The sequence below is a fragment of the Streptomyces sp. NPDC005898 genome (genome assembly GCF_040629635.1).
GTDB lineage: Bacteria > Actinomycetota > Actinomycetes > Streptomycetales > Streptomycetaceae > Streptomyces.
Genome location: NZ_JBEXWC010000014.1, coordinates 1 through 57,671 on the forward strand (window position 1 = coordinate 1; position 57,671 = coordinate 57,671).

Annotated in this window: 46 protein-coding genes, 2 pseudogenes and 1 riboswitch (1 of these 49 running past the window's edge); of the genes and pseudogenes, 8 read left to right on the top strand and 40 right to left on the bottom strand. The window is 71.6% G+C overall.

Going from position 1 to position 57,671, the window contains the following annotated elements; genetic code table 11:
- The 5 genes from pgi to tkt form a co-directional block, all read right to left on the bottom strand.
- On the bottom strand, positions 1-1,301 hold a 1,301-nt coding region (gene pgi, locus ABZ385_RS19680; RefSeq protein WP_358912417.1), incomplete at its 3' end, for a glucose-6-phosphate isomerase.
- Positions 1,294-2,235, bottom strand: a complete 942-nt coding sequence (gene opcA, locus ABZ385_RS19685) for a glucose-6-phosphate dehydrogenase assembly protein OpcA (RefSeq protein ID WP_358579183.1) — start codon at positions 2,233-2,235, stop codon at positions 1,294-1,296. The genes pgi and opcA, both read right to left, overlap by 8 nt.
- Positions 2,232-3,764, bottom strand: a complete 1,533-nt coding sequence (zwf, locus tag ABZ385_RS19690; protein ID WP_358579180.1) for a glucose-6-phosphate dehydrogenase — start codon at positions 3,762-3,764, stop codon at positions 2,232-2,234. The genes opcA and zwf overlap by 4 nt, the downstream gene beginning before the upstream one ends.
- A complete protein-coding gene (gene tal / locus ABZ385_RS19695) occupies positions 3,761-4,921 on the bottom strand; it encodes a transaldolase (RefSeq protein ID WP_358912419.1) in 1,161 nt (386 codons plus the stop codon). Before tal ends, zwf begins: the two co-directional genes overlap by 4 nt.
- Positions 4,922-4,944: 23 nt before the next feature.
- Complete coding sequence (tkt, locus tag ABZ385_RS19700; protein ID WP_358912421.1) at positions 4,945-7,041, bottom strand: transketolase; 2,097 nt, start codon at positions 7,039-7,041, stop codon at positions 4,945-4,947.
- Positions 7,042-7,256: 215 nt separating this feature from the next.
- Between tkt and ABZ385_RS19705 the strand changes: the two genes are divergently transcribed.
- Positions 7,257-8,171, top strand: a complete 915-nt coding sequence (locus ABZ385_RS19705; protein ID WP_358579172.1) for an AraC family transcriptional regulator — start codon at positions 7,257-7,259, stop codon at positions 8,169-8,171.
- Positions 8,172-8,203: 32 nt separating this feature from the next.
- On the opposite strand, the gene ABZ385_RS19710 is transcribed toward ABZ385_RS19705, so the two are convergent.
- The 10 genes from ABZ385_RS19710 to ABZ385_RS19755 form a co-directional block, all read right to left on the bottom strand.
- Positions 8,204-8,941: an enoyl-CoA hydratase/isomerase family protein gene (locus tag ABZ385_RS19710; protein ID WP_358579169.1), complete on the bottom strand. Its 738-nt coding sequence runs from the start codon at positions 8,939-8,941 to the stop codon at positions 8,204-8,206.
- A gap of 19 nt (positions 8,942-8,960) precedes the next feature.
- The gene (locus ABZ385_RS19715; RefSeq protein WP_358579167.1) at positions 8,961-9,395 is read right to left on the bottom strand and encodes a PaaI family thioesterase; all 435 of its coding nucleotides are present in this window, start codon (positions 9,393-9,395) and stop codon (positions 8,961-8,963) included.
- 36 nt (positions 9,396-9,431) lie between these two features.
- Positions 9,432-10,700, bottom strand: a complete 1,269-nt coding sequence (locus tag ABZ385_RS19720) for a beta-ketoacyl-[acyl-carrier-protein] synthase family protein (RefSeq protein ID WP_358579165.1) — start codon at positions 10,698-10,700, stop codon at positions 9,432-9,434.
- Between the two features lie 11 nt (positions 10,701-10,711).
- A complete protein-coding gene (locus tag ABZ385_RS19725; RefSeq protein ID WP_358579163.1) occupies positions 10,712-10,987 on the bottom strand; it encodes a phosphopantetheine-binding protein in 276 nt (91 codons plus the stop codon).
- Positions 10,977-12,752 carry a fatty acyl-AMP ligase gene (locus ABZ385_RS19730; protein ID WP_358912423.1) on the bottom strand — a complete coding sequence of 592 codons (1,776 nt, stop codon included), beginning with the start codon at positions 12,750-12,752 and terminating at the stop codon, positions 10,977-10,979. Before ABZ385_RS19730 ends, ABZ385_RS19725 begins: the two co-directional genes overlap by 11 nt.
- Positions 12,749-14,275, bottom strand: a complete 1,527-nt coding sequence (locus ABZ385_RS19735) for a radical SAM protein (RefSeq protein WP_358912425.1) — start codon at positions 14,273-14,275, stop codon at positions 12,749-12,751. Before ABZ385_RS19735 ends, ABZ385_RS19730 begins: the two co-directional genes overlap by 4 nt.
- Positions 14,272-15,579, bottom strand: a complete 1,308-nt coding sequence (locus ABZ385_RS19740) for a radical SAM protein (protein ID WP_358579157.1) — start codon at positions 15,577-15,579, stop codon at positions 14,272-14,274. The genes ABZ385_RS19735 and ABZ385_RS19740 overlap by 4 nt, the downstream gene beginning before the upstream one ends.
- Positions 15,580-15,912: 333 nt before the next feature.
- On the bottom strand, positions 15,913-17,076 hold the full coding sequence (locus tag ABZ385_RS19745) for an extracellular solute-binding protein (protein ID WP_358579234.1): 1,164 nt from the start codon (positions 17,074-17,076) through the stop codon (positions 15,913-15,915).
- A 126-nt stretch (positions 17,077-17,202) separates the two neighbouring features.
- Entirely contained in the window at positions 17,203-19,797 is a 2,595-nt protein-coding gene (locus tag ABZ385_RS19750; RefSeq protein ID WP_358912426.1) for an MXAN_6230/SCO0854 family RING domain-containing protein, read from the bottom strand.
- 252 nt (positions 19,798-20,049) lie between these two features.
- Complete coding sequence (locus tag ABZ385_RS19755; RefSeq protein WP_358579152.1) at positions 20,050-21,486, bottom strand: gamma-aminobutyraldehyde dehydrogenase; 1,437 nt, start codon at positions 21,484-21,486, stop codon at positions 20,050-20,052.
- A gap of 162 nt (positions 21,487-21,648) precedes the next feature.
- Here ABZ385_RS19755 and ABZ385_RS19760 point away from each other — a divergent pair, with 162 nt between their 5' ends.
- The 5 genes and pseudogenes from ABZ385_RS19760 to ABZ385_RS19780 all read left to right on the top strand — a co-directional run bounded on the left by ABZ385_RS19760 (position 21,649) and on the right by ABZ385_RS19780 (position 26,963).
- Positions 21,649-22,194, top strand: coding sequence for an Lrp/AsnC family transcriptional regulator (locus ABZ385_RS19760; protein WP_358579149.1), 546 nt, complete (start codon positions 21,649-21,651; stop codon positions 22,192-22,194).
- Entirely contained in the window at positions 22,179-23,558 is a 1,380-nt protein-coding gene (locus tag ABZ385_RS19765) for an aspartate aminotransferase family protein (RefSeq protein ID WP_358579146.1), read from the top strand. Before ABZ385_RS19760 ends, ABZ385_RS19765 begins: the two co-directional genes overlap by 16 nt.
- Before the next feature lie 194 nt (positions 23,559-23,752).
- Positions 23,753-24,457, top strand: a pseudogene (locus tag ABZ385_RS19770) (ATP-binding cassette domain-containing protein); the annotation flags it as partial.
- 800 nt (positions 24,458-25,257) lie between these two features.
- Positions 25,258-26,433 carry a hypothetical protein gene (locus tag ABZ385_RS19775; RefSeq protein WP_358912428.1) on the top strand — a complete coding sequence of 392 codons (1,176 nt, stop codon included), beginning with the start codon at positions 25,258-25,260 and terminating at the stop codon, positions 26,431-26,433.
- A 125-nt stretch (positions 26,434-26,558) separates the two neighbouring features.
- Positions 26,559-26,963, top strand: a complete 405-nt coding sequence (locus ABZ385_RS19780; protein ID WP_358579141.1) for a VOC family protein — start codon at positions 26,559-26,561, stop codon at positions 26,961-26,963.
- A 21-nt stretch (positions 26,964-26,984) separates the two neighbouring features.
- Here ABZ385_RS19780 and ABZ385_RS19785 read toward each other — a convergent pair whose 3' ends face one another.
- The 4 genes from ABZ385_RS19785 to ABZ385_RS19800 are packed head-to-tail and all read right to left on the bottom strand — an operon-like array spanning position 26,985 to position 35,073.
- The gene (locus ABZ385_RS19785; RefSeq protein ID WP_358579138.1) at positions 26,985-27,917 is read right to left on the bottom strand and encodes an anti-sigma factor RsbA family regulatory protein; all 933 of its coding nucleotides are present in this window, start codon (positions 27,915-27,917) and stop codon (positions 26,985-26,987) included.
- A complete protein-coding gene (locus tag ABZ385_RS19790) occupies positions 27,914-28,276 on the bottom strand; it encodes an STAS domain-containing protein (protein WP_358579135.1) in 363 nt (120 codons plus the stop codon). Before ABZ385_RS19790 ends, ABZ385_RS19785 begins: the two co-directional genes overlap by 4 nt.
- A 33-nt stretch (positions 28,277-28,309) precedes the next feature.
- Positions 28,310-30,754: a SpoIIE family protein phosphatase gene (locus tag ABZ385_RS19795; protein WP_358579133.1), complete on the bottom strand. Its 2,445-nt coding sequence runs from the start codon at positions 30,752-30,754 to the stop codon at positions 28,310-28,312.
- On the bottom strand, positions 30,751-35,073 hold the full coding sequence (locus ABZ385_RS19800; RefSeq protein WP_358579131.1) for a HAMP domain-containing protein: 4,323 nt from the start codon (positions 35,071-35,073) through the stop codon (positions 30,751-30,753). Before ABZ385_RS19800 ends, ABZ385_RS19795 begins: the two co-directional genes overlap by 4 nt.
- Positions 35,074-35,322: 249 nt before the next feature.
- Here ABZ385_RS19800 and ABZ385_RS19805 point away from each other — a divergent pair, with 249 nt between their 5' ends.
- Complete coding sequence (locus ABZ385_RS19805; RefSeq protein WP_358579129.1) at positions 35,323-36,492, top strand: LOG family protein; 1,170 nt, start codon at positions 35,323-35,325, stop codon at positions 36,490-36,492.
- A gap of 73 nt (positions 36,493-36,565) precedes the next feature.
- Here ABZ385_RS19805 and ABZ385_RS19810 read toward each other — a convergent pair whose 3' ends face one another.
- The 10 genes and pseudogenes from ABZ385_RS19810 to rpsB all read right to left on the bottom strand — a co-directional run bounded on the left by ABZ385_RS19810 (position 36,566) and on the right by rpsB (position 47,284).
- The gene (locus tag ABZ385_RS19810) at positions 36,566-37,357 is read right to left on the bottom strand and encodes a maleylpyruvate isomerase family mycothiol-dependent enzyme (protein ID WP_358912430.1); all 792 of its coding nucleotides are present in this window, start codon (positions 37,355-37,357) and stop codon (positions 36,566-36,568) included.
- 99 nt (positions 37,358-37,456) lie between these two features.
- A pseudogene (locus ABZ385_RS19815) lies at positions 37,457-38,476 on the bottom strand (ABC transporter ATP-binding protein); the annotation flags it as partial.
- Complete coding sequence (locus ABZ385_RS19820; protein ID WP_358579124.1) at positions 38,476-40,176, bottom strand: iron ABC transporter permease; 1,701 nt, start codon at positions 40,174-40,176, stop codon at positions 38,476-38,478. The pseudogene ABZ385_RS19815 and the gene ABZ385_RS19820, both read right to left, overlap by 1 nt.
- Positions 40,152-41,231 (bottom strand): thiamine ABC transporter substrate-binding protein, encoded by a 1,080-nt coding sequence (locus ABZ385_RS19825; protein WP_358912432.1) that lies wholly within the window; start codon positions 41,229-41,231, stop codon positions 40,152-40,154. The genes ABZ385_RS19820 and ABZ385_RS19825 overlap by 25 nt, the downstream gene beginning before the upstream one ends.
- A gap of 78 nt (positions 41,232-41,309) precedes the next feature.
- A riboswitch (TPP riboswitch) is annotated at positions 41,310-41,426 on the bottom strand.
- A gap of 55 nt (positions 41,427-41,481) precedes the next feature.
- Positions 41,482-42,588, bottom strand: a complete 1,107-nt coding sequence (rlmN, locus tag ABZ385_RS19830; RefSeq protein ID WP_358579119.1) for a 23S rRNA (adenine(2503)-C(2))-methyltransferase RlmN — start codon at positions 42,586-42,588, stop codon at positions 41,482-41,484.
- Positions 42,589-42,676: 88 nt separating this feature from the next.
- A complete protein-coding gene (locus ABZ385_RS19835) occupies positions 42,677-43,723 on the bottom strand; it encodes a phosphatidate cytidylyltransferase (protein ID WP_358912434.1) in 1,047 nt (348 codons plus the stop codon).
- Between the two features lie 32 nt (positions 43,724-43,755).
- Positions 43,756-44,313: a ribosome recycling factor gene (gene frr, locus ABZ385_RS19840; RefSeq protein ID WP_358579114.1), complete on the bottom strand. Its 558-nt coding sequence runs from the start codon at positions 44,311-44,313 to the stop codon at positions 43,756-43,758.
- Between the two features lie 157 nt (positions 44,314-44,470).
- A complete protein-coding gene (pyrH, locus tag ABZ385_RS19845) occupies positions 44,471-45,232 on the bottom strand; it encodes a UMP kinase (RefSeq protein WP_358579112.1) in 762 nt (253 codons plus the stop codon).
- A 199-nt stretch (positions 45,233-45,431) separates the two neighbouring features.
- Positions 45,432-46,268, bottom strand: coding sequence for a translation elongation factor Ts (gene tsf, locus ABZ385_RS19850; RefSeq protein WP_358579109.1), 837 nt, complete (start codon positions 46,266-46,268; stop codon positions 45,432-45,434).
- Between the two features lie 101 nt (positions 46,269-46,369).
- Complete coding sequence (gene rpsB / locus ABZ385_RS19855; RefSeq protein ID WP_358579106.1) at positions 46,370-47,284, bottom strand: 30S ribosomal protein S2; 915 nt, start codon at positions 47,282-47,284, stop codon at positions 46,370-46,372.
- A gap of 359 nt (positions 47,285-47,643) precedes the next feature.
- On the opposite strand from rpsB, the gene ABZ385_RS19860 reads away from it, so the two are divergent.
- Positions 47,644-48,291, top strand: a complete 648-nt coding sequence (locus ABZ385_RS19860) for a peptidoglycan DD-metalloendopeptidase family protein (protein WP_358579104.1) — start codon at positions 47,644-47,646, stop codon at positions 48,289-48,291.
- On the opposite strand, the gene ABZ385_RS19865 is transcribed toward ABZ385_RS19860, so the two are convergent.
- The 11 genes from ABZ385_RS19865 to lepB (ABZ385_RS19915) form a co-directional block, all read right to left on the bottom strand.
- A complete protein-coding gene (locus ABZ385_RS19865; protein WP_358579102.1) occupies positions 48,245-48,802 on the bottom strand; it encodes a helix-turn-helix domain-containing protein in 558 nt (185 codons plus the stop codon). The two genes, ABZ385_RS19860 and ABZ385_RS19865, sit on opposite strands and share 47 nt — an antisense overlap.
- A 118-nt stretch (positions 48,803-48,920) precedes the next feature.
- Entirely contained in the window at positions 48,921-49,763 is an 843-nt protein-coding gene (whiG, locus tag ABZ385_RS19870; RefSeq protein ID WP_358579099.1) for an RNA polymerase sigma factor WhiG, read from the bottom strand.
- Between the two features lie 391 nt (positions 49,764-50,154).
- Positions 50,155-51,315 carry a DNA-processing protein DprA gene (dprA, locus tag ABZ385_RS19875; RefSeq protein ID WP_358912436.1) on the bottom strand — a complete coding sequence of 387 codons (1,161 nt, stop codon included), beginning with the start codon at positions 51,313-51,315 and terminating at the stop codon, positions 50,155-50,157.
- Positions 51,312-52,931, bottom strand: coding sequence for a YifB family Mg chelatase-like AAA ATPase (locus ABZ385_RS19880; protein WP_358912437.1), 1,620 nt, complete (start codon positions 52,929-52,931; stop codon positions 51,312-51,314). The genes dprA and ABZ385_RS19880 overlap by 4 nt, the downstream gene beginning before the upstream one ends.
- Positions 52,932-53,309: a YraN family protein gene (locus ABZ385_RS19885; RefSeq protein WP_358579089.1), complete on the bottom strand. Its 378-nt coding sequence runs from the start codon at positions 53,307-53,309 to the stop codon at positions 52,932-52,934. It abuts the gene before it with no gap.
- A 109-nt stretch (positions 53,310-53,418) separates the two neighbouring features.
- The gene (locus ABZ385_RS19890) at positions 53,419-53,727 is read right to left on the bottom strand and encodes a DUF2469 domain-containing protein (protein ID WP_055510545.1); all 309 of its coding nucleotides are present in this window, start codon (positions 53,725-53,727) and stop codon (positions 53,419-53,421) included.
- Between the two features lie 55 nt (positions 53,728-53,782).
- Positions 53,783-54,304, bottom strand: a complete 522-nt coding sequence (locus tag ABZ385_RS19895) for an NUDIX hydrolase (protein ID WP_358912508.1) — start codon at positions 54,302-54,304, stop codon at positions 53,783-53,785.
- Between the two features lie 7 nt (positions 54,305-54,311).
- Entirely contained in the window at positions 54,312-55,067 is a 756-nt protein-coding gene (gene lepB / locus ABZ385_RS19900) for a signal peptidase I (protein ID WP_358912439.1), read from the bottom strand.
- An 80-nt stretch (positions 55,068-55,147) separates the two neighbouring features.
- Complete coding sequence (gene lepB, locus ABZ385_RS19905; RefSeq protein WP_358698736.1) at positions 55,148-56,176, bottom strand: signal peptidase I; 1,029 nt, start codon at positions 56,174-56,176, stop codon at positions 55,148-55,150.
- Positions 56,061-57,146 carry a signal peptidase I gene (gene lepB, locus ABZ385_RS19910; RefSeq protein ID WP_358912441.1) on the bottom strand — a complete coding sequence of 362 codons (1,086 nt, stop codon included), beginning with the start codon at positions 57,144-57,146 and terminating at the stop codon, positions 56,061-56,063. Before lepB (ABZ385_RS19910) ends, lepB (ABZ385_RS19905) begins: the two co-directional genes overlap by 116 nt.
- Positions 57,139-57,671, bottom strand: partial view of a signal peptidase I gene (lepB, locus tag ABZ385_RS19915; protein ID WP_358590342.1) — the 3' portion only. The gene runs 187 nt beyond the window's last position; only the last 533 of its 720 coding nucleotides appear in the window; the start codon falls outside the window, past its right edge; the stop codon is at positions 57,139-57,141. The genes lepB (ABZ385_RS19910) and lepB (ABZ385_RS19915) overlap by 8 nt, the downstream gene beginning before the upstream one ends.

A 57,671-nucleotide genomic window follows, 5' to 3' on the forward strand; every position in this document is an offset into this window, starting at 1 on the left:
GCGAAGAGGTTGGCCATCAGCAGGTCGTGCTGCGCGGCCAGCTCGCCCAGCTCCTCGACGGGCTTCGCGAAGCCGATGAGGTCGGCGGGGATCAGCTTCGTGCCCTGGTGGATGAGCTGGTAGTAGGCGTGCTGGCCGTTGGTGCCGGGGGTGCCCCAGACGACCGGGCCCGTCTGCCACCGCACCGGGCGGCCCTCGCGGTCCACGGACTTGCCGTTGGACTCCATGTCGAGCTGCTGGAGATAGGCGGTGAACTTCGACAGGTAGTGCGAGTACGGCAGCACCGCGTGCGACTGGGCGTCGTGGAAGTTTCCGTACCAGATGCCCAGCAGGCCCATCAGGAGCGGCGCGTTGGCCTCGGCGGGTGCCGTGCGGAAGTGCTCGTCCACGAGGCGGAAGCCGTCCAGCATCTCGTGGAAGGCGTCCGGGCCGATGGCGATCATCAGGGAGAGGCCGATGGCGGAGTCGAAGGAGTAGCGGCCGCCGACCCAGTCCCAGAACTCGAACATGTTGGCCGTGTCGATGCCGAAGTCGGAGACCTTCTCGGCGTTCGTCGACAGGGCCACGAAGTGCTTGGCCACGGCCGCCTCGTCGCTGAGGGAGGCCAGCAGCCAGGCGCGGGCGGCCTTGGCGTTGGTGATCGTCTCGATGGTGGTGAACGTCTTCGAGGCGATGACGAACAGCGTCTCGGCGGGGTCGAGGTCGCGGACGGCCTCGTGGAGGTCGGCGCCGTCGACGTTGGAGACGAAGCGGACGGTGAGGTCGCGCGCGGTGTAGGGGCGCAGCGCCTCGTAGGCCATCGCCGGGCCGAGGTCGGAGCCGCCGATGCCGACGTTGACGACGTTCTTGATGCGCTTGCCGGTGTGGCCGGTCCACTCGCCCGACCGGACCTTCTGCGCGAAGGCGGCCATCTTGTCGAGGACGGCGTGCACCTTCGGCACGACGTTCTCGCCGTCGACCTCGATCACGGCGTCGGCGGGTGCCCGCAGGGCCGTGTGCAGGACGGCGCGGTCCTCGGTGGTGTTGATCTTCTCGCCGCGGAACATGGCGTCGCGCTGCCCGAACACGTCGGTGGCGGCGGCCAGCTCCTGGAGGAGGGCGAGCGTCTCGTCGGTGACGACGTGCTTGCTGTAGTCGATGTGCAGGTCGCCGACCTGGACGGTGTAGCGCTCGGCGCGCCCCGGGTCGGCGGCGAACAGGTCGCGCAGATGGGTGCCGTTGAACTTGGCGCGGTGGTCCTCCAGCGCGGTCCACTGGGGGCGGCGCGTCAGGAGGGGCTTGCTGTCCTTGGTGTCAGGCATGGTGAACGGACTCCTTGGTACCGAGGGCGTCTCCGTGCAGCGCGACGGCGTACATCTCGTCGGCGTCCAGGCGGCGCAGCTCTTCGGCGATCAGCTCGGCCGTCGAGCGCACCTTCAGGGCGAGGGTGCGCGCGGGCTGGCCGGGCAGGGACAGGGTGGCGAGGGGGCCCTCGGGGCGGTCGATGCGGATCTCCCCGTCGGCCGTGCCGAGGCGGACCGCCGTGACGACGGGCCCGGCGGTGGTGACGCGCTCGACCGCGACGCCCAGCCGGGCGCCGAGCCAGCGCGCGAGCAGTTCGGCGCTCGGGTTGTCGGCCTCGGACTCGACGGCGGCCGACGTCACCTCGACGCGGGCCTGGTCGAGGGCGGCGGCCAGCATGGAGCGCCAGGGCGTGAGGCGGGTCCAGGCGAGGTCGGTGTCGCCGGGGGCGTAGGACGCGGCGCGGGCCGCGAGGGCGGCGAGCGGGTCCTCGACGGCGTACGCGTCGGTGATGCGGCGGGCCGCGAGGGCGCCCAGCGGATCCTTGGCGGGGTGCTCCGGCGCGTCGACCGGCCACCAGACGACCACGGGGGCGTCGGGCAGGAGCAGCGGCAGGACGACGGAGTCGGCGTGCTGACCGACCTCGCCGTACAGGCGCAGGAACACGGTCTCGCCGGTGCCGGCCTCGGAGCCGACCCGCACCTCTGCGTCCAGGCGGTTGCCCTGGCGGTCGCGCGGGGAGCGGGCGGTGCGCCGGATGACGACGAGGGTGCGCGAGGGGTGCTCGCGGGAGGCCTCCTCGGCCGCCTTGACCGAGTCGTAGGCGTTCTCCTCGTCGGTGACGATGACCATCGTCAGGACCACGCCGACGGCGGGCGTGCCGATGGCCCGGCGTCCTTCCACGAGCGCCTTATTGATCTTGCTTGCCGTGGTGTCGGTCAGATCGATCTTCATGGCCTGCGCCAGCTCCGTCCGTCTCGTGCGAGCATCTCGTCCGCTTCCTCGGGTCCCCAGCTGCCCGAGGCGTACCGGGCGGGCCTGCCATGGTGGTCCCAGTGCTCCTCGACGGGGTCGAGGATGCGCCAGGACTCCTCCACCTCCTCCGTGCGCGGGAAGAGGTTGGCGTCGCCCAGCAGCACGTCCAGGATCAGCCGCTCGTACGCCTCCGGGCTGGACTCGGTGAACGACTCGCCGTAGGCGAAGTCCATCGACACGTCGCGGATCTCCATCGACGTACCCGGGACCTTCGAGCCGAAGCGCACGGTCATGCCCTCGTCGGGCTGGACGCGGATGACGATGGCGTTCTGGCCGAGCTCCTCGGTGGCCGTGGAGTCGAACGGCGAGTGCGGGGCGCGCTGGAAGACGACCGCGATCTCGGTGACGCGACGGCCCAGGCGCTTGCCGGTGCGCAGGTAGAAGGGGACGCCCGCCCAGCGGCGGTTGTCGACCTCCAGTTTGACGGCGGCGTAGGTGTCGGTCTTCGACGCGGGGTCGATGCCGTCCTCCTGGAGGTAGCCCCTGACCTTCTCGCCGCCCTGCCAGCCCGCGGCGTACTGGGCGCGGACCGTGGAGGCCGCGAGGTCGTCGGGCAGGCGCACCGCCTTGAGGACCTTCAGCTTCTCCATCACGAGCGACTCGGCGTCGAACGCGGCCGGCTCCTCCATGGCGGTCAGCGCCATCAGCTGGAGGAGGTGGTTCTGGATGACGTCGCGGGCGGCGCCGATGCCGTCGTAGTAGCCGGCGCGGCCGCCGATGCCGATGTCCTCGGCCATCGTGATCTGCACGTGGTCGACGTAGCTGCGGTTCCAGATGGGCTCGTACATCTGGTTGGCGAAGCGCAGCGCCAGGATGTTCTGGACGGTCTCCTTGCCGAGGTAGTGGTCGATCCGGAACACCTGGTCCGGGGCGAACACCTCGTGCACGATCGCGTTCAGCTCCTTGGCCGACGCGAGGTCGTGGCCGAAGGGCTTCTCGATGACGGCGCGGCGCCAGGAGCCCTCGGGGGCGTCCGCGAGGCCGTGCTTCTTGAGCTGCTGGACGACCTTGGGGAAGAACTTCGGCGGTACGGAGAGGTAGAAGGCGTAGTTGCCGCTCGTGCCGCGCTTGTCGTCCAGCTCGTCGACGGCCTCCCGCAGCTGCCGGAAGGCGGTGTCGTCGTCGAAGTCGCCCGGGATGAAGCGCATGCCGTCGGCGAGCTGCTGCCAGACCTCCTCGCGGAAGGGCGTACGGGCGTGCTCGCGCACCGAGTCGTGGACGACCTGGGCGAAGTCCTGGTCCTCCCACTCGCGGCGGGCGAACCCGAGGAGCGAGAAGCCCGGCGGGAGCAGTCCGCGGTTGGCGAGGTCGTAGACGGCCGGCATCAGCTTCTTGCGGGACAGGTCGCCGGTGACGCCGAAGATGACGAGCCCGGAGGGGCCGGCGATGCGTGGCAGGCGCCGGTCGCGGGGGTCCCTGAGGGGGTTGTGCCAGTCGGTGGCGCTCACTTGGTGCCGGCCTCCTTGTCCCGCAGGCGGGTGGCGACCGTGCCGAGCAGGTCGGTCCAGGCGGCCTCGAACTTGGCGACGGCCTCGTCCTCCAGCTGCTGGACGACCTCGTCGTAGGAGATGCCGAGCTTCTCGACGGCGGCCAGTTCGGCGCGGGAGGCGTCGTAGGTGCCGGTGACCGCGTCGCCGTGGATGTCGCCGTGGTCGGCGGTGGCCTTGAGGGTGGCCTCCGGCATGGTGTTGACGGTGCCGGGGGCGGCCAGCTCGTCGACGTACAGGGTGTCCTTGTACGCCGGGTCCTTGACGCCCGTCGAGGCCCACAGCGGGCGCTGCTTGTGGGCGCCCGCGGCCTCCAGGCGGGCGGCGCGGTCGGAGGCGAAGACCTGCTCGTAGGCCTCGTAGGCGAGGCGGGCGTTGGCGAGGGCGGCCTTGCCCTTGAGGGAGACGGCCTCGTCCGTGCCGACCTTCTCGAGGCGCTTGTCGATCTCGGAGTCGACGCGCGAGACGAAGAAGGAGGCCACCGAGTGGATGCCGGCCAGGTCGATGCCGCGCTCGTGCGCCTTCTCCAGGCCCGCGAGGTAGGCGTCCATGACGGCCTTGTAGCGCTCCAGGGAGAAGATCAGCGTGACGTTGACCGAGATGCCGAGGCCGATGACCTCGGTGATGGCGGGCAGACCGGCCTCGGTCGCCGGGATCTTGATCATGACGTTCGGGCGATCGACGAGCCAGGCGAGCTGCTTGGCCTCGGCGATGGTGGCGGCGGTGTCGTGGGCCAGGCGCGGGTCGACCTCGATGGACACGCGGCCGTCGCGGCCGCCGGTCGTGTCGTACACGGGGCGCAGCACGTCGGCTGCGGCGCGGACGTCGGCGGTGGTCATCATGCGGACGGCCTCCTCGACGGTGACCCGGCGCACGGCCAGGTCGGCGAGCTGCTCCTCGTAGCCCGCGCCGGAGCCGATGGCGGCCTGGAAGATCGAGGGGTTCGTGGTGACGCCCACGACGTGGCTCTTCTCGATCAGTTCGGCGAGGTTGCCGGACTCGATGCGGGTGCGGGAGAGGTCGTCCAGCCAGATGGAGACGCCTTCGTCGGACAGGGCCTTCAGGCGCGCGGCGGCGGGGGCGGGGGCAGCGGGTGCGGCGCTGGTCATCTGTGTCATCTTCTTTCGGGTGTTACGGGAGGTCAGGCGCGGGCGGCGGCGAGGGACTCATGTGCCTTCGCGGCGACGTTCTCGGCGGTGAAGCCGAACTCGGCGAAGAGGACGTCGGCGTCCGCGGAGGCGCCGAAGTGCTCCAGGGAGACGATGCGTCCGGCGTCCCCGACGTAGCGGTACCAGGTCAGGCCGATGCCGGCCTCGACGGCGACGCGGGCCTTGACGGCGGGCGGCAGGACGCTGTCGCGGTACTCCCGCGGCTGCTCCTCGAACCACTCGACGGACGGCATCGACACGACACGCGTGGCGACGCCCTCGGCCTCCAGCCGCTCCCGGGCCTCGACGGCGAGGTGCACCTCGGATCCGGTGGCGATCAACACGACGTCCGGGGTGCCCGTGGATGCCTCGGCCAAAACGTAGCCGCCCTTGGCGGCCAGCTCGTTGGCCTCGTACGTGGGCACGCCCTGCCGGGTCAGCGCCAGGCCGTGCGGGGCCGGCTTGGCCGAGCCGCGGCGCAGGATCTCGCGCCAGGCGACGGCGGTCTCATTGGCGTCGGCGGGGCGTACGACGTTCAGGCCCGGGATGGCGCGCAGCGAGGCCAGGTGCTCGACCGGCTGGTGGGTCGGGCCGTCCTCGCCGAGGCCGATGGAGTCGTGCGTCCACACGTAGGTGACGGGCAGCTGCATGAGGGCCGACATGCGCACGGCGTTGCGCATGTAGTCGGAGAAGACGAGGAAGGTGCCGCCGTAGATCCGGGTGTTGCCGTGCAGCGCGATGCCGTTCATCTCGGCGGCCATCGAGAACTCGCGGATGCCGAAGTGGATCGTGCGGCCGTACGGGTCGGCCTCCGGCAGCGGGTTGCCCTCGGGCAGGAACGACGACGACTTGTCGATCGTGGTGTTGTTGGAGCCCGCGAGGTCGGCGGAGCCGCCCCACAGCTCGGGGACGACCGGGCCGAGGGCCTGGAGGACCTTGCCGGACGCGGCGCGCGTGGCGAGCTTCGTGCCGGCCTCGAAGGCGGGCAGCGCCTGCTCCCAGCCCTCGGGGAGGCGGCCGGCGACGACGCGGTCGAGCAGGCGCGAGCGCTCGGGGTCGGCGGCGCGCCACTCGGCGAGCCGCTTGTCCCAGGCGGCGTGCGCCTCGGCGCCGCGGTCGAGGGCCTTGCGGGTGTGGGCCAGGACGTCGTCCTCGACGGTGAACGACTGCTCGGGGTCGAAGCCGAGGACGCGCTTGGTGGCGGCCACTTCCTCGTCGCCGAGCGCCGAGCCGTGCGCGCCCGCGGTGTTCTGCGCGTTCGGCGCGGGCCAGGCGATGACCGTGCGCATCACGACGAGGGACGGGCGCTCCGTCTCGGCCTTGGCGGCGGCGAGCGCCTCGTACAGGGCCTTGGCGTCGATGTCGCCGTCGGGCTGCGGGGTGACGCGCTGCACGTGCCAGCCGTAGGCCTCGTAGCGCTTGGCGACGTCCTCGGAGAACGCCGTGTCCGTGTCGCCCTCGATGGAGATGTGGTTGTCGTCGTAGAGGAAGACGAGGTTGCCGAGCTTCTGGTGCCCGGCCAGGGAGGACGCCTCGGCGGAGACGCCTTCCTGCAGGTCGCCGTCGGAGACGATCGCCCAGATGGTGTGGTCGAAGGGGCTGGCGCCCCGGGGGGCGTGGGGGTCGAACAGGCCGCGCTCGTAGCGGGCGGCCATGGCCATGCCCACCGCGTTGGCGACGCCCTGGCCGAGCGGGCCCGTCGTCGTCTCGACACCGGCGGTGTGGCCGTACTCGGGGTGGCCCGGGGTCTTGGAACCCTGCGTGCGGAACGCCTTCAGGTCGTCGAGGTCCAGCTCGTAGCCGGCGAGGAACAGCTGGGTGTACAGGGTGAGGCTGGTGTGACCCGGGGAGAGGACGAAGCGGTCGCGGCCGGTCCACTCCGGGTCGGCCGGGTCGTGCCGCATGGCCTTCTGGAAGAGGGTGTACGCGGCCGGGGCGAGGCTCATGGCGGTGCCGGGGTGGCCGTTGCCGACCTTCTGCACGGCGTCGGCCGCCAGGAGGCGGGCGGTGTCGACGGCACGCCGGTCGAGTCCGGTCCACTCGAAGGGGCGCTCGAAGGGGTCCAGGCCGTCCGGTGTCTGCGTGCTCATCTGTATGACTTCCTTCGCATCCGTGGTGCTTCCTCGGTGCCGGGGGGCACCGGCGGTCCGGGGCCAAAGGCCCTGGTCCAGCCACCTTCGAACTTAAAGGTCATACTTTTGCCGAGGAAGGTGCGCCCGTGTCACCGTCCGGTGAAAATGGGACAGCCGGGGCGGGCGGAAGCCGCCCGGACCCACCAGAGACGGAACAGACCCCGGGAACACGCATGACCGAGCGGGCCGACGCGCATCCGAGCGCGCACATGGGCGACGCGGAGCACATCCGTACCTACCCCTTCGACGCGAGCGCGAGCGTCTCCGGGGTGGGGATGCAGGTCGGCCCGATGGGCACGGACGGCCCCTGGGCGGGCGGCGTCGGCCTCTCCCGGCGCGTGCACCGCATCGACTTCCACGTCCTCCTGTTCTTCCGCGCGGGCCCGGTCCGCCACATGGTCGACTTCACGGAGTACGAGGTCGGGGCCGGTGACGTGCTGTGGATCCGGCCCGGCCAGGTGCACAGCTTCTCGGCGACCGACGCCTACGTCGGCACCGCGCTCACGATGCAGCCCGGTTTCCTGCCGCGCTCGATCGTGGAGGCGACGGGCCTGTACCGCTACGACCGGCCGCCGCTCCTGCGTCCCGACCAGGGCCAACTGGCGGCCCTGGAAGCCTCGTTGGAGCAGCTCCAGCGCGAGTACCTGGACACCTCGACGCTGCCGCCGAGCCTGCACACCTCGGTGCTGCGGCACTGCCTGACGGCCTTCATGCTGCGGGTGGCGCACGTGTCGGCGCAGGCCGCGGCCGACGAGGGCAGGTTGCTGCCGGACTCGGCGTTCTCCCGGTTCCGCGGCGCGGTCGAGCAGGGCTTCACCACCAACCACAGCGTCAGCGCCTACGCCGACCAGCTCGGCTACTCCCGCCGCACCCTGGTCCGCGCCGTGCGCGCGGCCACCGGCCTGACCCCGAAGGACTTCATCGACCGCCGCGTGATCCTGGAGGCGAAGCGGCTCCTGGCCCACACCGACCTGCCGGCGGGGCGCATCGGGGCGGCCGTCGGCTTCGCGGACTCGGCGAACTTCTCGAAGTTCTTCCAGCAGCGGACCGGGGTCACGCCGGCGGGGTTCCGGGCGGAGCAGGCCTGAGGCCCCGCCCACGCCCGGGCGGGGCCCCGGGGTCAGCCTCGGCGCAGGGCCGCCAGGTACCCGCGCAGGGTGCGGCCGGTGCGCTCGGCGCTCCACAGCCTCAGCACCTCGGCGTCGTCCGACGGCCCGGCGGCGGCGATGCGCCCGTGGGTGGGCCGGTGGAGCTGGCGCTTGGCGAGGGCGTAGACGTCCGACGGCGCGCGGCTCAGCTCCCGCGCCCGCAGCAGCGCGGCGGCGAGCAGCTCGTCCGGCTCGACGAGCGTGTGCACCAGGTTGACGGCGAGGGCCTGCCGGGGCGTCAGGCGGCCGGCCCCCAGCACCATCGCGTCGAGCGCCGGGCCCACGGCGTGGCGTACGACCTCCAGGCACACCGTCGGGAAGGGCACCCCGGCGGCGAGTTCGGTGAGCCCGATGGAGCCGTCGGACATCAGCCGCAGGTCGCAGGCGGCGGCCAGCACGCAGCCGCCGGCCAGGGCGTGCCCGTTGACCGCCGCGACCACCGGCCTCGGGTGGTCGAACAGGGCGAGGGTCGCGCGGTGCAGGGCGGGCAGGAAGGCCTCGGCGTACTCCGCCCCGCCGTCGATCACCCGCTTGAGGTCCACCCCCGCCGAGAAGGACCGCCCGCGTCCGGTGAGCACCACCGCGCGGGCGTCGGCCACGTCCTCCAGGGCCTCGGGGAGGCGGGTGAGCAGCTCCTCGTCCAGGGCGTTGACCGGCCCGTGGTCCAGGGTCAGGAGCGCGATGCCGTCGTGGTCGGACACGTCGATCACTGGTCGGTCCTCCGCGCGGTCAGTCCGCGTAGCCGTCGAGGTCGGTGAGCGGGATCTTCGAGACCGTGTACGTGCCCTGTCCGGCCGCCACCAGTTTGCCGCTGTCGCTGTAGATGTCGCTGCGCGCGACGTAGAGCGTCCGGCCGGCGGTGACGACGTGGCCGACGGCGTAGATGCCCTCTTTGCGCACCGGCCGGATCAGGTTGATGTGGTAGTCGACCGTCAGGACGCTGAAGGTCTCCTCCATCGAGTTGGCCGCGACGAATCCGGCCGTGTCGCCGACCTCGAACATCATGGCCGCGTGCAGGAAGTCCGCGTTCTGGGTGAGGTCGCCGTGGAACGGGATGGCCACCCGGGCCCGCCCCGCCTCCTCGATCTCGATGGTCTTGTCCAGGAAGCGCGAGATCTTGCAGTTCATGCAGCAGCGCGTGAGCTTCTCGAAGTGCGTGGACACGTTTCTCCTCTGCTGGGGGGTGGGGCGGCGACGTGGTCAGGGACGGGACACGACGAGGCCCGCGTTGATCCCGCCGAAGCCGAACGCGTTGATCAGACAGCGGCGGATCTCCCTCTCGCGGACTTCGCGGGCGATGTCGGCCTTGACGAACTCCGGGTCGGTCTCCTTCAGGTGCAGCGTGGGCGGGACGGCCTGGTGGCGCAGCGCCATGAGGGCCCCGGCGAGGTTCAGCGGCCCGTTCGCGGCGAACGTGTATCCCAGGTGCCCCTTGATCGACGTGATGACCGGCCGGTGACCGGTGTCCTCGGTGAGCGCGCGCAACGCCTCCAGTTCGGCGGCGTCGCCCTGCACCATGCCAGACGCCTGGGCGAACACGCAGTCGATCGCGGCAGGTTGTACGCCCGCGTCGGCGAGGGCGCCGCTCATGCAGCGGGTGACGTGGCGGGCCGAGATGCCGGTGAGGTCGTCGCCCCCGCTGTTGGCGTCGAAGCCGGTCAGTTCGCCGTGGATCACCGCGCCGCGCGCCTTCGCGTGCGCGCGTTCCTCCAGCACGAAGACGGCGGCCCCTTCACCGACCACGATGCCGTCCCGCGAGCGGTCGAAGGGGCGGGGCGTGGACTGCGGGTCGTCGTGCCGGCTGAGCACCCGCATCGCCTGGAAGCCGGAGTAGGTGATCGGGGTGATGACCGCCTCCGCCCCGCCGGCGACCGCCCAGGCGCGCCTGCCGGACCTGATGGCGCGCATCGCCTGCCCGATGGCCTGGCTGCCGCTCGCGCAGGCGCCGGCGACCGTGACCTGCTCCTCCTCGATGCCGTGGCGCAGGGCGATCACGCTCGCCGCCATGTTGGGGATGAGGGAGGGGATCAGGAACGGGCTGGTCCTGCGCACCCCCTGCCGCTCCTGGCGCAGGACGCCCGCCTCGATGCTGGGCAGCCCGCCCATGGCCACGCCGAGGTACACGCCGCCCCCCGGCGGATACCCCCGACGGGCCGCTCCCCCGTCCGCCTCGGGCTCCGTGACCCCGTGCAGCCCGCTGTCCTCGAGCGCCCGGTCGGCGGCGAAGAGCGCGTACCGCGCGAAGGCGCTCATGCGCCCGGTCTCGAACCGGAGCGGGCCGGGTGCGAACGTGACGACGGAGTCGTCCACCTCGCCGGCGTGCCGGGCGCTGAACCGGCCGGCGTCGAAGCGGGTCAGGGGAGCGATCCCCGAACGCCCGGCGACGAGGCCCCGCCACAGCTCGTCGACCGTCGAGCCGAGCGGGCACAGCACCCCCGCCCCGGTGACCACCACGCGGTGTCGCGGCACGTCCGGCTCCGTCAGGCCCGCTGCTCCGCGGCGTCCAGGGTCCGCCGTATGTACTGCTCCAGATCCCGCATGGTCTGCAGATCGTCCATGACGGACTCGTCGAAGTCGACGCCGAAGCAGTCCTCCAGGAACAGGAGCAGCTCGACCATCTTGAGCGAGCTCATGCCCTCGATGGAGTTGCCGATGTTCGACTGCGGGGTCAGATGGGACACGTCGGTCTCGACGAACTCGCCGATGTGCTGCACGATCTTGTCGAAAAGCTCCTGGTCCCGCTGGTCATCCTGCATCTGGTGCCCCTCCGGAGGTCACACGCTTCGATTCGTCGGTACGTCGGAACGGCGGGCGTTCCTCGATGATCTTTCGGCAGAGATGGCGCTGGATCTTGCCGCTGGTGGTCCGGGGCAGCTGCGCCCGCCGGATCCAGTGGAAGGTGACGCCGCTGATCCCGAACGCCTCGGCCAGCGCGGCGCGCACCTCGTCGGTGACGTGCCGCCGGTCGCGGCCCTCACCGATGCGTTCGTCGAGCAGGAGATGCAGCTGTTCGGTGCGGAGCATCGGGTCGGGGACGCCGACGGCGACGACCGCGGGGGTGCGCGGGCTCTTGGCGACGGCCTCGACGAACCTCTCGATCTGGTCGGGGATGTGGTTGCGGCCGGAGATGATCACGATCTCCTTGCGGCGGCCGGTGACGTACAGCTCGCCGTCGACCTGGTAGCCGAGGTCGCCGGTACGCAGGTAGCCGTCCGGCCGCTTGAGCCGCTCGTCGGCCGGGCCGGTCCGCGAGGCGGCGCCCTGGTCCGGCGCCTCGGGGCGCGCGGCGTCCTCCCGTGCCGGGAGATAGCCGTCGATCAGGCTGGGCCCGGACACCTCGATCTCGCCGATCACGCGGTCGGGCAGCGGCCTTCCGTCGCCGTCCACCACCCTCAGCCGATGGCCCGGGACGGCGGGGCCCACGCACATCATGCTCATGCTGCGCGGATCACCGGCCGGGCGCGGCTCGGCGCGCCCCCGGGCCGAGACGGCCTCCGCGTCCACCCGGTCGACCGCGTAGGGCCGGTCGACGTCCGAGATGGTGGCCGCCAGGGTCGCCTCCGCGAGCCCGTACACCGGTCGCAGCGTCGTCTCGGGCAGCCCGAACGGGCCGAAGGCCGCCTGGAATTCGCGCAGGGTGGCCTCGTGCACCGGTTCCGCGCCGCACAGCGCGACACGCCAGGAGGACAGGTCGAGATCGGCGGGAGGCCGCCGCTTGGCCACCCGCGCGCAGATGTGGAACGCGGAGCTGGGCGCGGGCGAGAGGGTCCCCCGGTGCCGGCTGATCCAGCGCAGCCAGGACATCGGGTTGCGCAGGAAGGTGACCGGATCCGCGAGCACCATCGGGATGTGCGCGTGCAGCGCGTACGAGATGCCGATGAGGCCCATGTCGTGGAAGAGGGGGAGCCAGCTCACCAGTGAGTCGTCGGGGCGCGCGTGGATCGCCTCGGCGATCGCCCGGACGTTGGCGGTGATGTTGCCGTGCCGGACCATGGCCAGCTTGGGCGCGCCGGTCGAGCCGGAGGTCGCCTGGAGATGGGCCAGGGACGCGGGGGTCGCCCGGGGCGTGCCGAGGGCGACGGGTTCCCCGCGCAGCGCCTCGGGGGTGGTGACCGCGACCGGCAGGAAGGCGCCCAGCATGTCGGCGAGTTCGGGGGCCGCGACGACCGCGGTGGCCCGCGCCTGGTCGGCGAGGCCGCGCAGAGGGGCCGCGTGGTGCGGGCCGCTCCCGGCCGGTTCCGCCGCGATCACCGGCACGACACCGGCGTAGAGGCAGCCCAGGTAGACCGCGAGGAAGTCGCGTGAGGTGGGCAGGACGAGGAGGACGCGGTCCCCCTCCCCGATGCCGTGCGCCCGCAGCCCGGCCACGGTCCCGGCGACGAGGCGGCGGACGTCGGCGTAGGTGAGGGCGAACTCCTCCTCGGACCGCTCGATCACGTGGAACGCCGGCCGGTCGGGGGTGCGGTCGGCGTGGTCGAGGAGGGCGCCGATGACGGTCCGCGCCGGGTGCTGCGCCGTCATCGGGCGTATCTCTTCACGAATTCGACGTCGGTGGTCTTGGACGAGCGCGCCAGCCACTCGCGCAGCTCCCCGTGCCGTGCGTCGAAGTCGGCCTTCAGCAGGTCCTCCCGCAGGGTTCCGGCCGCCGTGTAGTACGGCTTCTCCAGCTGTTCGAGGAAGTGGATGTGCCGGCGCATCCCCTCCCGGCCGCGGTCCACGCTGCGGGAGTAGGCCTTCAGGCGGGCCCGCCGCTGGGGCCGCGTCTCGATCTCGAACGCCCGCTTGAAGAAGATGTCGTAGCTGTCGAGAATGCCGCGCTGCAGTTCGCTGGGGCGCATCTCGCGCGGGAAGATCCCGACGAAGGAGTAGTGCTGGTAGGTCGGCACCTCCATGATGATCCGGTGGTCCTCGACGTCTTGGCGCGCCCCGTACAGCAGGTTCTGGAAGGGGTACTCGGCGAGGCAGACGAACACCGGGTGCATGATGCGGGCCTCGGCGCACCAGCGGGCGGTGGCCTCGATGGCCGGCCGGTCCTGGACGTCGAGCCCGAAGATGATCGCGGAGTGGATGGCGATGTCGTTCTCGGCGAAGCGCAGCAGGCGCCGGGTCTGCTCGGAGGGGTCGACGCGCTTGTTGAACGCCTGGAGCACGCTGGGGTCCTCCGACTCCACGCCCAGGCAGTACTCGTCGAACCCCGACCGTTTGAGGTCGAGCACGAGATCCATGTCGTCGGCGTGGTTGACCCGGCTCATGGCGATGAACTTGTAGTCGCGGTCCCGGAAGGTCTCGGCGATCTCCCGGCAGTAGTCCTTGCGGGTCGTGAAGTTGAGGTCGGTGACGTAGAAGCGGTTGCACCCGGTCTGCCGGTAGATGGCGTCCAGTTCGGTGCGGACGTCCTGTGCCGTCTTGGTGCGGAAGCGGCGTCCCAGCAGGCGGATGGCGTAGCAGAAGGAGCAGGCGAAGGGGCAGCCGCGGGACATCGAGACGGTCGCCCAGTGCAGTTTCGGCGCGCCGGCCAGGAATTTCGGGTTGATGGCGGTGGCGATGTTGCCGTAGCGGGCGATTTTGTTCACCACGAGGTCGCCGTCGGCCCCGATGTAGGCCAGGTTGTCGACCTCGGTGAGGGGGTCGCCGTTCTCCAGCGCGTTGATGAGCTGGACGGCGGGGATCTCGCCCTCGGCGATCACCGCGTAATCGGCGTAGCGCAGTGCCTCGTAGGGGGCGAATGCGGCGTGCGGGCCGCCCATGATGACCACGCAGCCGGGGCGTTTGGCGCGCTGGATCAGCTCGACCGTCTCGATGTTCGACCAGAAGTGGGTGGCGAGTGCCGAGACGAGGATGTAGTCGTACTCGGCCAGGGGGAAGTCCTGCGGTTTCTGCCCCCAGAACATCTGGCACATCTCGACCCGTGCGTCCGGGAATTCCTGCTGGACGAACGAGGCGACGTAGTAGATGCCGTCGTTGTACGTCGTCGCCAAGGTGGACGCGTCGGGATACGCCTCGTGGAAACTCAGTTGGACGCAGAGGATGTTGAGGCTTCTCATGCCGGCGATCCCGAGGGGCTCAGCGGCGTCGGGCGATGACGGCGCGCGAACTCCCGGCGCACCTTCGCCTTCATCTCCTGCTTGAGCGTGGCGGCGATGCGGTCGGGGTCATTGACCTTGCGCTGCGCCCAGGCGAGCAGGTCGCGGGCCTCGCTGCGGTTCATGTTCGGGTGCTTCCACACCAGGTTGTACAGGTCGTGCTTGCTGAGGTCGGGCTCGTCGACCAGGTGTTCCATCTGCCGGTAGAGGCGGGTGCCGTGGAACGGGGTCAGCAAGGTGAGCTGGCAGGCGAACAGCCCTTCCTCGCTGAGCTGTTCGATGTCGAACCGCATGTCCTCGATGGTGTCCTCCGCGAAGCCCACCATGAAGGTGCCGAGGGCGCGGCGGCCGTTGTCGATCAGTTCGCGGACCGTCTGGCGGACGTTGTAGACGTCGTCGCGCTTCTTGACGTCGGCGACGTTCTTGTCCCGGTACGACTCGATGCCGACGATCGCCCCGTCCATGTAGCGGTCGGTCAGCTCGGGGATGCGGCCGCGGATCAGGTCGGCGCGGGTGAGGCAGATCCAGGGGAGTTCGCGCTCCGCGAGGGCGTCGACCACCTGCTCGGCCAGGGTGTTGGTGAGGAAGAAGCTCTCGTCGTAGATGATGACGTGGGCGACGTCGGCGTCCCGGTAGGCGTCGAGCGCCGCGTAGGTGTCCTCCATGAAGATGGCTTCTTCTTTGGGATTGAAGATCGGCGTCGAGCAGAACGTGCACCCGATGTTGCAGCCGCGCTTCGAATACAGGTAGCCGACCGGGGACTTGAGCCCGCGGAATCCGCTCTCGCCGATCATGGCCGGGTGCCGCACGCGGGGCAGTGGCGTGCCGTAGACGTATTCGTGGATGGGCGCCTCGCCCGCGCCCTTCACCTTTTTGGTGAAGTAGGCGTCGATGCCCGGGGAAAGGACGCCGTAGTTCCCGGCCCATATCTCGGGGACACCGGCCTCACGTGCCGCCTTGGCCATCTCGATGGCGACCGGGGTGGACCAGGTGTAGAAGCTGACGCCGACCATGTCCCATTTCTCGGACCGTAAGGCGGCGAGATATTCGTCCCAGGTCGGGTACTCGAGGATTTCGACGTCCGGCACATTGTGCTTGATGAAGCGGAGCCCGGTCGGCGGACAGGTGACGGAGAGCCGGTCCTCCAGATCCACCGCACATGTCCAGGCCATATAGGTGTCGGTCCGGTCGTACCAGTTCCCACCGACACCGTCGGGCTCGATCAAAGCCTCTTTCGGAGCGGTCGTGAGGAGCACTCTCTTCATCTGCCGACCCCTGTCGCCACGAAACTGCGCTGTTTATGGACAGCCTATTTCAGGCATGGCCGTGTCCGACCGGCCCGCAATAGAAAAAACGATTTCGTTTAGCATGCACAGACTTTGGACTCTAGGATCGGCTGAATATGCCTGTCAACCCGCGCACCAAGCCGGTTATGGCCGCCACCGCATTCACGCCAACCGGCCGGCGCCCGCGCTTCTTGATCGGAATGCCTGGTCTCCCGGTGAGCGGACCGTACGCCGGTTCGAGAGCCGCTCGGGGCTCCGGGCAACTCGGCCAAAACCATGCGGGAGCACGTGGGGGCCGGGGCGGGAAGCGCCCTACAGGCCCGCCAGCGCGTTCCACCGCTTGGCGAACTCCGTGCGCTCCTGCGGCGTGATGTCCCGCGCGATGGCGAGCCGCGCCCGCATGGCGTCGTCCGGGAAGATCAGCGGGTCCTCCGCGAGGGCCGCCCGCTCCTTGTCCTTGGCGGAGGCGAGGACGTCGCGGGCCGCCGGGACGGGGCAGACGTAATTGACCCAGGCGGCCAGGTCCGCGGCCACCTCGGGGTCGTAGTAGTGGTCGATCAGCCGCTCGGCGTTCCGCTTGTGGCGCGCGAGGTTGGGGATCATCAGGGACTCGGCCCACAGCTCGGCGCCCTCCTCGGGGACGACGAACTCGATGTCCGGGTCGTCCGCCTGGAGCTGGATGACGTCACCGCTGTAGGCCTGGCAGGCGAGCACGTCGCCGCTGGAGAGGTCCTTGATGTAGTCGTTGCCGGTGAAGCGGCGGATGTGGTGGCTGCGCACCAGCTTCTCGACCTTGTCGCACATCCGGTGGAAGTCGTCGGCCGTCCACCGGGTGACGTCGACGCCGTCGCCCTGGAGCAGCAGCGCGAACGCCTCGTCCAGGCCGGAGAGCAGCGTCACCCGGCCCTTGAGGTCGTCGGCCCACAGATCGGAGACGTGCTTGACCTCCCGGCCGAGCTTCCGCTTGTTGTAGGCGATGCCGGTGATGCCCGACTGCCAGGGGACGGTGGACCTGCGCCCCGGGTCGAAGTGCGGCGAACGCAGCAGCGGGTCGAGGTACTTGGTGACGTTGGGCTGGCGGGAGCGGTCCATCTCCTGCACCCAGCCGAGCCGAACGAAGCGGGCGCACATCCAGTCGCTGATGACGATGAGGTCGCGCCCGGTCTCCTGGTGGTTCATCAGGGACGGGCTGATCTTGCCGAAGAACTCGTCGTTGTCGTTGATCTCCTCCGTGTAGCGGACGTCGATCCCGGTCCGCCGCTCGAAGGCGGCGAGCGAGGGGCGCCGCGTCGTGTCCTCGTCGTCCGTGTCGATGTAGAGCGGCCAGTTGGCGAAGGCCAGCCGCCGGTCCTCGGCCGAGCGGTCACGGGCGGAGCGCTCCTCCGGCGCGATGTACGCGGCGGGCACTCCGCAGCCCGCGAGCGTGCCGAGGGCCGCGCCCCCGCCGAGGGCGCGCAGCAGGGACCGGCGGGACACGGGGGCCATGGGGTTCGCTCGCACTCCGGCAGCATGCGCCCGCCCGTGTCCGCCGGGCAATGGACGCTGCGTCGAGCGGGGCGCGGCTGACCCGACACCCTGTCGACCGCCGCGTCCTCGCGCGGCTCACCCGGCGGGCTCCAGCCGGGCCGCGAGGTCCCCGGCGGTGACCCGCTCCAGCGGGGCGGCGTCGACCGGGCCCGGGTAGAGGCGGTACACCGTGCCGGCCGCCGCCTCGCGCGCGCCCGCCAACTCGCCGTGCAGCAGGGCGAGAAGGACGCGGCGGCCGGTCAACTCCGGTTCGGCGCGCAGCGCGTCCGGTTCCCAGCCGTCGCGCACGCGCAGCGCGAAGTCGGCGCGTGGTTCGTCCGCCGCGCGGCGGTAGCCCCACAGGACGTGGCCGCGGCCGCGTACGTACACCTCGCCGTCGGTGCGGGCGGCGGCCGTCCAGCACGCCAGGTCCCACAGGGTGGCCCGGCCGCACGGCCGGAAGGTGTCGAGCAGGTCGTTGCCCAGGCGCCGGATCGGTTCGCGGTAGCGCCACACGTCGTGGCCGGTCCCCGTGGTGGCCAGGGTGACGTCCGCCCACCACGCGCGCCGCGCGCGCAGGTCGACGATCATCGGGACGCGCAGCTTCGCGTCGCCGGCGAGGTCGAAGCGCTGCCGCACGGTCCGGGGGTCGTAGGCGGCCCGCTCCTTGCCCCGCACCGCCATGAACCCCGCGAAGGCGTCGGGGAGTTCGTCGAAGGGCACGTCGTTGTACGAGAGGACGGCGGGCACGACGAACCGCACCCCGACGTGCGCGAGCCGCGGCAGGTCGAGGTCCAGGTACTCGGTGGCGCCGTGCGGGGCGGGCGCCGACGTCAGGTCCCCGGAGTGCCGGGCGGCGCCGCCCGCGTACTCCAGGTGGGTGTAGTCGCACAGGCCGACGAAGCGCCACAGGTCGTCGTAGAGCGCGACGGACAGGTCGAGGTCGACGCGGGTGCCCTTGGGCTGGAGCCAGTGCAGGAAGAGCCGGACGGTCTCGCCGTCGGCGGGCAGGGGCAGCGAGCTGCCGCGCGGCACCGCGACCAGCGAGGCGGCCGAGGCGCGCTCGGCGAACGGCACGGGCAGGTCGGCGAGGGAGGCGTCCAGGACGGCCAGGTCGTAGCGCTGCCCCTGCCGCGCGGCGAGGCGCCGGACGGCCTCGGCCGCGATCAGCTCCCCGGCCCGGCCCGCGACCAGCGGGGGAAGCGGCGGCCGGTGGTCCTCGACGGCGTAGGCCTTGGTGACCCGCCCGCGCGGGAAGAAGACGCGGCGGTGCCCCGGGGCGGTACGGACCTTCATGCGGCCGTACGCGCCGAGCAGCGGGCCCGGCGCGGTGCGGGGCAGGGCGTGGGCGAGGGCCTCGGCGAGCGGCTCGGGCAGGGTGGTCGCGCCGGAGCGGGCCAGCAGCAGGTCGAGGCGGCGCAGGAGTTCGCCCGGGCGCTCGCGCAGCAGGGCGGCGGCGGAGGTGACGTCCCAGCGGTCCAGGGCCTCTTCGACGCGGCTCTGCCAGGTGAGCACGCGCAGCCGGTCGCCCACGAGCCGGACGTCGTCGTGCCGGGCCGCCTCGGTCAGCAGCACCTCGCCGAGCGCGCCGGCGCCGAGGCGCGTCCCGCGCAGCACGGCGAAGGCGAGCGCCGCGCGGGCGTGCCGGTGGGCGCCCTCGAAGGGGTGCAGGATCTCGCCGGCCCGCTTCCAGGCGTGCGGGTGGCGGGCCATGTCCTCGGTGAGGCGCCCGAGGTCGAGGCGGTCGAGCAGGCCGAGCAGTTCGCGGCGCACGGGGCGCGGAAGGCCGCGCAGGCGCGGTATTTCGAGCAGGTCGGGGTCGCCGCCGGACCGTACGACGAGGATGCGCAGGATGTCCGTGGCGGTGTCCGCGTACCGTCCGACGAGGGGCCGCGCCTCGGGGACGTCGAGGAGCGGGGCGAGGGCGAGGGCCTTGCTCTCGCGCAGCGGCACGGCCTCGGGGAGCCAGTCGGCGGCGGCGAGCGGGTCCGTGTGCCCGAGGAGCAGGACCAGGTCGTCGTGGTCCTGGGGGTTCAGGGGGGTGCGGCGGGCGAGCAGCGCGGAGAGTTCGGCGGCGGTGTCGCCGGGCGCGGCGCGGCGCAGGACGCGCAGGACCGGGCCGCCGTCACCGCCGGGTCCGGCGCCGGTGTCGAGCCACGGGCGGGTGGGCCCGTCCGTCTCGTAGCGGTTCTCGCAGACCGGGCAGGCGTACCAGACGCAGCACTCGTCGCAGCAGCCCCAGTCCTTCTCCTTGCCCAGGCAGTCGTCGCACAGGAGATGGGCGCAGGGCCCCAGAGCGCGGACGCGGCCCTTGGTGTTCGCGCAGTTCATGCAGGGCTGGTGCGGCTGGGCGGCCAGGCGCGCGAGGACGGCCGAGGCGTAGCGGTCGTGGGCGAGCCGGTAGGGGATCTCGTCGGGGAAGCGCTGGAACAGCGGGGCGTGCCGGCGGTCGGAGCCCATGAGGGCGTCGACGTCGGCGAGCAACCCCCGGCCGGTCGCGGCGAGGTCCGCGGCGGACAGGCCGGCCAGCGCGCGGCGCAGGCCGGTGGTCAACAGGTGCCCGCGGTCGGCGAGTTCGGCTTCGAGGACGACGACACCGGCGTCGGTCTCGGCGGACCGCCCGGGCCCGGAAGGCACGTACACGCTCTGCCGGCGACGCAGCAGCAGCCCGGCGAGGTCGTCGGACGTCATCGGATCCCACCCCCGTGGCGCGTGGAGAAGCGGGGGCGGGGAGTGGATGCGCTACAGATCTTTTCGCATAAGAAGAAAGAAGGAAGCACACCGCGGAGCCGCCCCCGCGTACACAACGGTACGCGGGGGCGGGAAAGGCGTCACACGAAATAACGCCGGGCGACGGACGCGCCCCCGAGGGGGCGCGGGGCTGTGACATGTGCGGCTCCGCCGCGTGGGCGCGACCAGCCCCCACCCACCCGCGGGTGCCGACTAACCGAGGGACGTCATCACGTGCTTGACGCGCGTGTAGTCATCGAACCCATATGCCGAAAGGTCCTTGCCGTACCCCGACTTCTTGAAGCCGCCGTGAGGCATCTCGGCCACGAGAGGAATGTGCGTGTTGATCCAGACGCACCCGAAGTCCAGCACCTTGGACATCCGCATGGCGCGCGCGTGGTCCTTGGTCCACACGGAGGACGCCAGCGCGTAGTCGACGCCGTTGGCGTACTCGACGGCCTGCGCCTCGTCGGTGAAGGACTGCACGGTGATGACGGGGCCGAAGACCTCGTTCTGGATGATCTCGTCGTCCTGCTTGAGGCCGGAGACGACGGTCGGGGCGTAGAAGTAGCCCTTGTCGCCGACCCGCTGGCCGCCCGCCTCCACCTTGGCGTGCGCGGGCAGCCGCTCGATGAAGCCGGCGACCTGCTTGAGCTGGTTGGCGTTGTTGAGCGGGCCGTAGAGCACGTCCTCGTCGTCCGGCTGCCCGGTCTTCGTGTCGGCGGCGGCCTTGGCGAGCGCCGTCACGAACTCGTCGTGGATGGACTCGTGGACGAGCACGCGCGTGGCGGCCGTACAGTCCTGGCCCGCGTTGAAGAAGCCGGCGACCGAGATGTCCTCGACGGCCTTGGCGATGTCGGTGTCCTCGAACACGACGACGGGCGCCTTGCCGCCCAGCTCCAGGTGGACCCGCTTGAGGTCCTTGGCGGCGGACTCGGCGACCTGCATGCCGGCGCGCACGGAGCCGGTGATGGAGGCCATCGCGGGGGTGGGGTGCTCGACCATGGCGCGGCCGGTGTCGCGGTCGCCCGTGACGACGTTGAAGACGCCGGGCGGCACGATGGAGCCGATGATCTCGGCCATGAGGACGGTCGAGGCGGGGGTGGTGTCCGACGGCTTCAGCACGACCGTGTTACCGGCCGCGAGGGCCGGGGCGAACTTCCATACGCCCATCATCATGGGGTAGTTCCACGGCGCGACCTGCGCGCAGACGCCGATCGGCTCGCGGCGGATGATGGAGGTCAGGCCCTCCATGTACTCGCCGGCGGCGCGCCCCTCCAGCATCCGGGCCGCGCCCGCGAAGAAGCGGATCTGGTCGACCATCGGCGGGATCTCCTCGGACCGCGTGAGTCCGATCGGCTTGCCCGTGTTCTCGACCTCGGCGGCGATCAGTTCCTCGGCCCGCTCCTCGAACGCGTCGGCGATCTTCAGCAGGGCCTTCTGCCGCTCCGCGGGCGTCTGGTCGCGCCAGGCGGGGAACGCGTCGGCAGCGGCCTTCATGGCGGCGTCGACGTCGGCCTGACCCGACAGCGGCGCGGTGGCGTACGCCTCGCCGGTCGCCGGATTGATCACCTCGGTGGTCCGCCCGTCGGCCGCGTCCCGGAATTCTCCGTTGATGTAGTTGCGCAGACGGCGCAGCTCGGTGCTCACTTCCGGCCCTCCAGTCAGATGTCCAGTGGATGAGACACCCACAGTAGTCGCTGTACCGACGCTTTCAACATACCCGGCGCCCCACAACTGCGGAATCCGTGAGGATTGAAGTCTCAGACAACGAATTTCATCGGTTTGGTCTTGCGGAAGTGACGAGACGTCGTGCACAGTGAAGTCGTGGCCAGTCGCAGCGCAGACCCCAACAGCCCCCGCGGCTCCCGCACCGGAAATCCGGGCGGCAGCGGCAATGGGAACGGCACCCCTCCGGTGGACGCCGTCTCCCTGGCGATCATCGAGCAGCTCCAGGAGGACGGACGCCGTCCGTACGCCGCCATCGGCAAGGCCGTGGGCCTGTCCGAGGCGGCCGTGCGCCAGCGGGTCCAGAAGCTGCTCGACCAGGGCGTGATGCAGATCGTCGCCGTCACGGACCCGCTCACCGTGGGCTTCCGCAGGCAGGCGATGGTCGGCATCACCGTCGAGGGCGACCTCGATCCGGTGGCGGACGCGCTGACGGCCATGCCGGAAGCCGAGTACGTGGTGATGACCGCGGGCTCGTACGACCTCCTGGTGGAAATCGTCTGCGAGGACGACGACCACCTCCTGGAGGTCATCAACAAGCGCATCCGCGCCCTCCCCGGCGTGCGCTCCACCGAGAGCTTCGTCTACCTCAAGCTCAAGAAGCAGACCTATATGTGGGGAACCCGATAGCCGTGAGCAAGGACCTCAGCCAGACCGCGTACGACCACCTGTGGATGCACTTCACCCGCATGTCGGACTACGAGAACGCACCCGTGCCCACCATCGTGCGTGGCGAGGGCACCTACATCTACGACGACAAGGGCAAGAAGTACCTGGACGGCCTGTCCGGACTCTTCGTCGTCAACGCCGGCCACGGCCGTCACGAGCTGGCGGAGACCGCCTACAAGCAGGCGCAGGAGCTGGCCTTCTTCCCGGTGTGGAGCTACGCCCACCCCAAGGCCGTCGAGCTGGCCGAGCGCCTCGCGAACTACGCGCCGGGCGACCTCAACAAGGTCTTCTTCACCACCGGTGGCGGCGAGGCCGTCGAGACCGCGTGGAAGCTGGCCAAGCAGTACCACAAGCTCACCGGCAACCACACGAAGTACAAGGTCATCTCCCGCGCGGTCGCCTACCACGGCACCCCGCAGGGCGCCCTGTCCATCACCGGCCTGCCGGCCCTCAAGGCCCCCTTCGAGCCGCTCGTGCCGGGCGCGCACAAGGTGCCGAACACCAACATCTACCGCGCCCCGATCCACGGCGACGACCCGGTGGCTTTCGGCCGCTGGGCCGCCGACCAGATCGAGCAGGAGATCCTCTTCGAGGGCCCCGAGACGGTCGCGGCCGTCTTCCTGGAGCCGGTGCAGAACGCCGGCGGCTGCTTCCCGCCGCCGCCCGGCTACTTCCAGCGGGTGCGCGAGATCTGCGACAAGTACGACGTGCTGCTCGTCTCCGACGAGGTCATCTGCTCGTTCGGCCGCCTCGGCACGATGTTCGCCTGTGACAAGTTCGACTACGTCCCGGACATGATCACCTGCGCCAAGGGCATGACCTCGGGCTACTCCCCGATCGGCGCCTGCATCATCTCGGACCGGCTCGCCGAGCCGTTCTACAAGGGTGACAACACCTTCCTGCACGGCTACACCTTCGGCGGCCACCCGGTCTCGGCCGCGGTCGGCATCGCCAACCTCGACATCTTCGAGAAGGAGGGTCTCAACCAGCACGTCCTCGACAACGAGGACGCGTTCTACCAGACCCTGCGCAAGCTGCACGACCTGCCGATCGTCGGTGACGTCCGCGGCAACGGCTTCTTCTACGGCATCGAGCTGGTGAAGGACAAGGCCACCAAGGAGACCTTCAACGACGAGGAGACCGAGCGCGTCCTGTACGGCTTCCTCTCCAAGGCGCTCTACGACAACGGCCTGTACTGCCGCGCCGACGACCGCGGTGACCCGGTCGTCCAGCTCGCCCCGCCGCTGATCTCCACCCAGGAGACCTTCGACGAGATCGAGGGCATCCTGCGGCAGGTCCTCACGGAGGCCTGGACGAAGCTCTGACCTTCGGCCGATCGGGCGCGATTGTCCGATCAGCACCGGCCCGGGGGCGCCCGTTCGAGTGAGAACGGGCGCCCCCGGGCCGCGTCTTTTCCGGGCAAGTCCGCCCGAATCCCTAGCGTGCCCAGTGACCGATCGGCCCCGCCTTCGTTCCCCCGTACGGGGGAGGCAAACTGATCTGAACCGAGGTGTACGCCATGGTGGCCCCGCCGGACAACGACGTGCTGCGGACACGCGCACTGCACGTCACACACAATGGCTCCCCCGCCCTCACCGGCGTCTCGCTCGGTGTCCGCGAGGGCGAGATCCTCGCCGTGAACGGCCCGCGCGGCAGTGGCAAGACGACCCTGCTGCGGTGCCTGTCGGGCCAGCTGCCGCCCCAGCAGGGCGAGATCTGGTTCAACAGCACCCCCGTGCACACCATGGGTCCCCTGGTGCGGGAGCGGCTGCGCCGGGAGCGCTTCGGCTGGATCGACCCCGCGCCCCACCTCGTGCCCGAGCTGACCGCCTGGGAGAACGTCGCCCTGCCGCTGCTGCTGCGCGGCGCCCCGCACCGCGTCGCCAGGCCCGCCGCCCAGGAGTGGCTGGACCGCCTCGACGTCGGCGGCTGCGCCCGCAAGCGGCCGCACGCCCTCCACCAGGCCGAGCGCCAGCGCGTCGCCGTCGCCCGCGCGCTCGTCACCACACCGGCCGTGATCTTCGCCGACGAGCCGACCGCCCCGCTGCACCGCGCCGACCGTGCGCACGTCCTGCGTACGCTGATGACCGCGGCCCGCTCGCACGCCATCACGGTCGTGCTCGCCACGCACGACCCGGATCTGGCCGCCCTCGCGGACCGCACCGTCGCCCTCCTGGACGGCCGCCTCGTCAACACGCTCCAGCTGCCGCCCCTCACCGACACCCTCGCCCCGACGGGCCCGGCGCCGGGCGCCGGGGCGGCGGCCTCGGCGGAGAGCCCCGACGGCGACCCCACGGACTCCCCCGACTCCGGCGCGCCCGCTCCCCCCGGCTCCCAGGACGCGGGGACCCCGAGCACCACGGACCTCGCGAACAGCACCCCGGACACCGAGAACGCCTCGGACGCCCCCGACACCTCGGGCGCCCCGGCCTCGGACACCTCGGATGCCTCGGACGCCTCGGACACCCCGGATGCCCTGGATGCCTCGGGTACGCCGGGCACCTCGGGCACCCCGGCCTCGGACACCTCGGACGCCTCGGACACCCCGGACACCCCGGATGCCTCGGGTACGCCGGGCACCTCGGGCACCCCGGCCTCGGACACCTCCGACACCTCCGACACCTCGGGTGCCCCGGGCACCCCCGGCACCCCCGGCACCCCGGACACCCCGGACACCCCAAGCGCACCGACCGCCTCGGGGACCCCCAGCACGCCAGCCGCCTCGGACACCTCAGACGCCTTGGATACCGCAGACACCCTGCACGCCTCGGCCGCCCCGGGCGCCTCAAGCACCCCGAGCACCCCGAACGCCTCGGGCACCACCGGCACCCCAGGCACCACCGGCACCCCAGGCGCCCCGAAAACCCAGAGCCGCACCTCGGACGCCCCGGACACCTCGGCTGCCGCGAGCGCCCCGGACGCCCCCCATGGCCCAGGCACCTCCCAGGACCCGGGGTCCCCGGACGCGCCGCGTGGCGGGGCGTGTCCCGGGTCCGGTGTCCGCGACGCGGAAGGTCGGGCCGCGTGCTCGCTCTCCGTCTAGCCCGCGGGGCGCACCCCCTCGTCCAGCTGCGGCGGCTGCTCGTCGCCGGCGCGTCCGCCGGCACCGGCTTCCTGCTGCTGTGCACCCTGGCGTACGCCATGCGGCACCCGGGGGCCGGTTCCGTGCTGCGGCTCGCCTGGTGCGTCGCGCCGCTCGCCGCGACCGTGTACTTCGCCGTCGCCGTGGCCCGCGCCGACCCGAGCACCCGGCCCCGCGCCGGACTCTCCGCCGTGGGCCTCGGCCCGGGGCGCCTGATGGTGCTCGCCGCGATCTCCACGGCCTTGGCCTGCGTACTGGGCTCCCTGGTGGCGCTGCTCGGCTTCCTGCATCTGCGCGGCGACCTGACGGGCCTGCCCTTCGACGGCGCGGCGGCCGAACTCCTCGCCGCCGACCGGCCGTTGCCGCTCGCCGCCGCGCTGACCCTGCTCACCGTGGTGCCGGTCGCCGCCTCCGCCGCGAGCGCGGCCGCGCTGCGCCCCGCATCGGACAAGGCGGGGGCCTCCGGCGCCCGGACCGCCGAGGCCGCGCAGGAACCGGACGCCCCCGCCCCGACCCCGAGCGGTCTGCCCTGGGGCGTCGCGCTGCTCGCGGCGGGCCTCGCCGTGGAGACGTACGCGGGCAGGTCCGGCGCCGGCTCGGGCCTGCCGCTGCCGGGCGGCGGCGTCACGGGCGACCCCGCGGGCGTCCTCGCCGGCTGGGCGCTGACCGCGCTCGGCCTCGCGCTCGCCGGCCCCGGCCTCACCCACCTCTGCGGCCGGATCCTCCAGGCGGCACGGCCGGGCGCCGTACGGCTGCTCGCCGGACGGGTCCTGCAGGAGGAGGCCCGGCGCATCGGACGGCCGCTCGGCGTGCTGTGCGCGGTGGCGTCGGGCACGTACGCCTGTGCCGTGCTGTACGCCGGTCCGCGCCCCGGCATCGGCCCGCTCACCGCCCTCGGCGGGCTGCTCGTGGCGGGCTGTGCCGTGCTGACCCTGCTCACGGCGGCCGTCGAGGCCCGGCAGTCCCGCGCGGACACCACGGCGGCGCTGTTGCGGCTGGGGGCGCCCGCGACGGTGCTGCGCGGCTCGGCGGCGCTGCGGGCCGGCGCGCTGACCGCCGTCTTCGCCCCGCTGACCTGGGTCGTCGCGGAGCTGGCGGCGCTTCCGCTCACCCGTTGAGAAATTTGTGCGAGAAAAAGCGCGACAAGCGATGAGTTCGGTGCCGGTCCGCCGTCTAACCCTCCGTACGACACACGCGTACGGCAGACGCACGCGGCACACGCGACTCACCGGGAGAGACACCCATGTACCAGCAGATGATCTTCGTGAACCTCGCCGTGGACGACGTCGAGGCGTCGAAGAAGTTCTTCACGGGCCTCGGCTACCGGCTGAACCCGCAGTTCTCCGGCGAGGAGAGCGCGTGCGTGGTCATCAGTGACACGATCGTCGTGATGATGCTGAGCAAGCAGCACTACGCGCAGTTCACGGACAAGGAGATCGCGGACTCCGCGAAGACCAGCGAGGCGCTGCTGTGTCTGAGCGCCGAGAGCCGCGAGCGGGTTGACGAGATCGTCGACAGGGCCGTCGCCGCCGGCGCCACGCCCGGCAAGGTCCAGGACTACGGCACGATGTACGGCCGCGCGTTCGACGACCTGGACGGCCACACCTGGGAGTTCATGTGGATGGACCCCGCCCAGGTCCAGGGCTGACCGACAGCCGGGCGCCGGCGGTCAGCAGTGGAAGTGGGCGTGGATGGTCGTGCCCGCCCGCGGGTCGGTGTGAATGCGGACGAGGTCCGCGACCACGTGCACGAGCAGCAGTCCCCTGCCCCCGCTCTGGCCCGGGGGCGGCGGGCGGCGGCCCGCGAGCGGGTCGGCGAGGACCCCCTCGTCCCGCACCTCGCAGACGACGGAGTGGTCCTGCGCCCAGACCCGCAGCGCACCGGACCCCGGCCCGTGCACCACGCTGTTGGTGGTCAGCTCGGCCACGGCCAGGGCGAAGTCGTCCAGCCGGGAGGCGGGCAGGCCCAGCTCCGCCGCCCGACCGGTGGCGTAGTGCCGTATGTCGGGCAGTGTCTGCGCCGTGTAGTGCGTCTGCGGCACGTCGGCGGGCGCGGTCAGCGGCTCGTTGTAGCGGGAGATCACCGCTTCGGGGGCGTAGGCCGCGCTGGGGCCGTGCCGGCCGTCCTCGATGACCGTGGGGTGCGTGGCGTAGGCGTCGGCCAGGACCGCTTCTTCCAGCCGCTCCAGGTCGTAGGGACACAGGATGGTCGCCGCGCGGCCCTGGAAGGCGAGGTTGATCAGCGCCTCGTGCTGGACGCAGGCGGGGTACTCCGTCGGGGTGCGCCCGGCCCAGATGGGCTCGCCGATGATCCGCACCCGCCCGGTGGGGTGGGCGTCGGCGAAGGCACGCAGCACCCGCGGGATGATCCGGCCGGGGTTGCGTCCCACCTGCGTCATGTCGAGGAGGCGCACCTGGGCGGCGCGCGGGCCCAGCGCGTCGCGGATGAGTTCCAGGTTCGGCCCGGGGACCGCCACCGCCACCGCCTCACCGGCGTCCAGGCCCTCTTCGACGAACGGTACGGTGCCGGCCACGTACTCCCGTTCACCCCGGTAGAACAGCGCTGGGTGGACGAAGGGTTCGGTCTCGGTCACGGCACTCATGATGTGGCCACCTCGATTGCAGACAGATCGGGCCAGAAAAGCTCCAGCAGACGGCTCAGGGCGGGCGGCGGGCTCTCCAGAACGAGCCGCTGCCCGCCGTGCAGACCCTGGGCCGTCATCGCCAGGGCCGTGGCGCCGGCCATGTCGATGAAGGTCAGTGCCGAGAGGTCGAAGTGGTACGGGCCGCGCTGCCGCCGGGCCGCCCGTTCCAGGGCCTGCTCCCACGCCGGGCGCGTGGGCAGGCAGACCTCGCCCGCCACCTCTAGGCCGGCGCGGTCCGGCAGGGGGCGGATGTGCAGTCGCTCGCCGGACGGCGGCGCTTGATCGGCCTTCACTTTCCCCCCATACGGCTCGTCCACGTCGTCCCTCCGCTTCCATCCCGTACGTCGCGCTCAGGTGACCCGGACGCCGATGAGACAGGTGTCGTCATCGGTGTCGGAGGCGCTGTGCGTGAGCAGTCTGTCGAGTTGCTGCTCCAGGTTCGCGGTGGGGGGTCCCGCTGTGGTCAACAGACGGGCCAGGGAGTCCTGCACCGATTCGTCACGGCGCTCCACCAGTCCGTCGGTGTACATCAGCAGGATGTCACCGGGTTCCAGGCTCAGTTCCTGTTCCTCGTAAGAGGCGTCGGACAGGGCGCCCAGAAGGATACCGCCCGCCGGGGGCAGCGGTGCCGCCTCCTGCCCGCGCAGCAGGACCGGGGGCAGGTGCCCGGCGCGCGCCCAGCGCAGGGTGTGGCGCTCCGGGTCGTACAGGCCGCACACAGCCGTGGCCGTGACCTGGCTGGTCAGGTGGTGGGCCACGATGTTGAGCCAGGACAGCAGCTGCCCGGGGCCGGCCCCGGTGACGGCGAGGCCCCGCATGGCGTTGCGCAGGACCACCATGCTGGTGGCGGCCTCGATGCCGTGCCCGGCCACGTCGCCCACGCAGAGCAGGATCTGCTTGGACGGCAGGGTCACCGCGTCGTACCAGTCGCCGCCGACCATGGACTCCGACTCCGCGGGCCGGTACCGCACGGCGATCTGCAGCCCCGGGCTGCTCAGCGGGGCCTGGGTGGGCGGCATGATCGCGTGCTGCAGCTGGAGGGTCAGGCGGTTGCTCTCGGCGGCCTGCTGCTCGGTGTGCGCCAGCTGGTCGCGGGTCGCCGCCAGCGCCACCTCGGTCCAGTGCTGGGAGGAGATGTCCTGGTAGGCGCCGCGTACGGAGAGCAGTCTGCCGTCGGCGTCGAGAACCGGTTCGGCGATCACCCGCATGTGCCGGGTGACGCCGTCGGGGCGGCCGAGTCGGAAAGCGGCCGAGGACGGGCGGCGGCGGTGGAGCACCGTGCGCAGGAAGCGGCGGATGGTGGTGGCGTCGTCGGGATGGGCGTACGACGTCAGCGCCTCCAGGGGTACGGGCGACGCGTCGTGCGGCCGGCCGTACAGATCGAACAGCTGATCGTTCCAGGTGACCTCGCCCGTGGTGAGGTTCTCCTCGAAGCCGCCGATCCTGCCCAGGCGCTGGGCGTGCTGCAGGAGGTGGGCCAGGCGGGCCGCCTCGTCCTGAATGCGCCAGATGAGCAGGACGCAGCCACCTTGGCGGCTGATGCTGATGTCGGCGACCGCGTCGAGAGAGACCTGCCCGACCAGCGCGGTCAGGGTCATCCGGCGGGTGCGGAACGGCTCGCCGGTCGCGTAGACCCGCTCGATCCTGTCGAACAGCTCGCTGCCGCTGACGGCCATGGGGTAGGCCTCCAGCAGCAGCGCCCCGTGCACCGCGCTGCGCGGGCGGCCCGCCGGGTCGACGAAGCTGCTGTTGACGTGGTGGACCCGGAAGTCCGTGAGCTGTCCGTCCGCGGTCAGGTGCGGGATCAGGACCAGGGCGGGGTCGTACAGGCCCTCGGCCAGCTCGACCAGCTCGGCGAGTTCCGGCGCGGGCACCCAGGTGTCCACGGAGGGCGCGGGCGCCGTGTCCGGACGGCTCTCCAGGGTGTGGGCGCACAGCTCCGCCAGCGCCTCGATCTGGCGCAGGATCTGCGGTGTCTGCGGTTCCAGCGGCTCCGGCCAGCAGATCTCCAGGACGCCGCTGACGCGGCCGCCGGTGCCCACCGGCAGGGCGATGCGGCCGCCGTGGGGGTGCTGGGCCCGGCCCACGGACGGCAGGCCCTGCGCGGCCATGTCCGTGACGTGCACGGTCTGCCGCTCGGTCAGCGCCCGGCGGGCCAGGGTGGACACGCCCGGCGGTACGTAGCGCCAGCGGTCGGCCTCGACCGCTCCGAATCCCGCGTGGCCGGCCAAGGTCAGGGACGCGTCGGTCCCCGCGCTCCACACGGCGACGGCGCAGGCGCCCAGCGGGGTCAGGGCGTGCGCGAGGAGCGACTGGGCGGCCGCCTGCGTGTCCCCCGAGGCCAGCGCGCCGCTCTCCGCCGTGCGCAGGCGCACGCCGACGGAGGTCGCGGCCGGCTCGGCGTCCGGTTCGCCGTTGGCCCGGCTGGCGAAACCGCTGGCGATCTCGGCGAGGCGGTCCTGGGCCGACTGGTTGATGATGTCCGCGGCCAGCTCCAGCTGGGAGACGCCCGCCTCCTCGGCGAGCGAGGCCAGTTGCCGCGCGGCCATGGCGGGACCGCACCGCAGCCGTTCGACCAGCACGCCCTTGGCCAGTTCGATCAGGGCGCGGCCGTCGGCGGCCGCTTGCGCGGCGAGGATCTCGCCGCGCAGGCGCTCCACCGTCGCGGCGAGCCGCCCCACGCCGCTGCGCTCCGTCTCGGGCTCGTCCGGCTGGTGTCCCGGCGTGGCGGAGAGCTCCGACGGGGACGGCGCGTCCTCGCGGGCGGGGTCCCCAGGGGGTGTCGAGGTGGTCATTGTGTTGCCGACTCCTCACTGAGCCAGCGCCCCATGCAGGCGACGAGGTCGTTGGCGTCGACCGGCTTGGTGACGTAGTCGCTGGCGCCGGAGGCCAGGCTCTTCTCGCGGTCGCCCGGCATGGCCTTCGCCGTCACGGCGATGATGGGCAGCGTCGCGTAGGCCGGGTCCTGCCGGATCTCCGCCGTCGCCGCGTAGCCGTCCATCTCGGGCATCATCACGTCCATCAGGACGAGGTCGATCTCCGGGTTGGCGCGCAGCGTCTCGATGCCCTTGCGTCCGTTCTCGGCGTGCAGGACCTCGACGCCGTGCATCTCCAGGATGCCGCTGATGGCGTACAGGTTGCGGGCGTCGTCGTCCACGACCAGCACGAGCCGTCCGGACAGTCCGCCGCCGGCCGCCTGCGGGGGCCGCTGCTCGCCGACCTCCTCCCCGCGCACCAGCGGGACCACGTCGCCGGGCTGCTCGGCGGACAGGTGCAGCGCGATGCGCTCGCGCAGCTCGTCGAGGCTGGAGATCAGCTCCAGGGGCCGGGTCAGGGACCGCGACTGGAGGCGCTGCTCGTGCTCCGGATCCAGCCGGCGGCTGTTGTGCGCGAGGACGGGCACCGAGGTCACGGCGGTGTCGCCGTCCATCGCGTCGAGGAACCGCAGCGCCTCGTCCTTCGGCATGTCGAGTTCGAGGACGACGCAGTGGCAGGCCCCCGCGGCCAGGCTCTCGGCCGCTTCTACCGCGCCGACGGCGGTGATGACCTCGATGCCCGCGTCCGCCGACTTCCCGGAGAGGTCGCGGCCGCCGGACAGATCGGCCACGGCGCTCTCGGCGACCAGGGACAGCAGGCCGCGGGCCCGCCCCTCGACCACGAGCAGCCGGCGCCGCTGCCGGGGCTCCGGGGCGGCGAGGGGGTTGCCCGGCCCGTCGTCCTGCGGACGCGCGGGCGCGATCTGCGCGGGGGGCGCGGGGGCGCCCACGGCCTTCTCCCACTCGGCGCGGGTCACCGGCAGGTAGAGCGTGAACGTGCTGCCCTGCCCGTGCGTGCTGGCGGCGACGACCACGCCGCCGAGGAGGTGGGCGATCTCGCGGCTGATGGACAGGCCGAGACCGGTGCCGCCGTACTTGCGGCTGGTGGTGCCGTCGGCCTGCTGGAACGCGCCGAAGATCGCTTCGAGCTGGTGCTCGGCGATGCCGATGCCGGTGTCCTTGACCCGGAAGGCCAGCATCGCCTCGCCGCGCCGGACGGACGCCGGCACCTCGCTGTCCCCGGCCATCTCGATGCGGAGCTCGACGCTGCCCCGCTCGGTGAACTTGACCGCGTTGGACAGCAGGTTGCGCAGGATCTGGCGCAGCCTCGAATCGTCGGTGCGCAGCTCGGCGGGGACGTCGGGCGCGGTGCTGATGGTGAATTCGAGGTTCCGCTGGGTGGTCATCGGCCGGAAGGTGGCCTCGACGTAGTCCAGCAGCTTGCGCAGCGCCACCCGCTCGGGGGTGATGTCCATCTTGCCCGCCTCGACCTTGGACAGGTCGAGGATGTCGTTGATGAGCTGGAGCAGGTCGGAGCCCGCCGAGTGGATGATGCCCGCGTACTCGACCTGCTTCGCGGTGAGGTTGCGGGTGGGGTTCTGCGCGAGGAGCTGGGCGAGGATGAGCAGGCTGTTCAGCGGGGTGCGCAGCTCATGGCTCATGTTGGCCAGGAACTCCGACTTGTACTTGGAGGTGAGGGACAACTGCTGCGCCCGCGCCTCCAGTTCCTGGCGCGCCTGCTCGATCTCCAGGTTCTTCGTCTCGATGTCGCGGTTCTGGGAGGCCAGCAGGGCCGCCTTCTCCTCCAGTTCGGCGTTGGAGCGCTGCAGTTCGTCCTGCTGGACCTGCAACTCCGTGGAGCGGGCCTGGAGTTCGGCCGTCAGCCGCTGGGACTCCTCCAGGAGCTCGTCGGTGCGCGCGTTGGCGACGATGGTGTTGACGTTCACCCCCAGCGTCTCCATCAGCTGTTCCAGGAAGTCCCGGTGCACCGGGGTGAACTGCTCGAACGACGCCAGCTCGATGACGCCGAGCACCTGGTCCTCGACGAGGATCGGCACCACCATCAGGCTGCCCGGCACGGCCTGTCCGAGCCCGGAGGAGATGCTGACGTAGTCCGCCGGGATCTGCTGGACGGCGATGGGCCGTCTGCTGCGCGCCGCCTGCCCGACCAGGGACTCCCCGAGCCCGAAGCGCCGGTGGCCGGCGGACTCGACCGGGCGGCCGTAGGACCCGACCAGCCTGAGGTCGGTGGATCCGTCCGTCTCCTCGGCGAGGTAGAAGGCCCCGTACTGCGCGGCCACCAGGGGGGCCAGCTCGTCCATCACCAGCTCCGCGACCACGGCGAGGTCGCGGTGGCCCTGCATCAGACCGGAGATGCGGGCGATGTTGGACTTGAGCCAGTCCTGCTCCTGGTTGGCCATGGTCGTCTCGCGCAGCGACTCGACCATGGTGTTGATGTTGTCCTTCAGTTCGGCGACCTCACCGGAGGCGTCGACCGTGATGGAGCGGGTCAGGTCGCCCTCGGCGACCGCGCTCGCCACCTCGGCGATGGCGCGCACCTGCCGGGTGAGGTTGCCGGCCAGTTCGTTCACGTTCTCGGTCAGGCGCTTCCAGGTGCCCGAGACGCCCTCGACCTCGGCCTGGCCACCCAGCCTGCCCTCGCTGCCGACCTCGCGCGCCACGCGCGTCACCTCGGCGGCGAACGCCGAGAGCTGGTCGACCATCGTGTTGATGGTGGTCTTCAGCTCCAGGATCTCGCCGCGGGCGTCGACGTCGATCTTCTTCGACAGGTCGCCGTTGGCCACCGCGGTGGTGACCAGGGCGATGTTGCGCACCTGGTTGGTGAGGTTGTTCGCCATCGAGTTGACGTTGTCGGTGAGGTCCTTCCACGTGCCGGCCACGTTGGGCACGCGGGCCTGGCCGCCGAGCTGGCCCTCGGTGCCGACCTCGCGCGCCACGCGCGTGACCTCGTCGGCGAAGGCGGAGAGCGTGTCGACCATGGTGTTGATGCCGCCGGCGAGCGCGGCGACCTCGCCCTTGGCCTCGACGGTGATCTTCTGCGAGAGGTCGCCGCGCGCCACCGCCGTGGCGACCTGGGCGATGGAGCGCACCTGACCCGTCAGGTTCGACGCCATGACGTTGACGTTGTCGGTGAGGTCCTTCCAGGTGCCGGAGACACCGCGGACCGTCGCCTGGCCGCCGAGGTTGCCCTCGGTGCCGACCTCGCGGGCGACGCGGGTGACCTCGTCGGCGAAGGCGGAGAGCTGGTCGACCATCGTGTTGATGGTCTCCTTCAGCTCCAGGATCTCGCCCCGGGCGTTGACCTTGATCTTCTGCGACAGGTCTCCGCCGGCGACCGCGGTGGCCACCTGCGCGATCGAGCGAACCTGGTCCGTCAGGTTGCCGGCCATGCTGTTCACGGAGTCGGTCAGGTCCCGCCAGGTGCCCGAGACGCCCTTGACGTCGGCCTGGCCGCCCAGGATGCCCTCGGTGCCCACGTCGCGCGCCATGCGGGTGACCTCGTCGGCGAACGAGGAGAGCTGGTCGACCATCGTGTTGATGGTGTCCTTCAGCTCCAGGATCTCGCCGCGGGCGTTGACCGTGATCTTCTGCGACAGGTCGCCCTTGGCCACGGCCGTGGTGACCTGGGCGATGTTGCGGACCTGGTCGGTGAGGTTGCCGGCCATCAGGTTCACCGAGTCGGTCAGGTCCCGCCAGACGCCGCCGACGCCCGGCACCTGGGCCTGGCCGCCCAGCCGGCCCTCGCTGCCGACCTCGCGGGCGACGCGGGTGACCTCGTCGGCGAAGGCGGAGAGCTGGTCGACCATCGTGTTGACGGTGTCCTTCAGCTCCAGGATCTCGCCCCGGGCGTCCACGTCGATCTTCTGCGACAGGTCGCCCTTGGCCACCGCGGTCGCCACCTGGGCGATGTCGCGGACCTGGGTGGTCAGATTGCCCGCCATGGCGTTCACCGAGTCGGTCAGGTCCGCCCAGGTCCCCGAGACGCCGGGTACGACGGCCTGCCCGCCCAGGGTTCCCTCGGTGCCGACCTCCCGGGCCACCCGGGTCACCTCGGAGGTGAACAGCGACAGCTGGTCGACCATGCCGTTGAAGACGGTGGCGATCTCCCCGATGAGTCCGTCGCCCTCGTCCGGCAGCCGCGTGCCGAAGTCCCCGTCCCGCACCGCCGTGAGTCCCGCGAGCAGCTGCCGCAGCTCCGGCTCGCCCACTCCGCCGCCCTCGCCAGAGGACCGCGATCGTGACGCCGAGCGCTCCTTCTCGACCGCCGCCTCAGCCATGATCGCTCGACCTCGTTTCACTCGGTTACTCACGACAAAGGGCAGCCCCACCCGGGCAGCACTTCGCCTGCCCATCGGGACTGCCATCGGACTCGCACAAACTTCACCGTCTGAACACGGCTTTACAAACATACGCAGCGAGTCGTTCAACTCGTACCCAGGGGCCGAGATTTATCTCTCAGCACGAAGCGCCCCAGAACCGACATTCCGGATACGGGCGGTCTCACGGCGCCCTCCTAGTATGGGCGCATGCAGCCGACCGACGAACACGCATCCGCCCCGCCGTCCGGTGAGGACCGCGAGATCGAGACCCTCGCCGAGTTCGACGACGTACAGGCACGCGGCGCGCTCGCCGGCTGCCGCGTCCAGGCCGTCGACCTCACCGAGCGCACCGCCGCGCTCCTGAGCGCCGACGTCGCGGGCGCCGTCTTCCTCGGCTGCCCCATGGACGAGGAGGCGGCGGCGAAGGTGCGGGCCTCGGGCGCCCTGGTCTTCCCGCCGGTGCCGGGCCTGCCGTTCAATCCCTACCGCGGGCTGCTCTACACCCCGGACGACCTCTTCGCCGGCCTCGCCGACGGCGGCTACGACGCGACGCCGGACGCCCACGCCTACGCCTGGTTCCAGCGGACCAAGGCCGACGGCGACGTGTTCTCCTCGATGCTGCGCGCCATACACGACGACTCCATCTCCGACGCCCTGGACGAGCAGCTCGCCGGGGCCGGCGTGGTGGGCGTCATGGGCGGCCACGCGATGGCCCGGGGCACCGAGGCCTACGCGGGGGCGGCGCGGCTCGGCCGCGCCCTGGCCCGCTCCGGGTTCACCGTCGCCACCGGTGGCGGGCCGGGCGCGATGGAGGCGGCGAACCTCGGCGCGTACGCCGCCGTCTTCGCCGACAGCATGCTGGACGAGGCGCTGGAACTCCTCGCCAAGGCCCCCTCGTTCACGCCGTCGGTCACCGAGTGGGCGCGGGCCGCCTTCGCGGTCCGCGAGCGCTGGCCCTCGGGGGGCGCCTCGGTCGGCATCCCCACCTGGTTCTACGGCCACGAGCCGCCGAACGCCTTCGCCTCGCACCTGGCGAAGTACTTCGCCAACGCCACCCGCGAGGACGGCCTCCTGGCCCGGTCGAACGCGGGGGTCGTCTTCCTGCCGGGGGCGGCGGGGACGGTCCAGGAGGTCTTCGACAACGCCACCCCCAACTACTACGAGTCGCGCGGCAAGCCGACCCCGATGGTCCTGGTCGACCGCGCGCACTGGACGGACCACCTGCCGGTCTGGCCGCTGCTCCGGTCCCTGGCGGACGGCAGGTCCATGGCGTCCCGGATCGCGCTGGTGGACCGGGTGGAGGACGCCCCGGCCGCGCTCGACTCGCTCCTGTCGGGCGCGGGTCACGCCTCCCAGGGCCCCGCGAGCACCTCGTAGGACCGCCCCGGGAGCGCGCGGCCCGCGGGCGCGAGGGACCCGCCCCGGTCTCGCGGCGCCGGGCCCGGGTCCGTCAGCCGAAGGTGGCCCGCTCCAGCCAGAAGTCCAGCAGCTCCCGCTCCCCCAGCACCTCCACGCGTCCGGCGTCCAGCGGCCGCCGCCGGTAGAAGGCCAGCAGCACCTCGGTGAGCGGGCCGCGCAGTGTGACGTCCGCCTCGGCGTGGCCGCGCCGCCAGGTGAAGCCGTCCTCGCCCAACTCGACGAGCCACTCGGCGTCCAGGCCGGGCGGCGCGTCGGTCGCGTGCAGACGCAGGGAGCGTCCGGCGCCCCGCAGCTCCGCCGCACTGCCCCCGGGCATGTTGAGCTGGATGAACCGCAGGAGGTCCAGCCACTCGTCGATCGCGTCGGCGGCGACCTCCGGGGCGATCTCGTAGGCGACCCCGACGGTGATCGCCGCGTCCGCGCGGTGGATCGCCAGCTCGTGCGTCATGCGCCGCGCCCAGAATCCGGCGGTGTGGTCGTCGGCCCACGTCCACACTTCGGCGCCGGCACCCGCCTCGCGGAAGGTTTGGGTGCCGAGCGCGGCGGTCTCGGCCAGCCAGGCGTCCAGGGCGGCCGGGTCGTCGCCCTCGGGCCCCGCGGCGTGCGGGATCTCCCCGGCCGGGATGTTCTGCCGCGCGCGCGTCGCGACCAGCCGCTCGCTCCAGCGCACCGCCTCGCCCGTGTGCCGGGCGAGCTGCGCCAGCGTCCAGTCGGGGCACGTCGGTACGGTGGCGGCGAGGTCCGCGCCCTTCAGTGTGGCTCGCAAGAGGTCGAGCTGGGTGGTGACTTCGGCGCAGTAGCGGTCATGGCTCAGAGTGGTCATGATCGAACACTAGGGTGATTTACGCACCGGGGACACTGCAATTTCCGGCGTCGCGCCCTGCCGCCGCGCCGAGCCCGCCTCCGGCACCGCGTCCGCCTCCCCGAGGACGACGACGTCCCCGGCGTCGAAGCCCGCCCCGACGACCTCGCCGACCTCGGGCGCCCGGCGCAGCGCGCACGCCGCCTCCAGGCTCGGCCCCTCCTTCGGCTGGAGGCGCAGGGCGACGTGGGTGCCGCGGAACGTACGGGCCGTCACCTCGCACGGCAGCCCCTCGTCCGGGGCGAGCAGCCGCACACCGGCCGGGCGCACCAGGATCCTGTGCCTTCCTGCCGGGGTGCCCGGCGGCACGGGAACGGCTCCCCAAACCGTCGCGGCCGTCCCACCGGTGACCGTCGCGTCCACGATGTTGTCGAAGCCCAGGAAGCGGGCGACGAACTCGTCCGCCGGACGCCGCCAGACCTCAAGGGGCGTACCGGACTGCGCGATCCGCCCGTCCCGCATGACGAGGACCCGGTCGGCGAGCGCGAACGCCTCGCCCTGGTCGTGCGTGACGGCGAGCACGGTCGTACCCAACTCGCCGAAGAGGTCGCGCAGTTCCACCACCAGCCGCTCCCGCAGCGACCGGTCGAGCTGGCCCAGCGGCTCGTCCAGCATCAGCAGCCGGGGCCGGGGGGCCAGGGCGCGCGCGAGCGCGACCCGCTGCTGCTCGCCGCCGGAGAGCGAGGCGACCGCGCGCCGCTGCGCCTTCGGCAGCCCGACGAGTTCGAGCAACTCGGCGACCCGGTCGGCCTGTTCGGAGCGCGAGGCGCCGCGCATCCGCAGCCCGAAGGCGACATTGCCCGCCACGTCGCGCTGCGGGAAGAGCTGGTGGTCCTGGAACATGAGGCCGACGCCCCGCTTGTGTGCCGGCACCCCGCGCTGGTCGCGGCCGGCCAGCTCGACCCGCCCGGCGTCGAGCGCCTGGAGCCCCGCCACCACCCGCAGCAGCGTCGACTTGCCGCTGCCGCTCGGCCCGAGCACACAGACGATCTCGTGCTCGGCGACCTCAAGGTCCACGGCGTCGAGCGCGGCCCGCGCCCCGAAGCGGACACTCGCCCCGGCAAGTCTCAGCAGGGTCATCAGAACTCTCCGGAGGTACGGTCGGCCCGCAGGCGTTCCAGGAGCAGCAGGGACACCGCGCACACCACCATCAAAAGGGTCGACAGGGCCATCGCCTGCCCGTAGTTGAGGTCACCGGCGCGGCCGAGCAGCCGGGCCACGGCGACCGGCAGCGTCGGGTTGTCGGGCCGCGCGATGAACACGGTCGCCCCGAACTCGCCGAGCGAGACGGCGAACGCGAACCCGGCGGCGATCAGCAGCGCCCGCCGCACCATCGGCAGGTCCACCTCCCGCCAGGCCCGCAGCGGCGAGGCCCCGAGGACGGCCGCCGCCTCGCGCAGCCGCCCGTCGACCGCGCGCAGGACGGGCAGCATGGTGCGCACGACGAAGGGCACGCCGACCAGGGCCTGGGCGAGCGGCACCAGGATCCAGGTGGCCCGCAGATCGAGCGGCGGCTCGTCCAGCGTGATCAGGAACCCGAAGCCGACGGTCACCGCCGACACCCCGAGCGGCAGCATGAGCAGCGCGTCGAAGCCGCGTACGAGGCGGCCCGCGCGCCGGGTGAGCGCGGCCGCGGCGAGCCCGCCGACGACGACCGCGATGGCGGTGGCCACGATCGCGTACTGGAGGGAGTTCCAGATCGCCTCGATCGGCGGCACGAGGAAGGCGCCGCCCTCCGCCGAGGTCAGCTCCGCGTAGTACGTCACGCCGAAGCCGTCGGGTCCGTCGAAGGACCGCTGGACGAGCACGCCGAGCGGCAGCAGGATCAGCAGGGCGATCGTCGCCATGACCGAGGCGAGCAGCGTCCACTGGCCGGCGCCGCGCGGGCGGCGCGCGGCGGCCGAGGCGTCGACCAGCTTCAGCACGCTCTCGCGCCGCCGTGCCGTCCACGCGTGGACCGCCAGGATCAGCCCGACCGCGGCGAACTGCACGAGGGTCAGGACGGCGGCCGTCGGCAGGTCGAGGAGCTGGGCGGTCTGGCGGTAGATCTCCACTTCGAGCGTGGAGTACGCGGGTCCGCCGAGGATCTGCACGACGCCGAAGGAGGTGAAGGTGAAGAGGAAAACCATCAGCGCGGCGGCGGCCACCGCCGGGCCGAGCGCGGGCAGTGTCACGGTCCGCCAGGCCGTCCAGCGCGAGGCGCCGAGCATCCGCGCGGCCTCCTCCTGGCGCGGATCGAGCTGCGACCAGAGCCCGCCGACCGTGCGGACGACGACCGCGTAGTTGAAGAACACGTGGGCGAGCAGGATCGCCCACACGGTGGTGTCCAGGCGTACGCCCCACAGCTCGTCGAAGAGCCCGCCGCGCCCGATCAGCGCGAGGAAGGCGGTGCCGACGACGACCGTCGGCAGCACGAACGGCACCGTCACGACGGCCCGCAGCGTCCGCTTGCCCGGGAAGTCGAAGCGCGCGAAGACGTACGCGCCGGGGAGCGCGATCAGCAGCGTGAGCGCGGTCGACGCGAGCGCCTGCCAGGTGGTGAACCACAGCACGTGCCGGACGTCGGACTGTCCCAGCACGTCCGCGATCCGCCCGAGGCGCCAGGCGCCGTCGACGCGCAGGCCGCGCGCGACGATCGCGGTGACCGGATAGGCGAAGAAGAGCGCGAAGAACGCGACGGGCACGGCCAGCAGACCGAGCCGCGTCGCGCTCCCCCGGCCGAGGCCCGCCCGGGAGGCCCGGGAGCGGGACTTCGTCACTTCAGTACGAGCGAGGTCCACGACTTGATCCACGGCTCGCGGTTGTCGGCGATCTTCTTCGGATCCATGGTCGCGGGCTTGTCGACGCGCGCGCCGTGCTCGGTGAACAGCTCGGGCAGCTTCGTGCCCTCGCGCACCGGGTTGACGAACATGTTCAGCGGCATGTCCTCCTGGAACTCCTTGCCCACGAGGAAGTCCAGGAGCGCCTTGCCGCCCTTGGTGTTCCCGGCATTGGCGAGCAGGCCCGCGTACTCGACCTGGCGGAAGCACGTGCCGGTCGCGACGCCGGTCGGGGCGTGCTTCGGCCGCGGCTTGCCGTAGAGCACCTCGACGGGCGGCGAGGAGGCGTAGGAGACGACGAGCGGCCGCTCGCCGCCCGCCTTCCTGCCGCCGGCGGAGCCGGAGAACTCCTCGTTGTAGGCCTGCTCCCAGCCGTCGACGACCTTGACGCCGTTGGCCTTGAGCTTCTTCCAGTAGCCTTGCCAGCCGTCGTCGCCGTACTCGGCGGCGGTGCCGAGCAGGAAGCCGAGGCCGGGCGAGGAGGTCGAGGCGTTCTCGGTGACCAGCAGGTCCTTGTAGGCGGGCCTGGTCAGGTCCGCGAAGGACTTCGGCGGCGCCAGCTTCTTGTCGGCGAAGTACTTCTTGTCGTAGTTCACGCAGATGTCGCCGCTGTCGACGGGCGTGACCCGGTGCTCGGCCTCGTCGACCCGGAACTCCGGCCTGATCGCGCCCGAGCCCTTGGCCTCGTACGACTGGAAGAGGCCGTGGTCGAGCGCCCGCGACAGAAGGGTGTTGTCGACGCCGAAGAAGACGTCGCCCTGCGGGTTGTCCTTGGAGAGGATCGCCTTGTTCACGGCGGCGCCCGCGTCGCCGTCCTTGAGGACCTTGACCCGGTACCCGGAGCGCTTCTCGAAGTCCTTCAGTACGTCCTTGGAGACGTTGAAGGAGTCGTGGCTGACGAGGGTGACGGTCTTGGAGTCGGCCTCGTCGGAGCCGTCCCCGGAGCCGCAGGCCGAGAGGGCGCCGAGCCCGAGGCCCACCGCGACGGCGACGGACGTGATCTTCTTGGTGCTCACTTGGATGTCCTCCTGGGTGTCCAGGAAGAGACGCGGCCCTGCCCGCGGGCCCAGGGGCACACGGGCAGGGCGCAACAGCTTGAGTCGTGCCCGAACTTCCTACCCAGAATGACCTGGGCGAGGTTCAGAGGGTCTGCGGCCCACCTGTCCAAGGTGCCGCACTCTCAGCGCTGTGGCGCTCCCCTGTCGGAATATGCAGATGTGATGACGACCGTACGCGACCGTGTGTGCGAGGCGTACGCCCGTCAGACTACCTCTCGGCCGCGGCGAGCTGGCCGCACGCCCCGTCGATCTCCTGGCCGCGGGTGTCCCGGATGGTCACCGGCACCCCGTGGGCCGCGATGGCCTCCACGAACGCCTTCTCGTCCTCGGGCCGCGAGGCCGTCCACTTCGAGCCCGGCGTGGGGTTCAGCGGGATGAGGTTCACGTGGACCGGCTTGCCCTTGAGCAGCCGGCCGAGCCGGTCACCGCGCCACCCCTGGTCGTTGATGTCGCGGATCAGCGCGTACTCGATGGACAGGCGGCGGCCGGACTTGGCGGCGTACTCCCAGCCCGCGTCGAGCACCTCCCGCACCTTCCACCGCGTGTTGACGGGGACGAGCGTGTCGCGCAGGTCGTCGTCCGGGGCGTGCAGCGAGATGGCGAGGCGGCACTTGAAGCCCTCGTCGGAGAACCGGTGGATGGCGGGCACGAGCCCCACCGTCGACACCGTGATGCCGCGCTGCGAGAGGCCGAGCCCGTCGGGCTCGGGGTCGGTGAGGCGGCGGATGGCGCCCGTCACGCGGTTGTAGTTGGCCAGTGGCTCGCCCATGCCCATGAAGACGATGTTGGACAGCCGCGCGGGCCCGCCGGGGATCTCGCCGTCCCGCAGGGCGCGCATGCCGTCCACGATCTGGTGCACGATCTCGCCCGTCGACAGGTTCCGGTCGAGGCCGGCCTGGCCGGTGGCGCAGAACGGGCAGTTCATGCCGCACCCGGCCTGGGAGCTGATGCACATGGTCACCCGGTCGGGGTAGCGCATGAGCACCGACTCGACCAGCGTGCCGTCGAAGAGGCGCCACAGCGTCTTGCGCGTGGTGTCGTCGTCGCAGCTGATGTGCCGCACCACGGACATCAGGTCGGGCAGCAGCGCTTCCCGGAGCTTGTCGCGCGCGCCGGCGGGGATGTCGGTCCACTCGGCCGGGTCGTGGGCGTAGCGCGCGAAGTAGTGCTGCGAGAGCTGCTTGGCGCGGAACGGCTTCTCGCCGATGGCGGCGACGGCTTCTTTGCGCTCGGCGGGCGTGAGGTCGGCGAGGTGCCGCGGCGGCTTCTTGGCTCCGCGGGGCGCGACGAAGGTGAGTTCTCCGGGTACAGGCATGGTTCTTCCAGTGTCGCAGACATGTGGCAAGGGGCCCGCCGCCCTGTGGACAACGAGCCCCATACGCACATCCGCGCAGGTCAGACGGTCAGCCAGACCCCACGAAGATCACCAGCAGGAGCCAGACGACCGGGGCCGTCGGCAGCAGGGAGTCCAGGCGGTCCATGATGCCGCCGTGGCCCGGCAGCAGCGTGCCCATGTCCTTGATGCCGAGGTCCCGCTTGATCATCGACTCGCCGAGGTCGCCGAGCGTGGCGCTCGCCGCGACCGCGAGGCCGACCAGCAGCCCCTGCCACCAGGTCCCGTCGTCGATCAGGAACTCCATGCACAGCGCGCCCGCGGCCATCGCGAACGCGACGGCGCCGAACAGGCCCTCGCGGGTCTTGCCGGGGCTGATGCGCGGCGCCAGCTTGTGCTTGCCGAAGCGCCAGCCGATGGCGTACGCGCCCGTGTCGCTGACCACGGTCAGCAGCAGGAACGTCAGCACCCGGCGCGGCCCGTCGTCGGCGGTGAGCATCAGTGCCACGAACGTCGCGAGGAAGGGGACGTAGAAGGTCGCGAAGACCCCCGCCGTGACGTCCTTCAGATAGCCCTCGGGGGGCTCGGTCATCCGCCAGACGAGTACCGCGAGCGCGGTGAGCGCCATCGCCACCCAGGCGCCCTCGGGACCCCGGACGTACCCGGCGACGACCATCGCCGCGCCACCGACCGCGAGCGGCACCAGCGGCGCCTTGATGCCCTTGCGCTCGTCGAGCCGGGAGGTCAGCTCCCACAGGCCGACCACGACGGCGACCGCTATGACGCCGATGAAGACGGCCTTCACGATGAACAGCGACGCGATGATCACCGCGCCGAGTCCCACACCGACTCCTATGGCCGCGCCGAGGTCACGGCCCGCGCTCTTCTTCTGCGAAGGCCGCGGCGCTGCCGGGACGGGCTGGGGTGCGCTGGGCATGGGCTCCTGCGGGGGCGCGGGGGTGTCGGGCACGACGGGCATCGGCTGCGTCACGGACGGAAGCAGCGCGTCCTGCGCATCGTACGCGGGACCTGCCGGGGGTGCCCCCCGACCAGACCCCTGGTCGGGCGGCACCCAGTACCCGGCTGTGGGCCGCGCCCCCCAGGAAGAGTCGTTCACGGATCGGTTTCCTGATTCCTCGGACCGGGCCTTCAGACTTCGAGCAGCTCGGTTTCCTTGTGCTTGAGCAGCTCGTCCACCTGGGTGACGTACTTGGCGGTGGTGTCGTCGAGGTCCTTCTCGGCGCGACGGCCCTCGTCCTCGCCGATGTCGCCGTCCTTGACCGCCTTGTCGATGGCTTCCTTGGCCTTGCGGCGGATGGAGCGGATCGAGATCTTGGAGTCCTCGGCCTTGGTCTTGGCGACCTTGATGAACTCCTTGCGACGGTCCTGCGTCAGCTCGGGGAACGTCACCCGGATGATGTTGCCGTCGTTGCTCGGGTTGACGCCGAGGTCGGAGTCGCGGATCGCCTGCTCGATGTTGCGCAGCGCGCTCTTGTCGAACGGGGTCACCACGGCCATCCGCGGCTCGGGCACCGAGAACGAGGCCAGCTGGTTGATCGGCGTCAGCGCGCCGTAGTAGTCCGCCACGATCTTGTTGAACATCGCCGGGTGCGCACGGCCGGTGCGGATCGCGGCGAAGTCCTCCTTGGCGACCACGACGGCCTTCTCCATCTTCTCCTCGGCCTCGAGGAGGGTCTCTTCGATCACCACTTGCTCCTGCGTGTCTTGAGTAGGCCCGGCTAGCACGGGGCGGCCGGCTGCGTCGCGTGTCTTTCCTGCACGGTGTCCGACCGGCAGGGCTTTGTCCATCCCTCTCAAGTGACGTCTCGCGTCCGTCCCTTGAGCCGGGCTCAGGTCCGCGGGGTCAGGCCCGGCTTCCCTTGTCGCCCACGAGAGTGCCGATCTTCTCACCCTTGACGGCCCGGGCGATATTGCCTTCGGAGAGCAGCTCGAAGACGAGGATGGGCAGCTTGTTGTCCCGGCACAGCGTGATCGCGGTCATGTCGGCGACCTTGAGGTCCCGGGTGATGACCTCGCCGTAGCCGAGCGCGTCGAACTTCACCGCGTCGGGGTTGGTCTTGGGGTCGGAGTCGTAGACCCCGTCCACGCCGTTCTTGCCCATGAGCAGCGCCTCGGCGTCGATCTCCAGGGCGCGCTGGGCGGCGGTGGTGTCGGTGGAGAAGTACGGCATGCCCATGCCGGCGCCGAAGATGACCACGCGGCCCTTCTCCAGGTGCCGCACGGCGCGCAGCGGGATGTACGGCTCCGCGACCTGCCCCATGGTGATGGCGGTCTGGACGCGGCTGTCGATGCCCTCCTTCTCCAGGAAGTCCTGGAGGGCGAGGCAGTTCATGACCGTGCCGAGCATGCCCATGTAGTCCGAGCGGGCCCGGTCCATGCCGCGCTGCTGGAGCTCGGCGCCGCGGAAGAAGTTTCCGCCGCCGATGACGATGGCGATCTGGGCGCCGTCGCGGACCACGGCCGCGATCTCGCGCGCGATGGCGTGCACCACGTCGGGATCGACCCCGAGGCCGCCTCCGCCGGCGAACGCCTCGCCGGAGAGCTTCAGCAGGAAGCGTCCGGCGCCTTTGTCGTCGTCACTCTTCGAGTCGGCCTTGGTGGTCATGGTGTTCTCGCTTCTCTTACTTGACACACATACGAAGAAGGCCACCGCCGGTGGGGTGTCGTTCGCATCCCATGCTCGGCAGTGGCCTCCTCGTCAGATCCTGCGGTCGTACATCGCGTACGGGTTCCCTGTGCGGGGCTCCCCACGCGGGCGACCGCTGTCGACCCTAGCGGGGTCTACCGTCGATCGCGGTACGGACTCAGATGCCGACCTTGATGCGCGAGAAGCGCTTCAGGGTGACACCGGCCTCGGCGAGAACCTTCTCGACCGACTTCTTGTTGTCCAGCGCGTACGGCTGGCCGAGGAGGGTGGCCTCCTTGAAGAAGCCGTTGACGCGACCCTCGACGATCTTGGGGAGGGCGGCCTCGGGCTTGCCCTCGGCGCGGGTGGTCTCCTCGGCGACGCGGCGCTCGGACTCGACGACCTCGGCCGGCACGTCCTCCTTGGAGAGGTACTTCGGCGCGAAGGCGGCGATGTGCTGCGCGATGCCCTTGGCGACGTCGGCGTCGGCCTTGTCCAGCTCGACGAGGACACCGATCTGCGGGGGCAGGTCGGGCATCGTGCGGTGCATGTACGCGGCCACGTAGGCGCCGGAGAACTGCGCGAAGCGGTCCAGGACGATCTTCTCGCCGAGGTTGGCGTTGGCCTCGTCGACGTACGCCTGGACGGTCTTGCCGGCCTCGATCTCGGAGGCGAGCAGCGCCTCGAGGTCGGCCGGGGACGTCTTGGCGATGTGGGCGGCGAGGTTGTTCGCCACGGCCTGGAACTTCTCGCCCTTGGCGACGAAGTCCGTCTCGCACTTCAGCTCGACGATGACACCGGAGGTGTTGTCGTCGGCGATGAGGGAGACGACGGCGCCGTTCTCGGCGGAGCGGCCCTCGCGCTTGGCGACGCCCTTCTGGCCCTTGATGCGGAGCGCCTCGACGGCCTTGTCGACGTTGCCCTCGGCCTCGTCGAGCGCCTTCTTGCAGTCCATCATGCCGGCGCCCGTGAGCTCACGGAGCTTCTTGACGTCAGCGGCGGTGTAGTTCGCCATGATCGAAATTCTCTCTCGAAGTCTTGAAAGATCTACGGAGGTCCACGGGTGAACGGCGGGGGCCGATCGGGCCCCCGCCGTCAACTGCCGAACCTGTGAGGTCAGGCCTGCTCGGCGTCCGCGGCCGGCGCCTCGGCGGCGGGGGCGTCAGCGGCGGGCGCCTCGGCGGCCGGAGCCTCGGCGGCGTCCTCGGCCGGCTTGTCCTCGGCCTTGGGGGCCTCGGCGTCGTCGGCCTTCTTCTCGCCCTCGAGCAGGTCGCGCTCCCACTCGGCGAGCGGCTCGCCGGCGGCCTTCTCGCCCGGCTTCGAGTCACCGGTGGCGACACCGGAACGGGAGATGAGGCCCTCGGCGACGGCGTCGGCGATCACCCGGGTGAGCAGCGTGACGGAGCGGATCGCGTCGTCGTTGCCGGGGATCTTGTAGTCGACCTCGTCGGGGTCGCAGTTGGTGTCGAGGATGGCGACGACCGGGATGTTGAGCTTCCGGGCCTCACCGACCGCGATGTGCTCCTTCTTGGTGTCCACGATCCAGACGGCGCTGGGCACCTTGGACATCTCGCGGATACCACCGAGGGTCTTCTCCAGCTTGGCCTTCTCGCGCGAGAGCACGAGAAGCTCCTTCTTGGTGAGACCGGAGGCGGCGACGTCCTCGAAGTCGATCTGCTCGAGCTCCTTGAGGCGCTGCAGACGCTTGTAGACGGTCGAGAAGTTGGTGAGCATGCCGCCCAGCCAGCGCTGGTTGACGTAGGGCATGCCGACGCGGGTGGCCTGCTCGGCGATGGCCTCCTGCGCCTGCTTCTTCGTGCCGACGAACATGACCGTGCCGCCGTGGGCGACGGTCTCCTTGACGAACTCGTAGGCGCGGTCGATGTACGACAGCGACTGGAGCAGGTCGATGATGTAGATGCCGTTGCGCTCCGTGAAGATGAAGCGCTTCATCTTCGGGTTCCAACGACGGGTCTGGTGACCGAAGTGGACGCCGCTTTCCAGCAGCTCCCGCATCGTGACGACGGCCATGGCCGTTCTCCTTGAGATTCTCGGTTGTGCCGCGTGTGCCGGACGGCACTCGCGCCTGACGCCCGCTGTGCGCCTTGCCACTAGGGACCGAGGGGCGCTGACACCGGCTTGTGATGGCCTGATGTCGGGGCGTGCGAAGTCGACCCGGTGACCCGGATCGCCAAAGGAAGTGTACGGGACCCGCGGGGCCCCGGGTGACGCCGCTGCCCGTGACCTGGCGACGGAGCCGCACGACGCCGTGACCCCATCGGGCGGCGCCCATCCCCGAAAGGGTGACGCCACTGTCCACAACCGGCCGGTGGTCCACAGATCCGGTCCATGATCCCCACGGGCCCGCCGGGACGCGGGACCGTTCTCGCATGCGCCTGGAACTGCTGCTGACGACGCTGGCCGCGCTGCTGGCGACCGCCCTGCCCTTGCCGCCGAGCCCGCCACCGGCCCCACCCGGGACGCTCCCGGTGACCCGGCCGGTGGCCACGACGTGGCCGGTGGCCGCCCGCGTGGGCACCCACCCGGCGGTCGTACGGGCCTGGGAGCCGCCCTTAACCGCGTACGGCAGGGGACACCGGGGCGTGGACCTGGCGGCGTCCCCCGGCGATCCGGTCCGCGCGGTGGCGCCCGGCCGGATCTCGTTCGCGGGGCGGGTGGCGGGCCGGGGCGTGGTCTCGGTGGAGCTGGACGGCACCGGGGACCCTCCGCTGCGCACGACGTACGAGCCGGTGCGGGCCACGCTGAAGAAGGGCGCCGAGGTCACCGCCGGCGAACGGGTCGGCGTCCTGGAGCTGCCGAGCGGCCACTGCCCCCGCAGCTGCCTCCACTGGGGGCTGCTCAGGGGCGCTGCCTACCTGGACCCGCTGACGCTGCTGCCACCCCGGCTGCGGCACCTGGGCCCGTCCCGCCTGCTCCCGCCGCACGGCCCGCCGAACCCGCCGCACGGCCCGGCCCCGGCGTCGTGGGGCCTCAGCCCCGAACGCCGCGCAGCGCCATGGACACCGCCGCCTCGGTGATCTCCCCGGGATCCTCCGCGGCCCCCAGCTCGATCCGACGCACGGCCGCGTCCACGATGCCCTGTAGGAGCATCGCCGCCATCCGGGGCTGGGCGTGCCCCAGCTGTTCCAGCGCCTCCACGACCATCGCGATGAGCCCGCCATGGGCGGCGCGGATCTTCTCCCGGGCGCCGGCGTCCAGCTCACTGGCGGAGATGGCCACCACGGCCCGGTGCCGCCGGTCCCCGACCAGGGAGAGCTGCCGCCGGACATACGCCTCGACCTTGTCCTCGGCCGCTGCCGCCCGCTCCATGGCCGCCGACACCTCGGCCGCCCAGACGGGGAAGTCGACCTCGCACAGCTCTTCGACGACGGCCGCCCGCGACCGGAAGTACTCGTAGACGGACGACCGGGCGAGCCCGGTGCGCTCGGCGAGGGCGGGGAAGGTCAACGCCTCGGTCCCGCCTTCGGACAGCAGGGACCGCGCGGCGTCCAGCAGGGCGCCGCGCTGCATCGACCGATGCTCGGCCACAGAGGCCGCTCGAATCCTTGGCACGGCTCCACTTTACGGACGGGACGCCCCGCAGGGGAGTCACCGCCGGGCGCGCACCCGTCGGACAGGACGGTGCGGCTCGCCCCGGCACACGGCGTCAGCGGCCGAAACTGGCCAGTTTCGCGCGCAGCTGGAGCACCGACTTGGTGTGGATCTGACTCACCCGGCTCTCGGTCACCCCGAGCACATTGCCGATCTCGGCGAGGGTGAGCCCTTCATAGTAGTAGAGCGTCACGACGGTCTTCTCGCGCTCGGGCAGCGTGTTGATCGCCCTCGCCAGCAGCCTGCGCAGCTCACGGTCCTCGGCGACCTCGACGGGGTTGTCGGCCGCGTGGTCCTCGAGCGTGTCCATCAGGCTGAGCCGGTCGCCACCGTCGCCGCCGACGTGCAGCAGCTCTTCGAGGGCCACCACGTTCGCCAGGGACAACTGGCTGAAAACCGCGTGCAGTTCCTCCAGGGCGATGCCCATCTCCGCGGCGACCTCGCCCTCCGACGGCGTCCGGCGCAGCTGCGCCTCCAAGGTGGCGTAGGCACGCTCGACGTTGCGCGCCTTCTGCCGCACGGAGCGCGGGATCCAGTCCAGCGCCCGCAGCTCGTCGATCATCGCCCCGCGGATGCGCGTGATCGCGTACGTCTCGAACTTGATCTCCCGCTCGATGTCGAACTTCTCGATCGCGTCGATCAGCCCGAACACCCCGGAGGAGACGAAGTCCGCCTGCTCCACATTGGGCGGCAGCCCCACGCTCACCCGGCCCGCGACGTACTTCACCAGCGGCGAGTAGTGCAGGATCAGCTGCTCGCGCAGCCGCCCGTCCCCGGTCTCCTTGTACGAGCGCCACAACTCGTCCAGCGACGAGGGGGCGGGAGGCCGCTCCCGCTCGCCGCTACGGGCGGCGGGCGGAACCGCCGCCCGGTCGGACCCTGAGGTGTGCTGGGGCATTCGTCGCCTTGAGCCGTTCTGCCGTGAACTGGTGAGGTCGCGGGGGTGGATGAGGTCGTGTCGAGTCGCGTCGAAGGGGAGGAACCCATAAGTCGACGAAGTCGCGCGAGGCGGCCGCTTCACCGGTGCCGCCCGCGCCCGTCCGAGGGGGAGCTCGCATGGAATGGATGAGGTTGTCCGTCTGGTTGCCTGTCCGCGTCTGAATCCTTTGTGAGCGTAGCGTGACTGAAGCGTCGCAGTGAGCGAAGACTAGGGGATCGCGCGGGCGCAGATACGTTCCGCTGGGTGCTCCCGGGGCGCGGGCCGGTCGCCCTGCGTGACGGTGCCGACGTATCAACTGCGCGATTTCCCAAGGCTGTCGGGCGTCATCCGTCCGGCGGAACACGCTCGGTCACGATTCACCTCCAGAGGCGAAGACCGACACGAACGCCTGGCGTGTCAACTGCCAGCCATCGCCGTGTCGTTCGACGAACCCCAACGACTGAAGTTCGTACAGGCGCCCTACCGCGTCGTCCGGGGTCGTCCCGGCGCCCGTCGCGGCCTCCTGAGCCGTCACCCGCCCGCGCGCGGGCAGCGCGGCCAGGACGCGGGCCGCCCCCGGGGCGAGCAGGTCGCGCGGCAGGACGGGCCCGCGCCGCTGGGGGGCCAGCTCACCCATGTCGCCGACCAGCTCGACCACTTCCGCGGCGTCGGTCACCAGGACGCCGTCACCCCGCAGCAGTTCGTGCACGCCGGCGGAGAGGCCGCTGGTGGCGGGCCCCGGCACCCCCATGGTGAAGCGCCCCAACTCCTGGGCACCCCGGGCCGTGGCGAGCGCCCCGCTGCGGTAGGCGGCCTCCACCACGACCGTCCCCCGCGTCAGCGCGGCGATCACCCTGTTCCGCTGGATGAACCGGCTCGGCGTCGGATGGTCGCCCGGCGGCAACTCACCCACCACCAGTCCCTGTTCCGCGATCCGGCCGATCAGTTCGGCGTGCCCCCGGGGGTAGGGCCGGTCCACCCCGCAGGCCAGCACGGCCACGGTGGCCCCGCCCGCGCCGAGCGCCCCGCGGTGTGCGGCGCCGTCCACGCCGTACGCCCCGCCCGAGACCACCACCCAGCCCCGCTCCGCCAGGCCCGCCGCGATCCCGGCCGCCATGTGCGCGCCGTACTCCGTGCAGGCCCGGGCGCCGACGACGGCCACCGAACGCAGGGCCCAGATCCGTAAGGACGGCCGCCCCCGCACCCACAGGCCGATCGGCCGCGCCGCCCCGAGGTCGTCGAGCGGGGAGGGCCACTCCGTGTCCCCCGGGCACACGAAGCGCGCCCCGACGTCCCGAGCCGCCTGGAGATCACGCTCCGGTCGCGCCCCGGCGGCCCGCGCACGCAGCCCCTCCCACCGCCGCACGCTGACGCCGGGAAGCCGCTTCCCCTCTCCGTCGAGTCGGCGCAGCACCTCGACGGCGCCGGCCTCCCGCAGCCACCGGCCCCCGATCTCGTCCCCCGGCTCGAGCACCCGCGTCAGGGCGACCCTGGCCAGGCGCTCTTCGCCCCCCGGCGGTCCGGCGGTCACTGCGCGGCCCCGATCGTCATGGGCACGCCGCGCGAGATCCCGGTGCGCAGTTGGAGTGCCAGGGCGACGTCCTGGGCGCGGGGCCGGTCGTGCCCGGCCAGGTCGGCGACGGTCCAGGCGACCCGCAGGACGCGGTCGAGGCCGCGGGCGGTCAGGAAGCCGCGCTCCAGGTCCGACTCGGCCGTCTCCAGAGCGCCCGGGGCGGCGGGCCATCGGGTGCGCAGCGCGTGGCCGGGTACTTCGCTGTTGGTCCGCCAGCCGGTGTCGGCGAGTCTGGCCGCCGCCCTTTCACGCGCCTCACGCACCCGGTCGGCTACGGAGCGGGTGGACTCCCCGCGCGTGCCGTATCCGCTCAGTTCCGAGCGGGTGACGGGCTCCACCTCGACCTTGAGGTCGACCCGGTCGAGCAGCGGCCCCGACAGCCGGCCCTGGTAGCGCCGCACCACGGACGCCGGGCACTCGCAGCCGCCGCCGGGCTGCAGGTGCCTCCCACACGGGCAGGGGTTGGCCGCAAGCACCATCAGGAACCGCGCGGGCAGCCGCACCACGCCCGCGCTGCGGGCGATCACCACATGGCCGGACTCGAGGGGCTGCCGCAGGGAGTCCAGCGTCTGGCCGCTGAACTCCGGCGCCTCGTCCAGAAAGAGCACGCCCCGGTGAGCGAGCGAGACCGCTCCGGGTCTGGCCAACCCTTTGCCGCCGCCCACCAGCGACTGCATCGTCGCGGAGTGGTGCGGCGCGCAGTACGGGGCGACGTCGACCAGCGGCTTGCCCGGTGGGAGCATGCCCGCCACCGAGTGGACCGCCGTCACCTCCAGGGACTCCTCCCGGGTCAGCCGGGGCAGGATCGCCGGCAGTCGCTCCGCGAGCATCGTCTTGCCCGCACCCGGTGGTCCTTGCAGGAAGAGGTGGTGGGCCCCGGCCGCGGCCACTTCCACGGCGGTCCGCGCCGACGCCTGGCCCACCACGTCCGCGAGGTCAAGCGCGTGGGCGTCGTCCGTCGCGCCGCCGAGGCCCGCGCCCAGGCCGCTGCCCGGCACGCAGAGCCCGGCGAGCATCGCGTCGGGCCGGCCCGTCTCGTCCGGCTCCTCCTGCGGCACCGGCTCGTCGGTGAGCACCGCGATGAGCTGGCGCAGGCTGCGCACGCCGAGGACCGAGACGCCCGGGACCAGCGCGGCCTCCGCCGCCGTGCACTCCGGGACGACCACCTGTTCGTACCCCGCGTCCGCCGCCGCCAGGACCGCGGGCAGCACGCCTCGGACCGGGCGGACCCGTCCGTCGAGCCCCAGTTCGCCGATCATCACGATGTCCGCGAGCACGCGGGGGTCGATGCGCTCGGCCGCCCCGAGGACCGCGCAGGCGACGGCGAGATCGAAGCCGCTGCCGCCTTTGGGGACCGAGGCCGGGCTCAGTCCGACCGTGAGCTTCTTCTGGGGCCACTCCCCGCCCGAGTTGACCACGGCCGCCCTGACCCGGTCGCGGCTCTCCGTCAGGCTCTTGTCGGGCAGGCCCACCAGCGTGAACGCCGCCACGCCCGGTTCCAGATCGGCCTGCACCTCGACCACGACGCCTTCGACGCCGACCAGCGCCACCGAGCACGTACGCGCGAAGCCCATCTAGGCCACCCCCCGCGCGTGCTCGACGACGGGGGCCCCGCGCCGCGGGATCAGCACGCCGACCAGGTCGATGCGGACGCCTCCCGGGGGTGGGCCGCCGCGCTCCTCGATCCAGCGCTCGGCCAGGCGCCGCAGCCGCTCCGCCTTGCTCTGGCCCACGGCCGCCATCGGGTGCTCGAAGAGCGCCGTGCCGACCAGGCCCGCCCTGCGCGTCTTGACCTCGCAGACGACGAGCGCCTCGCCGTCCATGGCCACGATGTCGATCTCACCGGTCCTGCCCGCGCGCCAATTGCGCTCCAGGACCGTCATCCCCGCCTCGACCAGCCGCCGGGCGGCCAGGTCTTCGCCGTACTTGCCGAGTGCTCCCCGTGCGTTCATGTCGGAACCACCTCCGACACCCACGGTCCCGGTCCCGTGCGCACCTGTTGGATCTTGGTGCACTACTCGCCGGTTGTGGACAACTCCGCCACCCCGGCGAGTGAACCGGTCAGCTGCTCGGCAGCTCCAGGTCGCTCTTGTTCAGCTCCTCGATGTTCACGTCCTTGAACGTGAGCACCCGCACCTGCTTCACGAACCGAGCCGGGCGGTACATGTCCCACACCCAGGCGTCAGCCATGGACACCTCAAAGAAAACCTCGCCCTGAACCGAGTGCACCTGCATCTCGTAGTCATTGGTGAGGTAGAAGCGCCGCTCGGTCTCGATCACGTATTTGAACAGACCGACGACATCGCGGTACTCCCGGTAGAGCTTCAGCTCCATCTCGGTCTCGTACTTCTCGAGGTCCTCGGCGCTCATGGCATGTTCCCCTTCAGCCGTGCGTCCCCCTATTGTGCGTCAGCCCCGCGAACCCCTACACAATTTCCGTGGCGAGGATCTCGGGCCGGTCCGGGGGCCCCTCGTCGAGCAGTCGGCGAAACAGCTCGGCGAGCCTGGTCGGGTACACCGTCTCATGAGCCCCGGTCAGTTCCCGGCACGTCCACCAACGTGCTCCGGCGACACTGCGGCGTTCCAGCTCCGTCAGCCCCTCGGCGACGGTCGCCGTCTGCGACGTACGCGCCAGGTAGTACCACTCGTCCTGGTCCCAGCGGCGCCCGGCGAAGGGGAAGGAGCACACCCTCCGCCACAGCACCGGGCCCAGCTCGACCTCCGTGATGCCGGTCTCCTCGCGCAGCTCGCGCAGGGCGGCCTCTTCCCGCGTCTCGTCGCCCTCCAGGCCGCCGCCCGGCGTGAACCACCAGTCGTCCGCCGGATCGCCGGGCTCGTGGCCGTGCAGCAGCAGGACGCGGTCGTCCGAGTCGAGCAGCACCACCCGGGCGACCTTGCGCAGCGGCCGTTCCGCAAGCGGGGGCGGGCTCTCCTCGGACCCGGCCACGGCGTCCTCAGGCGGCACCGACGGCCTCCTTGGTGCGGCTCCTGCCGCGTCCGCGGCCCAGCCGCCTGGCCACCGGGCCGTACGCGGCGCCGCCCAGGACCAGCGCCATGCCCACCACGATCGCCGTCCCGACCAGGCGCAGCGGTCCGGGCTCCGAGAGGCCGCCGGGCATGTCCGCGAAGCCCGCGGGGCGCTCCAGCATGCCGAACCTGTCCATCGGCCAGGCCACCGCGTCGACCCGCGCCTTCACCGCGCCGCGCGGCACCGTGCCGTTCTCCCCGTCGTCCAGGTGGACGCTGGAGTCCAGCGAGCCGCCGCGCTCGTCACCGAGCAGGAACAGGCGCCCCTTGGGCACCGTCGTGGTGGGTATGCCGGTGACCGCGGCGCTCTGCCCCTTGGGAAGATACGGTTCTGCGACGTCCTCGCCGTTGACGGTCAGCTTGCCGGCCTTGCAGCAGGCGACCTTGTCGCCGCCCACGCCGACCACCCGCTTGACCATCGGCAGGTCGCCCCAGGTCGACTGCTCGAAGACCACGACATCGCCGCGGCGCACGTCGTCGCCGGCTATCCGCTGCGCGAGCACGCGGTCGCCCGCGTCGATCGTCGGGGACATGGAACCGGTGGGCACCGTGTACGGCTGGTAGAGGACCGCTCCCCAGGCGAAGCCGCCGAGGAAGAGCACACAGCCGAGGGCCACGGCGACACCCGACAGCACACTGCCGAGCCTGCCCTGGCCCTCGTCCGTACGACGTGTCGTGCTCATTGCGGTGCTCCCCCGTCTCGGAGACGACCTCGCCGCCCGTGGCCACGGACGGCGGAAGGTCGGCGATCTGGGACGGCACCCTACCCGGCGGTACTGCCGCCAGAAACCCTCGCGTCACGCGCCGCGGCGACCGTGAGCCGACGCCGGCGCCACAGCACGAGCGGCACGGCGCCCGCGAGGCCGAGCACACCGGGTGCCGCGCTCGACAGCGCGTTGATGCCCGGCTGGTCGAACGTGTCCGGCTTGGGCAGCGTCGCCCAGCGGGTGGGCGGCCAGGCGACCACGATGGCGCGGCCCACGACGTTGTCCACGGGGACGGCGCCGCCGCCGGGCTGGTTCTGGTGGTAGCGGGAGTCCAGGGAGTTCTGCCGGTGGTCGCCCATGACCCAGATTTTGCCGGGCGGAACGGTCTTCTTGAACTGGCCGCCCTGGTCGTCCACGGTGCACGGGGTGTTGCCGGGGAAGATGTACGGCTCGTTCAACGCCTTGCCGTTGACCTTCACCGGGCCGGTGCCCTTGCACTCCACGGTGTCGCCCGCGACGGCGATGACGCGCTTGATGAGGTCCTTCTCGTCGGCGGACGGCATCAGGCCGATCCAGCCGAGGACCCGCTGGGCCGCGTTCGGGTCGGGCGTGGGCTCGCCGTCCAGCCAGTGGCCCGGGTCCCTGAAGACCACGACCTCGCCGCGCTCGGGCTCGGAGCCGAACCACGGTGTCAGCTTGTCCACGAGGACGCGGTCGCCCTGCTGCAGCGTGTTCTGCATCGAGTCGGAGGGGATGGAGAACGCCTGGACCAGGAAGGACTTGATCACCAGGGCCAGGACCAGCGCGATGCCGATGAGGAGCGGCAGCTCCTTCCAGAAGGAGCGCTGCTTCTTGGGCCGTCCGGCCGGCCCGCTCTTCGTGTCACCGCCCGGCGTGGCGCCGCCCGTCCCGGCGTCACCCGCGCCGCCGTGCGCGGCGGGGGCCTGTACGGCATCGCCGTCCGCGCCGTCACTCCCGGGGTTCGTACCGCCCGCGGCGGCCTCGGCGCCCGGCTCGTCGGATCGCCCCGGTCGCTTGTCGGGCCCCTCGTGTCCGGATCGTGCGCCGACCGCCAAATCCCCCACATCCACTCCTCAGTCCGTACCGCTGCCTGCCCCAGATGTGATGCAGGCCCACCACTCCCATAACGAGCGGGAGTTCCGCAGGGGTCGGGAGCCGGATCAATCCATGTCGATCGCCGGGGGCCACCCTATGCGACGCTCCTGTGAAGGCGTCCGATGCGGTACGCGCGTCGGCTACGGAGGCGTAGGTGTCCGGCTCCTCCAGTCTGCGCCAGTGCCCGAGGGGCCAGGCGATGACGAGCGCGCGGCCGACGACCTGGTCCTCGGAGACGGTGCCGCCGAACTTCTCGGTGCGGTGGAAGCGGGAGTCGGCCGAGTTGCTGCGGTGGTCGCCCATCATGAACAGGCGTCCCTCGGGGACCTTCACCTCGAACGCGAAGGCCGAGGGCTTGTCGCCGGGGTGGATGTAGGGCTCGTCGAGCGGCACGCCGTTGACGGTGACCTTGTCGTTCTTGTCGCAGCACTTCACGGTGTCGCCGCCGACACCGATCACCCGCTTGATCAGGTCCCGCTCGCTGTCGGACGGCAGCAGGCCGATCTGGGTGAGGCCTTCCTTGACCTGTTTGACGACCACCGGGTCGTCCTTCTTCTTGCCCTGTTCCTCTTCGAGCCAGTTGCCGGGGTCCTTGAAGACGACGACGTCGCCGCGTTCCGGCCGGGCCCCGAACCAGGGGGTGAGCTTGTCCACGAGGACGCGGTCCCCGATCCGGATCGTCTGCTCCATGGAGCCGGAGGGGATCACGAAGGCCTGGACGAGGAAGGTCTTCAGGACGAGGGCTATCAGCAGGGCCACTCCGATGAGGAGAGGTATCTCCCTGATCGCCGAGCGCCGTCGGCGCCGCTTGACCTTCCTCGCGAGCTTGCGCCGCTCCGCCCGGCCCGGCAGCGCGGGGCCGCTGGTCGGCCGGGAGCCGGTGGGCAGCCGGGTGTCGGCCCCGCCGTCCGCGGCGCGTGCCCGCCCGCGGTTACCCATGCGCCCGGCCGGGTTCGGGCACGCGCGCGAAGCTGTCGGGCCGCTTCAGGGAGGTCCAGTGACCGAACGGCCAGGCGATCCAGTCGGCGCGGCCGATGACCTCGTCGACAGGGATCATGCCGCCGCCGGGCTCTCCCAGGTGGTCGCGGGAGTCACGCGATGCGCTGCGGTGGTCACCGAGCAGGAAGAGGCTGTCCTCGGGGACGACGACCTCGAAGGGCACCTGGGAGGGTGCGTCGCCCGGATAGAGGTACGGCTCGTCGACCGGCTCACCGTTCACCGTGATCCTCCCCCGCTCGCAGCAGACCACCCGGTCGCCTCCCGTGCCCACGACCCGCTTGATGTAGTCGGCGTCCCCGAAGTACCCGCTGCCGTCGAAGACGACCGCGTCACCCCGCCGTGGCTCGGAACCGAAACGGTACGCCAACTTGTTGACGAGCACCCGGTCCCCGACCCGGAACGCGGGCTCCATGGAACCGCTCGGGATCTGGAAGGGCTGCACCACGAAGGCGCTGACCAGGAGCA

Excerpts from the sequence above, each read along its gene's own strand:
- opcA (WP_358579183.1), bottom strand. The coding sequence starts at position 2,235 with ATGAAGATCGATCTGACCGACACCACGGCAAGCAAGATCAATAAGGCG.
- tal (WP_358912419.1), bottom strand. The coding sequence starts at position 4,921 with ATGACACAGATGACCAGCGCCGCACCCGCTGCCCCCGCCCCCGCCGCC.
- tkt (WP_358912421.1), bottom strand. The coding sequence starts at position 7,041 with ATGAGCACGCAGACACCGGACGGCCTGGACCCCTTCGAGCGCCCCTTC.
- ABZ385_RS19705 (WP_358579172.1), top strand. The coding sequence starts at position 7,257 with ATGACCGAGCGGGCCGACGCGCATCCGAGCGCGCACATGGGCGACGCG.
- ABZ385_RS19725 (WP_358579163.1), bottom strand. The coding sequence starts at position 10,987 with ATGCAGGATGACCAGCGGGACCAGGAGCTTTTCGACAAGATCGTGCAG.
- ABZ385_RS19730 (WP_358912423.1), bottom strand. The coding sequence starts at position 12,752 with ATGACGGCGCAGCACCCGGCGCGGACCGTCATCGGCGCCCTCCTCGAC.
- ABZ385_RS19735 (WP_358912425.1), bottom strand. The coding sequence starts at position 14,275 with ATGAGAAGCCTCAACATCCTCTGCGTCCAACTGAGTTTCCACGAGGCG.
- ABZ385_RS19740 (WP_358579157.1), bottom strand. The coding sequence starts at position 15,579 with ATGAAGAGAGTGCTCCTCACGACCGCTCCGAAAGAGGCTTTGATCGAG.
- ABZ385_RS19750 (WP_358912426.1), bottom strand. The coding sequence starts at position 19,797 with ATGACGTCCGACGACCTCGCCGGGCTGCTGCTGCGTCGCCGGCAGAGC.
- ABZ385_RS19780 (WP_358579141.1), top strand. The coding sequence starts at position 26,559 with ATGTACCAGCAGATGATCTTCGTGAACCTCGCCGTGGACGACGTCGAG.
- ABZ385_RS19785 (WP_358579138.1), bottom strand. The coding sequence starts at position 27,917 with ATGAGTGCCGTGACCGAGACCGAACCCTTCGTCCACCCAGCGCTGTTC.
- ABZ385_RS19795 (WP_358579133.1), bottom strand. The coding sequence starts at position 30,754 with ATGACCACCTCGACACCCCCTGGGGACCCCGCCCGCGAGGACGCGCCG.
- ABZ385_RS19800 (WP_358579131.1), bottom strand. The coding sequence starts at position 35,073 with ATGGCTGAGGCGGCGGTCGAGAAGGAGCGCTCGGCGTCACGATCGCGG.
- ABZ385_RS19805 (WP_358579129.1), top strand. The coding sequence starts at position 35,323 with ATGCAGCCGACCGACGAACACGCATCCGCCCCGCCGTCCGGTGAGGAC.
- ABZ385_RS19810 (WP_358912430.1), bottom strand. The coding sequence starts at position 37,357 with ATGACCACTCTGAGCCATGACCGCTACTGCGCCGAAGTCACCACCCAG.
- rlmN (WP_358579119.1), bottom strand. The coding sequence starts at position 42,588 with ATGCCTGTACCCGGAGAACTCACCTTCGTCGCGCCCCGCGGAGCCAAG.
- pyrH (WP_358579112.1), bottom strand. The coding sequence starts at position 45,232 with ATGACCACCAAGGCCGACTCGAAGAGTGACGACGACAAAGGCGCCGGA.
- tsf (WP_358579109.1), bottom strand. The coding sequence starts at position 46,268 with ATGGCGAACTACACCGCCGCTGACGTCAAGAAGCTCCGTGAGCTCACG.
- rpsB (WP_358579106.1), bottom strand. The coding sequence starts at position 47,284 with ATGGCCGTCGTCACGATGCGGGAGCTGCTGGAAAGCGGCGTCCACTTC.
- ABZ385_RS19860 (WP_358579104.1), top strand. The coding sequence starts at position 47,644 with ATGCGCCTGGAACTGCTGCTGACGACGCTGGCCGCGCTGCTGGCGACC.
- whiG (WP_358579099.1), bottom strand. The coding sequence starts at position 49,763 with ATGCCCCAGCACACCTCAGGGTCCGACCGGGCGGCGGTTCCGCCCGCC.
- ABZ385_RS19880 (WP_358912437.1), bottom strand. The coding sequence starts at position 52,931 with ATGGGCTTCGCGCGTACGTGCTCGGTGGCGCTGGTCGGCGTCGAAGGC.
- ABZ385_RS19885 (WP_358579089.1), bottom strand. The coding sequence starts at position 53,309 with ATGAACGCACGGGGAGCACTCGGCAAGTACGGCGAAGACCTGGCCGCC.
- ABZ385_RS19890 (WP_055510545.1), bottom strand. The coding sequence starts at position 53,727 with ATGAGCGCCGAGGACCTCGAGAAGTACGAGACCGAGATGGAGCTGAAG.
- lepB (WP_358912439.1), bottom strand. The coding sequence starts at position 55,067 with ATGAGCACGACACGTCGTACGGACGAGGGCCAGGGCAGGCTCGGCAGT.
- lepB (WP_358912441.1), bottom strand. The coding sequence starts at position 57,146 with ATGGGTAACCGCGGGCGGGCACGCGCCGCGGACGGCGGGGCCGACACC.